54 protein-coding genes (1 of these 54 running past the window's edge) are annotated in these 57,671 nt (G+C 42.9%); 12 read left to right on the top strand and 42 right to left on the bottom strand.

Going from position 1 to position 57,671, the window contains the following annotated elements; all coding sequences use genetic code 11:
* The 8 genes from IGI66_RS00270 to IGI66_RS00235 form a co-directional block, all read right to left on the bottom strand.
* Positions 1-1,271: the 5' portion of a PTS sugar transporter subunit IIA gene (locus tag IGI66_RS00270; protein ID WP_438846955.1), read on the bottom strand. Its footprint begins 820 nt before the window's first position; only the first 1,271 of its 2,091 coding nucleotides appear in the window; its start codon is at positions 1,269-1,271; its stop codon lies off the left edge, out of view.
* Positions 1,272-1,417: 146 nt separating this feature from the next.
* The gene (locus tag IGI66_RS00265; protein ID WP_438846953.1) at positions 1,418-2,476 is read right to left on the bottom strand and encodes a zinc-binding dehydrogenase; all 1,059 of its coding nucleotides are present in this window, start codon (positions 2,474-2,476) and stop codon (positions 1,418-1,420) included.
* Between the two features lie 13 nt (positions 2,477-2,489).
* Positions 2,490-3,758 (bottom strand): PTS galactitol transporter subunit IIC, encoded by a 1,269-nt coding sequence (locus IGI66_RS00260; RefSeq protein WP_010782202.1) that lies wholly within the window; start codon positions 3,756-3,758, stop codon positions 2,490-2,492.
* Positions 3,759-3,944: 186 nt separating this feature from the next.
* Positions 3,945-4,235 (bottom strand): PTS sugar transporter subunit IIB, encoded by a 291-nt coding sequence (locus IGI66_RS00255; RefSeq protein ID WP_086306022.1) that lies wholly within the window; start codon positions 4,233-4,235, stop codon positions 3,945-3,947.
* Positions 4,236-4,344: 109 nt separating this feature from the next.
* Positions 4,345-4,818 (bottom strand): PTS sugar transporter subunit IIA, encoded by a 474-nt coding sequence (locus tag IGI66_RS00250; RefSeq protein ID WP_010782204.1) that lies wholly within the window; start codon positions 4,816-4,818, stop codon positions 4,345-4,347.
* A complete protein-coding gene (locus IGI66_RS00245; RefSeq protein ID WP_086305970.1) occupies positions 4,818-6,893 on the bottom strand; it encodes a BglG family transcription antiterminator in 2,076 nt (691 codons plus the stop codon). The genes IGI66_RS00250 and IGI66_RS00245 overlap by 1 nt, the downstream gene beginning before the upstream one ends.
* Positions 6,894-7,265: 372 nt before the next feature.
* Positions 7,266-8,726 (bottom strand): aldehyde dehydrogenase family protein, encoded by a 1,461-nt coding sequence (locus IGI66_RS00240; RefSeq protein WP_438846949.1) that lies wholly within the window; start codon positions 8,724-8,726, stop codon positions 7,266-7,268.
* Positions 8,727-8,922: 196 nt separating this feature from the next.
* The gene (locus IGI66_RS00235) at positions 8,923-10,887 is read right to left on the bottom strand and encodes a MucBP domain-containing protein (RefSeq protein WP_438846948.1); all 1,965 of its coding nucleotides are present in this window, start codon (positions 10,885-10,887) and stop codon (positions 8,923-8,925) included.
* 394 nt (positions 10,888-11,281) lie between these two features.
* Here IGI66_RS00235 and IGI66_RS00230 point away from each other — a divergent pair, with 394 nt between their 5' ends.
* Both IGI66_RS00230 and IGI66_RS00225 read left to right on the top strand, forming a co-directional pair.
* Complete coding sequence (locus IGI66_RS00230) at positions 11,282-11,635, top strand: helix-turn-helix domain-containing protein (RefSeq protein WP_438849266.1); 354 nt, start codon at positions 11,282-11,284, stop codon at positions 11,633-11,635.
* A 57-nt stretch (positions 11,636-11,692) separates the two neighbouring features.
* Positions 11,693-12,670 carry a hypothetical protein gene (locus IGI66_RS00225; RefSeq protein ID WP_438846946.1) on the top strand — a complete coding sequence of 326 codons (978 nt, stop codon included), beginning with the start codon at positions 11,693-11,695 and terminating at the stop codon, positions 12,668-12,670.
* A gap of 154 nt (positions 12,671-12,824) precedes the next feature.
* On the opposite strand, the gene IGI66_RS00220 is transcribed toward IGI66_RS00225, so the two are convergent.
* Together IGI66_RS00220 and IGI66_RS00215 are read right to left on the bottom strand one after the other, a co-directional pair.
* Complete coding sequence (locus tag IGI66_RS00220) at positions 12,825-13,232, bottom strand: DUF4809 family protein (protein WP_301516906.1); 408 nt, start codon at positions 13,230-13,232, stop codon at positions 12,825-12,827.
* Positions 13,225-13,902 carry an HAD family hydrolase gene (locus tag IGI66_RS00215; protein WP_086305975.1) on the bottom strand — a complete coding sequence of 226 codons (678 nt, stop codon included), beginning with the start codon at positions 13,900-13,902 and terminating at the stop codon, positions 13,225-13,227. The genes IGI66_RS00220 and IGI66_RS00215 overlap by 8 nt, the downstream gene beginning before the upstream one ends.
* 375 nt (positions 13,903-14,277) lie before the next feature.
* Here IGI66_RS00215 and IGI66_RS00210 point away from each other — a divergent pair, with 375 nt between their 5' ends.
* From IGI66_RS00210 to IGI66_RS00190, 5 genes are all read left to right on the top strand, one after another.
* Positions 14,278-14,481 carry a hypothetical protein gene (locus tag IGI66_RS00210; protein ID WP_431378880.1) on the top strand — a complete coding sequence of 68 codons (204 nt, stop codon included), beginning with the start codon at positions 14,278-14,280 and terminating at the stop codon, positions 14,479-14,481.
* A 14-nt stretch (positions 14,482-14,495) separates the two neighbouring features.
* Positions 14,496-14,708, top strand: coding sequence for a DUF2922 family protein (locus IGI66_RS00205; RefSeq protein WP_316408175.1), 213 nt, complete (start codon positions 14,496-14,498; stop codon positions 14,706-14,708).
* 60 nt (positions 14,709-14,768) lie between these two features.
* Positions 14,769-15,185: a hypothetical protein gene (locus IGI66_RS00200; RefSeq protein WP_438846942.1), complete on the top strand. Its 417-nt coding sequence runs from the start codon at positions 14,769-14,771 to the stop codon at positions 15,183-15,185.
* A gap of 53 nt (positions 15,186-15,238) precedes the next feature.
* Entirely contained in the window at positions 15,239-15,826 is a 588-nt protein-coding gene (locus tag IGI66_RS00195; protein ID WP_438846940.1) for a hypothetical protein, read from the top strand.
* Positions 15,827-15,918: 92 nt separating this feature from the next.
* Positions 15,919-16,011, top strand: coding sequence for a type I toxin-antitoxin system Fst family toxin (locus IGI66_RS00190; protein ID WP_114525190.1), 93 nt, complete (start codon positions 15,919-15,921; stop codon positions 16,009-16,011).
* An 89-nt stretch (positions 16,012-16,100) separates the two neighbouring features.
* Here IGI66_RS00190 and IGI66_RS00185 read toward each other — a convergent pair whose 3' ends face one another.
* A complete protein-coding gene (locus IGI66_RS00185; protein ID WP_438846938.1) occupies positions 16,101-16,841 on the bottom strand; it encodes a lysostaphin resistance A-like protein in 741 nt (246 codons plus the stop codon).
* Between the two features lie 100 nt (positions 16,842-16,941).
* Between IGI66_RS00185 and IGI66_RS00180 the strand changes: the two genes are divergently transcribed.
* Positions 16,942-17,826 (top strand): helix-turn-helix domain-containing protein, encoded by an 885-nt coding sequence (locus IGI66_RS00180; protein WP_438846936.1) that lies wholly within the window; start codon positions 16,942-16,944, stop codon positions 17,824-17,826.
* 155 nt (positions 17,827-17,981) lie between these two features.
* On the opposite strand, the gene IGI66_RS00175 is transcribed toward IGI66_RS00180, so the two are convergent.
* Positions 17,982-18,926 (bottom strand): Rpn family recombination-promoting nuclease/putative transposase, encoded by a 945-nt coding sequence (locus IGI66_RS00175; RefSeq protein WP_438846935.1) that lies wholly within the window; start codon positions 18,924-18,926, stop codon positions 17,982-17,984.
* A gap of 190 nt (positions 18,927-19,116) precedes the next feature.
* Positions 19,117-19,689: a TMEM175 family protein gene (locus IGI66_RS00170; protein WP_010782233.1), complete on the bottom strand. Its 573-nt coding sequence runs from the start codon at positions 19,687-19,689 to the stop codon at positions 19,117-19,119.
* 297 nt (positions 19,690-19,986) lie between these two features.
* On the opposite strand from IGI66_RS00170, the gene IGI66_RS00165 reads away from it, so the two are divergent.
* A complete protein-coding gene (locus IGI66_RS00165) occupies positions 19,987-20,184 on the top strand; it encodes a hypothetical protein (RefSeq protein WP_086305984.1) in 198 nt (65 codons plus the stop codon).
* A gap of 53 nt (positions 20,185-20,237) precedes the next feature.
* Here the strand turns inward: IGI66_RS00165 and lpdA are convergent, their stop codons facing one another.
* From lpdA to IGI66_RS00105, 12 genes are all read right to left on the bottom strand, one after another.
* Positions 20,238-21,614, bottom strand: a complete 1,377-nt coding sequence (gene lpdA / locus IGI66_RS00160; protein ID WP_438846932.1) for a dihydrolipoyl dehydrogenase — start codon at positions 21,612-21,614, stop codon at positions 20,238-20,240.
* A gap of 13 nt (positions 21,615-21,627) precedes the next feature.
* Positions 21,628-22,305 carry a 2-oxo acid dehydrogenase subunit E2 gene (locus IGI66_RS00155; RefSeq protein WP_086305986.1) on the bottom strand — a complete coding sequence of 226 codons (678 nt, stop codon included), beginning with the start codon at positions 22,303-22,305 and terminating at the stop codon, positions 21,628-21,630.
* Positions 22,298-22,540: a biotin/lipoyl-containing protein gene (locus IGI66_RS00150; protein WP_288227857.1), complete on the bottom strand. Its 243-nt coding sequence runs from the start codon at positions 22,538-22,540 to the stop codon at positions 22,298-22,300. The genes IGI66_RS00155 and IGI66_RS00150 overlap by 8 nt, the downstream gene beginning before the upstream one ends.
* A complete protein-coding gene (locus IGI66_RS00145) occupies positions 22,537-23,523 on the bottom strand; it encodes an alpha-ketoacid dehydrogenase subunit beta (RefSeq protein WP_010782238.1) in 987 nt (328 codons plus the stop codon). Before IGI66_RS00145 ends, IGI66_RS00150 begins: the two co-directional genes overlap by 4 nt.
* A 12-nt stretch (positions 23,524-23,535) precedes the next feature.
* Positions 23,536-24,537 (bottom strand): thiamine pyrophosphate-dependent dehydrogenase E1 component subunit alpha, encoded by a 1,002-nt coding sequence (locus IGI66_RS00140; protein ID WP_010782239.1) that lies wholly within the window; start codon positions 24,535-24,537, stop codon positions 23,536-23,538.
* A 22-nt stretch (positions 24,538-24,559) separates the two neighbouring features.
* Entirely contained in the window at positions 24,560-25,792 is a 1,233-nt protein-coding gene (locus IGI66_RS00135; RefSeq protein WP_086305988.1) for a RuBisCO large subunit C-terminal-like domain-containing protein, read from the bottom strand.
* A gap of 66 nt (positions 25,793-25,858) precedes the next feature.
* A complete protein-coding gene (locus IGI66_RS00130) occupies positions 25,859-28,747 on the bottom strand; it encodes a sigma 54-interacting transcriptional regulator (RefSeq protein WP_438846928.1) in 2,889 nt (962 codons plus the stop codon).
* 116 nt (positions 28,748-28,863) lie between these two features.
* A complete protein-coding gene (locus IGI66_RS00125; RefSeq protein ID WP_010782242.1) occupies positions 28,864-30,135 on the bottom strand; it encodes a PTS transporter subunit IIC in 1,272 nt (423 codons plus the stop codon).
* Between the two features lie 44 nt (positions 30,136-30,179).
* Positions 30,180-30,476, bottom strand: coding sequence for a PTS sugar transporter subunit IIB (locus tag IGI66_RS00120; protein ID WP_010782243.1), 297 nt, complete (start codon positions 30,474-30,476; stop codon positions 30,180-30,182).
* Positions 30,477-30,497: 21 nt separating this feature from the next.
* Positions 30,498-31,010 carry a PTS sugar transporter subunit IIA gene (locus IGI66_RS00115; RefSeq protein WP_288227284.1) on the bottom strand — a complete coding sequence of 171 codons (513 nt, stop codon included), beginning with the start codon at positions 31,008-31,010 and terminating at the stop codon, positions 30,498-30,500.
* A gap of 30 nt (positions 31,011-31,040) precedes the next feature.
* On the bottom strand, positions 31,041-32,081 hold the full coding sequence (locus tag IGI66_RS00110; protein WP_010782245.1) for a zinc-binding dehydrogenase: 1,041 nt from the start codon (positions 32,079-32,081) through the stop codon (positions 31,041-31,043).
* Between the two features lie 234 nt (positions 32,082-32,315).
* Positions 32,316-33,134 (bottom strand): ZIP family metal transporter, encoded by an 819-nt coding sequence (locus tag IGI66_RS00105; protein ID WP_086305990.1) that lies wholly within the window; start codon positions 33,132-33,134, stop codon positions 32,316-32,318.
* A 225-nt stretch (positions 33,135-33,359) separates the two neighbouring features.
* Between IGI66_RS00105 and spxB the strand changes: the two genes are divergently transcribed.
* The gene (gene spxB / locus IGI66_RS00100; protein WP_438846925.1) at positions 33,360-35,081 is read left to right on the top strand and encodes a pyruvate oxidase; all 1,722 of its coding nucleotides are present in this window, start codon (positions 33,360-33,362) and stop codon (positions 35,079-35,081) included.
* A gap of 39 nt (positions 35,082-35,120) precedes the next feature.
* On the opposite strand, the gene IGI66_RS00095 is transcribed toward spxB, so the two are convergent.
* Positions 35,121-35,498, bottom strand: coding sequence for a PTS sugar transporter subunit IIA (locus tag IGI66_RS00095; protein WP_240318362.1), 378 nt, complete (start codon positions 35,496-35,498; stop codon positions 35,121-35,123).
* A 139-nt stretch (positions 35,499-35,637) separates the two neighbouring features.
* Here IGI66_RS00095 and IGI66_RS00090 point away from each other — a divergent pair, with 139 nt between their 5' ends.
* Positions 35,638-37,257 (top strand): ABC-F family ATP-binding cassette domain-containing protein, encoded by a 1,620-nt coding sequence (locus tag IGI66_RS00090; protein ID WP_086305992.1) that lies wholly within the window; start codon positions 35,638-35,640, stop codon positions 37,255-37,257.
* Between the two features lie 67 nt (positions 37,258-37,324).
* Here the strand turns inward: IGI66_RS00090 and IGI66_RS00085 are convergent, their stop codons facing one another.
* Positions 37,325-38,290 carry an AEC family transporter gene (locus IGI66_RS00085; RefSeq protein WP_010782250.1) on the bottom strand — a complete coding sequence of 322 codons (966 nt, stop codon included), beginning with the start codon at positions 38,288-38,290 and terminating at the stop codon, positions 37,325-37,327.
* Between the two features lie 14 nt (positions 38,291-38,304).
* Positions 38,305-39,945 (bottom strand): malolactic enzyme, encoded by a 1,641-nt coding sequence (locus IGI66_RS00080; protein WP_438846922.1) that lies wholly within the window; start codon positions 39,943-39,945, stop codon positions 38,305-38,307.
* A gap of 122 nt (positions 39,946-40,067) precedes the next feature.
* Here IGI66_RS00080 and IGI66_RS00075 point away from each other — a divergent pair, with 122 nt between their 5' ends.
* Positions 40,068-40,961 (top strand): LysR family transcriptional regulator, encoded by an 894-nt coding sequence (locus IGI66_RS00075; protein ID WP_010782252.1) that lies wholly within the window; start codon positions 40,068-40,070, stop codon positions 40,959-40,961.
* Between the two features lie 84 nt (positions 40,962-41,045).
* Here the strand turns inward: IGI66_RS00075 and IGI66_RS00070 are convergent, their stop codons facing one another.
* The 14 genes from IGI66_RS00070 to dnaA form a co-directional block, all read right to left on the bottom strand.
* Positions 41,046-41,912, bottom strand: coding sequence for a DegV family protein (locus IGI66_RS00070; RefSeq protein WP_438846920.1), 867 nt, complete (start codon positions 41,910-41,912; stop codon positions 41,046-41,048).
* A gap of 74 nt (positions 41,913-41,986) precedes the next feature.
* Positions 41,987-43,279, bottom strand: a complete 1,293-nt coding sequence (locus IGI66_RS00065) for an adenylosuccinate synthase (protein WP_010782254.1) — start codon at positions 43,277-43,279, stop codon at positions 41,987-41,989.
* Between the two features lie 264 nt (positions 43,280-43,543).
* Entirely contained in the window at positions 43,544-44,905 is a 1,362-nt protein-coding gene (gene dnaB / locus IGI66_RS00060; RefSeq protein ID WP_010782255.1) for a replicative DNA helicase, read from the bottom strand.
* A gap of 129 nt (positions 44,906-45,034) precedes the next feature.
* Positions 45,035-45,487 (bottom strand): 50S ribosomal protein L9, encoded by a 453-nt coding sequence (gene rplI / locus IGI66_RS00055; protein WP_010782256.1) that lies wholly within the window; start codon positions 45,485-45,487, stop codon positions 45,035-45,037.
* Positions 45,484-47,448 carry a DHH family phosphoesterase gene (locus IGI66_RS00050; protein WP_438846917.1) on the bottom strand — a complete coding sequence of 655 codons (1,965 nt, stop codon included), beginning with the start codon at positions 47,446-47,448 and terminating at the stop codon, positions 45,484-45,486. The genes rplI and IGI66_RS00050 overlap by 4 nt, the downstream gene beginning before the upstream one ends.
* Positions 47,449-47,630: 182 nt before the next feature.
* Positions 47,631-47,864 carry a 30S ribosomal protein S18 gene (rpsR, locus tag IGI66_RS00045; protein WP_010742563.1) on the bottom strand — a complete coding sequence of 78 codons (234 nt, stop codon included), beginning with the start codon at positions 47,862-47,864 and terminating at the stop codon, positions 47,631-47,633.
* A 23-nt stretch (positions 47,865-47,887) separates the two neighbouring features.
* On the bottom strand, positions 47,888-48,400 hold the full coding sequence (gene ssb / locus IGI66_RS00040) for a single-stranded DNA-binding protein (RefSeq protein WP_010782258.1): 513 nt from the start codon (positions 48,398-48,400) through the stop codon (positions 47,888-47,890).
* Between the two features lie 44 nt (positions 48,401-48,444).
* Positions 48,445-48,747, bottom strand: a complete 303-nt coding sequence (gene rpsF / locus IGI66_RS00035) for a 30S ribosomal protein S6 (protein WP_010742561.1) — start codon at positions 48,745-48,747, stop codon at positions 48,445-48,447.
* Positions 48,748-48,930: 183 nt separating this feature from the next.
* On the bottom strand, positions 48,931-51,435 hold the full coding sequence (gene gyrA / locus IGI66_RS00030; protein WP_010782259.1) for a DNA gyrase subunit A: 2,505 nt from the start codon (positions 51,433-51,435) through the stop codon (positions 48,931-48,933).
* 14 nt (positions 51,436-51,449) lie between these two features.
* Positions 51,450-53,399 carry a DNA topoisomerase (ATP-hydrolyzing) subunit B gene (gyrB, locus tag IGI66_RS00025; protein WP_010782260.1) on the bottom strand — a complete coding sequence of 650 codons (1,950 nt, stop codon included), beginning with the start codon at positions 53,397-53,399 and terminating at the stop codon, positions 51,450-51,452.
* A complete protein-coding gene (gene recF, locus IGI66_RS00020) occupies positions 53,400-54,518 on the bottom strand; it encodes a DNA replication/repair protein RecF (protein WP_314579931.1) in 1,119 nt (372 codons plus the stop codon).
* Positions 54,505-54,747, bottom strand: coding sequence for a S4 domain-containing protein YaaA (yaaA, locus tag IGI66_RS00015; RefSeq protein ID WP_086306025.1), 243 nt, complete (start codon positions 54,745-54,747; stop codon positions 54,505-54,507). Before yaaA ends, recF begins: the two co-directional genes overlap by 14 nt.
* A 235-nt stretch (positions 54,748-54,982) precedes the next feature.
* On the bottom strand, positions 54,983-56,113 hold the full coding sequence (gene dnaN / locus IGI66_RS00010) for a DNA polymerase III subunit beta (protein WP_010782263.1): 1,131 nt from the start codon (positions 56,111-56,113) through the stop codon (positions 54,983-54,985).
* A gap of 232 nt (positions 56,114-56,345) precedes the next feature.
* A partial coding sequence (gene dnaA, locus IGI66_RS00005) for a chromosomal replication initiator protein DnaA (protein WP_436969508.1) occupies positions 56,346-57,671 on the bottom strand: 1,326 nt, incomplete at its 5' end.

Here is a 57,671-nt window from a genome sequence, read left to right as displayed (position 1 = left end):
AATAGCTTTGAGCTGATAATGCCGTTGGGACATACGACCGCGGCTTTGACGATCGTATGCTCTAGGTTGATGGGCTTTTCTTTTTGCATATAAGCACCAATGAACATCGTGATCAGATAGATTTCCTCATTGGGTATCCGCTCTTCAAAAAAATCTTCTAAAGGGGCGATTGAGGACTTTACGATAAAAAATAAAGGGTCCAACTGATTTTTGACAATGTCTGTAAGGGTGTACTCCGACGTGAGCCCGTAGCGAATGCGGTAATATGCCGGTGTCAAATGCAACGCTAGGTTCTCAATCAGTTGCGCCTTGTCATTCAGCTGAATGATCGTATTTTTTTCAAGCCGATCAATGAACTGCTCGATGTGTGTCCGCAAGTCGTCTTTGTTAAGAGAAAAAATACTGCTGAGGTCCGTGATTTTTAAAGAAAGAATATACAAACATAAGTAAAGATGCTCCGTATACGATTTCGGAAGCGAACCTTGTACTGTCAATACCTTGACGATGGCCGCATACTCATTGGTATCCATGATCTCTTTAGCCAACAACCCAAAACGCTGCTCGATAATGTGCTGATTTTCAACGCGCCGTTCTAATAAAACTAAGAAATAAGGCGCTGTTTGGATTCGATTGTCTGTGTATTGAACTTGCAGTTCTTCTTCAACGGAACGCAACATTTTTCTCTTTTCGTTGATCTCCGCTGCTTGGATATGCAAATAGGTATCAAAAATAAGACGGTTGTAGATAGATTCCATCACCTGATCCGTCACAACAAGGATCAGCCCACGGATAGCCTCTTCATCCCCTCGAAAGTAATACCCGCCTTTTCTGGAATAATCAATGGACACATGGTGTCGTTTCAATTGCTTCTTAAGCTTCTTGATATCTGAAACGATCGTGTTTTTACTTACCTCCAGACTTTCTGAGAAGTGATACAAAGAAAGGTAATCGGCAGAAAAAATCAACAATAAAATAACCAACATCCGGTGATGTTCATCCAAGAAGCTGTGTTCATCTGCCTGTAATTGGCTTTCGCTGTTCATAATTCCAGAGAAAGCATCAATCACTTTCGTGTCAATCACAAAACTCCCATTCCGAGAGCGAATGATTTTACGATAGTTATTTTCCTGCAAATAGTCATTTATTTTTTTTAAGGCATAATCTAATTGGTTGCGGGTAAGATCGTATTTCTCCATGATTTCCTTTGAAGAAATGTTCACTCTAGAGGCGACTGATTGCAGAATTTGAACGCTTCGATTATCAAGATCCATCTATTTTCCTCCTCCATCAATGTATCCTCTAGTCTAGCCTGAACAGAAAAAATAGTAAACGGTTTCTTTTTTCTTGGTTTTAAAATAACGATATCCGAAGCAAAAAAAACTGCACCCACTCACGTGGTGCAGCTTGATAATGCGTATTAAAATTCTCCCGGATTGGACTCGATCATTACTTTGATCTCGTTGCCCTCCATGACCTTGTCGAAGGCTTCGCGCCATTCGGTCAGTGGGAATTTCTTCGTGATCATCTCGTCGATGTTGATGGCGCCTTTGGCAAGCAGATGGATTGCGATCGGCCAATCGTACGGATTTTGCGAACGGCTGCCGATGTATTCGATCTCTCGCTGAATGATCGATTCGGTGTCCAGCTCCACCATTTTATTGGCGAACAAGCCCACTTGGATGAATTGTCCTTGTTTGCGAATCAACGGCAAGCTGGCATTGACTGCCGGCACCGCTCCAGAGGCGTCATAAACTTTGTCGACACCATAGCCATTCGTTAGGTCAGTAACAACCTTAGCCAAATCTTCAGTCATCGTATCCACGATCACATCCGCGCCCAATTTTTTCGCCAATTCTAGGCGATGCGCATCTTTGGTGATCCCCGTCATGATGACGAATGCGCCAATTTCTTTGGCGATTTGCAATAGGAACAGGCCGATGGGGCCAGGCCCCATAATAATGATCGTGTCCTTCAATTCTAGCTGGCTCTTTTGGTACATCGCATGTACACAGCACGCCAACGGTTCACTCATCGCTGCACCTTCGTAGCTCAAATGATCCGGTAAAACATGGATGCTTTCTTCCCGAGCCAAAACATAATTCGCCATCGAGCCGTTTTGCTGGGTGCCGATGCCTTTGCGGTGGGGACAAAGATTGTATTGTTTTTCTTTACAGTAGTCGCATTCGTTGCAGACATAAAACGTCGTTTCACTGGTAACACGATCGCCAACATTGATTTTGGTCACCTGCTCGCCGACTGCAACGACCTCTCCAGAAAATTCATGCCCTAATACAACGGGCGTGGTGGGGTTTTTGTATTCCCCTTTAAACGTATGGATATCCGACCCGCAAATTCCTGTGTACGCGACTTTAATGAGTACCTTGTCCTCTGTGGCTTCAGGTACTGGCAAGTCGATAAATGCCATTTGGTCATAACCGGGTGCTTGTTTTGAGACGCCCTTCATCATTTTCGTCATTTCTATCTGCCTCCTACATTACTTGTGCAACAAATTCGGAAAGTTTTAAGAAGATCCATTTCAGGAAGTTCCCACCTGTATCCAAGTTGGTGATTTCTGCCGCGCCTTCTGGGAATTTCACGATCCCTTGAGCCATTTCCGTAATGACTGGGGCAAAGTTTGTCGCCATCAATAACGCTGCGGCCATGACTACCGTCAATGAAATCACAGAGTGTAAAATGTTCCCCTTACGACTTGGAACAACCAGTGCTGCGAAAAATGGGATCGTTGCTAAATCTCCAAATGGCAACACGCGGTTTCCTGGTAAAATAACCGCTAAGAACAAAGTGATCGGTACCATCAAAAGACCGGTCGATAGGGCTGCAGGCGAGCCTGTCGCTAACGCCGCATCCATCCCTAGATAGATCTCGCGATCGCCATAACGGCTTTGCAATAATTTTTGCGCGCCTTCTTGAATCGGGATCAACCCTTCCATCAAGATTTTTACCATCCGCGGCATTAAGAACATCACACCACCCATGTTCATTCCGATTTGCAGAATGCCGATGAAGTCATAGCCCCCTAACAACCCAAGGAACATCCCGATGATGATCCCCATGATCATTGGTTCCCCAAAAATACCAAAACGTTTTTGGATCGTTTCCGGTTTTACATCTAATTTATTGATTCCTGGGATCTTATCCACGAGCCAACCAACTGGCAACGCTAAGATCGCGTACCCTTGAGCGGAACCAGTAGTGATACTGATCCCTTCTAAGCCATAATATTCTTGAACTTTTGGTGCTGTTTTGTCTGCGATGATTTGGATAATAATCGTAAACAAAATCCCACACAGGATGCCAAAGAAAAAACTTTTTGTTACAATATAACCAGTTGCTGCCACAGAACTAACATGCCAGTAGTTCCAGATGTCAATATTCAGTGTCTTGGTCCGATTTAATGCCAGCATAATTAAATTTACGATCAAAATTACTGGAATCATCACAGCCGCGATTGGTTGCGCCCATGTCCCGGCTGAGACTGCTGGCCAGCCTGCGTCGATGATCGTCAAGTTCAAACCGAACCGCTCTACCATCGCTTGTGCTGCTGGACCAACGTTTGTTGTCAATACTGTGATGACCAAGTTGATCCCGATCATCCCGATACCAACTGTAATTCCTGAAATAATTGCTTTCTTCACTGGAACTCTAAAAATAATTCCGACAATGAAAATGATGATAGGGAGCATGACACTCGGGCCAGCACCTAAAATACTCTGTACCACATCCATTAAGCCATCCATTCACTTATTCCTCCTAATTCGTTTTAAATGTATTTAATTTTTTCACCGAAAAAACACGCCTGATCCTCATCACATCTATCATCCCGTTACTTTTTCAATGAAAACTTAAACCTAGGTCGTCGGTCTGTCTCATGTAGGCGAATCCACTAGCGCGACTACCCCTAGTGGAACTCGCCAAGTAGCTGCTTATTGAATATTTTTTGCAGCTTCAATGATTTGATTTTCTACCTTATCTGCTCCGATGCCTGTCAAAAAGGCCATTGCTTTGATCGCTGGAATCTTGTATTCCGTTGGAAGCATCGTCGTTGAGATCAGCATATCCGCTTCGTCCTGTTTTGATGCCGCTTCAGAGATTTTGATTTGCATGATCTCTACAGGCATATTATTTCTAGCGAATAAATCCTCTACTTTTTTCATAACTACCGTTGATGTTGCGATTCCTGCACCGCAAGCGACTAATACGCGAATTTTTTTCATGATTGATTTCTCCTTTTTCATCCTATTGAATTCATTTTTCTTGAGAAAAATGAGTCCTATTTTCAAGCCGTATACCATTTAAAAACTCATTTTCTGTCTGACGACATTCTTATAAATGATTCTTCTTGATTGTTTGGATCAATTCCTCTTCTGAGGTTGCTAACAATAGTTCTGATAAGACGGTTTCGTTTTGTAAGAGTCCCATCAGTGATTGCAGCATTTCCAGCTGTGCATGGGGTTGATTGAGTCCTAGAACAAAGACGACTTGCGCCTTGATCTGAAAGTTGTTGTCCTCCATGCTGTAAAAAACTACGGGGTCTTGCAGCGTGATCACTGCTACGAATTCTTCCAAGACACACTCGGCGTCTGTGTGAGGGATCGCCGCTCCGAAATTCATCAATTGGATACCTGTCGGGAACGTCTCTTCTCTCTTTTTGATTCGCTCTAAGAAGTCCTCCCGTACCCAGCCAAGATCTAACGCTTTTTGCGCCACCTGATCAAATAATTCTGCTTGGGACGAAAAATTTTCTTGTGCGAAAACCAAAGGTTCTTTTACATAGGAACTTAGTGTCGTTTCTGCCATTAATTTGCCCTCCAATACTCATCGTTGAAACGAATCAACGCCTCCCGAATCTCTTCCTTCGTGGTTGCTTTTTCTAACTGTGCTAATTCCTCTGCGCCTGCCAAACTCATCATTTCAAAAATCAAATCCAAATGTTCTTCTTTATCATTGGAACCCAGTAAGATCACTGTATGGATTTTCCGACCATCTTCTGTTAAAACGCCTTTTTTTACTAATCCTAAGCTGATTCCTACACCGATCGCTCCTGCTTCTGTGACCGTATGCGGCAACGCGATCTTATGACGCAGCACCGTATAAGCTGGCAAGATCGGCATTTCTTTTTTCAGCGCCTTGACGTATGCCTTCGTAATGACCTGCTGCTGTTCCAGCGGCCGTGCCAAGGCCTCCAAAACTTCAGACCAGCTAATTGCTTCTTCAAAAATCTGGATCGTTTCTCCCTTTAACAGGTCGATCAGATGCGGTCGTTTCTTTTCTAAAATCTTGGATTCTTTTGGCGCAAACAGACTGAGCAATTCTTCATAAAGGCTCGCTTCGTCTGTCACATTCGCGTGCTTTTTGACGACCGTCAATATTTTTTCTGGTGTGACGATCTCCGTTTGGATGATCGCTGTGGACCGCAAGACCCGCTCTCTTAATTGCCGCTTTTCCTGGTCAGACAAGAAGTTGTTTACGACAAATACTTTCTTTTCTGTCTTTAATGGAACGGCTGAGAAAATGAAATCCACATCATACTCCGTGCGGTAAAATTCCCGCGCCGACATGGATGTGACGAAATCAATTTCTGGCAATAAATTTTTCAACGTGTTCTCTAGCAGCACGGCGATAGAGATGCCATTCGGACAAACGATGATCGCACGCTTTCGATTTTCCGGATGGACGATCTCCGAGCTTTCCACGATGTGACTGCCAATAAATAACGAAATGAAAAACAATTCTGCGTCTGGGACCGATTGTCCAAAGTATGTTTCTAAAGGACCGCTAGCTTCTTTGACTAGATAGAACAGTGAGAAAAGATTGGCGTCCTTGTTTTCCTGATAAAAGCGCGTCTGCAGGTTCAAATGGTACTTGATTCGATAATACGCTGGCCGCATGTGGACGAGGAGTCGTTCCAATAGCTTTTCCTTCTCTTCCAGGCTGACACTGGCGATCCGTTCAAAATTCGCGATGACTTTTTCCAACGCATCCTTCATCTTGTTGATCTCTTTCACCGACAGAATGTCGCCGCGGGAAAGATTCGTGGTCAGCAGCAGCATCGTGACATATACCCGCTCGTTCTCACTTAGACCATCGACATCCCAGATGACCCGGTCAGCAGCTAGATACTCCTTCGTGTCTGCCAGCTCCCGGTAGTTCACCTTGAAGCTGTAGGAAATCAATTTGCCCTTCTGCGCCCGTCGAATCATTAAAATGATCAGCAGCGGCAATGTTTTTAACCGCTCATCTGTAAATTGGACCTCCAGTTCTTCCTCTACCAGTTCTACCCGTTTCCGAAAAATGTCGATTTGCTGCGGGTCGATATTCGCGAACTGGATGATAAAGTTGACACCGTTGTACATCACCGCCAAGTTATTCAACAGGTTTGAAAGGATGTTTCGCTTGTTCCATTCATCGCCTTGGATAAAGTAGCCTTTCTGCCGTGTGTACTTCAGAGCCAATTCATTCTTCTGAAGCTCCTGATCCACTTCCTTCAGATCCCGCAAAACGGTGTTGCGGCTGACCTTCAATTCATCAATAAAATGATTCAGTGATAAGTAATCTTCCTTACTCAATAACATCAATTCAATAATAGATGCTCGTTCTTTGCTGGAAAACACGTAACTCTCTGCGGGTTCTCCCAGCTGCTCATCGCCTCCTTTATAGGTTGAAAGAATATCATTTGTGATCAGAAAGTGACCGTTCTTTGTTCGTTTGATCTCACTCAGCTTTTCATCTACTAAAGAATCATTGATTTTCTTTAACGCGTAATTCAATTGCCCTCGCGTCAAATCAAATTTTTCACATAATGCTTTACTAGTGATCTGCGGGTTGTTGACTAACTCAACAAAAATTTGATTGGTTCGTTCTTCTAAATTCATCGTCATCCCTCTTTACATCTTCAATTTAATTGAAAAACGCTTACATTTCCATCATCTTTGTTCCCAAATAGTTCAGTGTTTTTTATGCAACTTGGTACTTACAAAAACTTTTTTTCACAAAAAAAAATGCACAAAAACCAGAAACTCCGAATTGATAGCTCTAACGAATCGTTGCGTTCCTGTTTTTTGCTGCATATTATGCAACTTGGTGCTCTTGTTCTTTCCCTATTTTAGCAAGAGTCTCATTATTTGTCTGTTCTTTATGTAAGTTAGACTTGGCGGTTTTTTCTGCTTTCTCCCTTAAATACAAAAAACTAGCAGTGATCTGCGCGCAAAGCGCACGTCTCACTGCTAGTTTTTGACGTTCCTTTTTTAGAATGGGTACTGTCCTTTTCCTGATTTGGTCGTTACCCATTGTGTCCGAGTAAATTCTTCTAGCACCCACTCGCCGTTAAAGCGGCCGATCCCAGAATTCTTCTCGCCGCCAAACGGTGCGTTCGGCTGATCATCCACGGTCAGGCCATTGATATGGCACATGCCAGATTCGATCTCGTTCGCCAACGCACGTCCTTTGTCCAGGTCCTTCGTAAACAGCGCACTCGACAGCCCGTATTCAGTATCATTGGCTGCCTGGATCGCAGCTTCCGTATCCTTCACCTTTAAGATCGGAAGAACCGGGCCAAAAATCTCTTCATGGAAAATGTCTAATGATGGATCATCTGAGACCAATACCACTGGGTCCACCACTTGACCATGGACTGCTCCTTCTACTAAGAACGTCGCGTCTGCGTCTTTTGCTCGTTGAATGATTTCTTGGATCTGATCTGTCTGCTTTTGATTGATGATCGGACCAATGACCGTTCCCTCTTTCGCAGGATCACCTACAGCCAATCCCTTCACGCGTTCGACGACCTTAGCAACAAATTCATCAAAGACAGATTCAACAACAATGGCACGATTAGCAGCCATACAGATCTGTCCTGAGTGCATAAATTTGCTGACGACAAGTGCTTGTGCCGCTTCTTCGATGTCCGCGTCCTCTAAGACGATAAACGGGGAATTTCCGCCAAGTTCTAAAGCAACTTGCTTGATCTTCTCCCCACTCATCGCATGACTGGCAATGTTTTTTCCGACAGCCGTAGAGCCTGTAAAGGAAATGAAGCTTGGGATCGGGTGTCCGACAAAGTAATCGCCGATCTCGCTGCCGCTTCCGACAGTCACATTGACTAAGCCTTCAGGAACACCGGCCGCTTCAAAGATGGCCGCTGGCAAAAGTCCGCCGGTCACTGGACTATCGCTCGCGGGTTTGATCACGACGCCATTTCCCGCTGCAAGCGCCGGCGCCAAGGAACGCATCGTCAAATGGAACGGAAAATTCCATGGGCTGATGATCCCGATCACCCCAATTGGGCGATGGGTCACGAAGCTTTCTTCCCCGGGGGTATTCGTAGGCAAAAGCTTGCCCTCTAGACGCATCGGAAAACTGGCCGCTTCTTCTGTGATCCCTTTTGCGAGACTGGCTTCCAGACCGGCTTTGATTTGTGTCGCACCGCCTTCTTTGATCAGCCACTCGACGATCTCCGCCTGCTTTTTTTCCATTAATGTGGCTGCCTTTTCGATGACCGCACTGCGTTCCTGCGGTGTTTGCTTCATCCATTCCTTCTGTGCCTGTTGAGCGGCTTGATAGGCCTCATCGACATCCTCTGTATTCGCACCTTGGATCTTCAGGATCGTTTCTTGCGTATAAGGATTCTTATCCTCATTGACATGCGTTGAATCTTTACCTTGTTTCCATTTTCCGCCAATAAATTGTTTGTCGAACTGTTTTTCCATAGTCTCCACCTCTCCTATTATCCTTCCATCATAGAATACGGTTTCATTAAAAAGCAAAAATCCGGCTCAAAAAAAGTATGCAGCTAAAAAATATGCTGCATACTTCTTTTACGTCTATTTTCCAACAAAATCGTTGCGAGAAGCTGCTCGAGATTTTCTAAAAAATCCAGAGACTAGCCTCTTGCCAATACGTTCTTTAATTTACGCGCTTTTTTCTCAAGTAGCCATATATACACACAGAGACGGTCATCACTGCCCCAATCAGTACATAGCTTACATTCGCTTGATTACCCGTTTTTGGGTACGACTTTCCCGTGTAGGTCTCTCCGCCTCTAGACACCCCTGTATAAAAGGTTGTCGTCTTTTGCTGACTGTTTCCATGGTTATTCGTTGGTGCTGCAGAATTCTTTTTGTACACATAAGTGACGGTTTGTTCTTTATCCGTGAAGAACCCTTTTTCATTTTCAGGTGTTTTTAACAACGTATACCCCTCAATTTTTTTAGCTTCTGACGTGTAGGCCTCATTGATTTTTCCTGACAATAGAATGGCGTCAGCCACTGCTTTTCCAGAGTCATCCACGTAGTTCACAGTGACCTTCTGAGCTTGATCCGGTTTTACAGGTGTCGGTGTATTTTTCGTATAAATGTACGTGACTGTTTGCGGTTCTGACGTGAAAGAACCCTTTGCATTCCCTTGAATTTCTTTGAATGTGTACCCGTCGATCGCTTGTTGTTCCGTCGTATACGTTTCTCCGACATTCCCAGACTTCGTTGCGTCGGGTGCAAGCTTAGTTCCCTCTTTATCTTGATACTTCACCGTGACGTCACCCCCGGCCACCGGGATGACTGGATTTTTCGTATAGATATATGTCACTGTTTGCGGTTCTGACGTGAAGACACCCTTTGCATTTCCTTGAACCTCTTTAAACGTGTACCCTTCGATCGCCTTTTGTTCCGTCGTATATGTTTCCCCGATATTCCCAGATAATGTTTCATTCGAAACACCCGCAATTTGAGTCCCCGCCGTATCGACATAGTTTACTTTCACATCGGCACCCTTCACGGGGTTCTTAGAATAAACATAGGTGACTGTTTGCGGCTGGTCGCTGAATACGCCATTCGGACTTCCTTGAACTTCTTTGAATGTGTACCCTTCGATCACTTTTTGTTCCGTTGTGTATGCTTCTCCGATGTCCCCAGACTTCGTTTCATCGGGTACAATCTGATTTCCTTCTGTATCCTGATACTTTACAGTAACGTCCCCGCCGGCAACACCATAAGGTTTGAAATTGACTGTCAGTATGTGATTAATGATTCCTGAAACAGAACCGCTGGATAAATTTGTTTGAATGTATGGTCCATCTGGAAAATGTGTAGCTTCACTTGTGTTCTCGAAATGCTGTCCTGCCAAGTTGTCGTAATCAACATTGGTATTCGTCAGAGTAAAAGTTATTCCGTCCATCGCAGGAATCCCTGTATAGCTCAACGTGTCTGTCGGCATACTAATATATAAGTTGCTGTAATCGATCCCAGATCTAAAATCCGTCAATCCTAAGTCTTCATAGCTGATAAAAAAATTCTTATAATTAGTTTCATTCAAATTAATTGTAAGGTTCCGATTGTATACATTATGTGGATCGATTGAAATACTTTTGAATTGTGAGGTGAATGCCGCATCTAATCCATTAGGAAAAAGGGTTGTAAGATCACCATCTACTACGAGTGAGGTCTTACTTACCAACGCAGAATTCGATAGATAGTTGTTATCGGCAAATAAAAGCGACGTGTAGCCACTTATTTGAACATCAGAAGAATATTGCAGGCCTTCAAAATTTCTTATCGAGTAATACGGATTTGCGGTGGAACTGGCTTCGAAATCAATTTCTGAGGAAGCAAGAAGGTCTTTGGTTATCTGATTCGGATCACTTAAATTCAATGCTTGAGCAATGTAATTTTGGAGATTTTTATCCGGCATCCAAGAATCTATAGGTTCCGCTCTGTTACTCGGTGCATCCCTCTCTGATAAAGAAGGATCACTTTCAACAGAGGCTCCGACCGTCGGAGTCGTTGATTCATCTGTTGCAGCTCCCCATACAGTTTGTATCGGATACACACCTTGTAAAAGCAGTACGATTATAATTAGTTTGACACTCTTCTTCATGTTTATCCCTCTTTCCATCTTTTCCCCTTTAACGCTCCCCATCAGAAACAGTGATTCGGTGAAATATTTTCTTAATTATACAGTGAGAACCGCTTCCCGTTACGCCAAAAAAAAGGCGAAAAAATGAAAAAAATGTCATAGTTCACGTCACTCACTCTAAACTCGCCTAAAAACCAAGCGAAAAATACCCCATTGATTCCCGCTAGCAGGGCGCCAAAAGTAAGCAATTTAATTGTGACATAATGATCTACTATGTTATATTTGTTAAAATTTTATTAGAGTGATGGAGAAATCAATGGATGACTACTTTTTAAATCGTGAGTAAAAAGCCACGTTAAACCTATTGAATTATGTTCTGTCTAGTCAAAAACAGGCTCATTCGAATAAAGAAATCATGGACCACTTGCATCTATCCGGGACTTATTTAAACAAATTGTATGAATCTTTGCACGCGCTAAGCCAAATATATCCAGAGTTCGAGTTTCAGGCCTCTTCTAAAGGATGCCTTGTCCACTTTCACGAGGAGTTTTCTCTAAGCAAGATACACAACTCATTTTTAAAATCCAGTATTGAATACAAACTGTTAGAAGAATTATTTTATGATCGCTTCGATAATCTTACCGCTTTTTCACATAGAGTGAATTTTAGTGTCCGAACGGTTCAACGTGCCATTGAAAAATTAAAAAAGCTATTGTCCCATTACAATCTATCCTTGAATTTTTTCAAACAAAGGCCTTTGGAAGGATAGGAATTTATCCTCCGATTCTTTTTCGAACGGTTGCAATGGGAGCTGTTCGATGAGACTTTGTTCATTCAATCTATGACCCGCAGTTCTGTAAATACTCGCTTATTTGACCGATTGAAGCAGCATCTTTCTTGGCTAAACGAGATTGATTACTTACATGTAATAAACATTATTGAGATTTCTACCTTGAGGATTCGCAAAGGGCATTTCATTCAGGATCTGCCGCCATCTATCTATGAAATTTCGAATCCGCAGATAACTTTTGATACCTTTAAAAAAACCATAATCCGGCCACATTTCATACAATTTCAACAAACAACAGTTGATTTTGAAAAGGAAGCTGTTTACTTATATAGCCTTCTTTCGTTGGCCGTCGATACGACTGGCAATACGGACGAGCCTTCAGTGATCACTAGCAATAAACAGTACATAGAAATATCCGATTTTTTCTTGCACCTTGTTCAAAAGTCCCTTTCTAAACAAGTAAGCCGAACAGATAGAAACGACATTCAGCATCATTTTTTGTCTCTGTTCATTCGATTTACTCTTTTTAGGACCAATACGACGATCAGTCCTGCTCTTTTGGAGAAACAAGACCCTAACAATGAGTCCATTCATACGCTTTTATCTTGGGTCTTAGATAGATGTGCGGTCAATTATTCAAAATATAGAACTATTTTTTTAGACCCCTTGTTCACTTATAGAGTGCTGTCCTTTTTTAAATGCATCATAAAAAAATACTTGCCTACAATTAAGATCTTGCTTCTGTCAAAAAATGGTCCTATCGAAGTTCTTAATTGGAAAGAAGAGCTGAAGCAGCTCAATGGAGGAAAGATCGAATATAAAACTCAAAACCGTGACATTGACCTGATACTCTCAGATTTTCCGATCGACAAGCTGACCCATAGAAAAAACTCGCCGGTAGCCAAATTTTTAATATGGGACCCCGCTTTACAGGAAAAGAACGTAAACAATGTGGACCGATTAATCCAAAAAATCCAAAAGGAAAAATTAGAAGAACTGTTTCAAAGCATCTGATTGCTTTGAAACAGTTCTCTTTTAGCGGCAATAGCCACTCATTATCCATATTCCTTGTATCTAACAGCCGGGTTTGGCATCAATGAAGAAAGATGCACCCTTACCTCTTTTCAACGAACCACATCCTGCCTGTTTTAAAAATACACGTAGCGAACTAGTCGACCGCTAGTCTAATCTCATAAGGTTCGATTCCAAAAAGCTGTGTCAAAATCTGATTGACCTGCTCAAATAAAGCTTCCGTCTGGTCAAAGCGCTGCTTGGTTTGGAGGCGCTGACCCTGCGCCTGATAAAGGATCTGATCCCCAAGGATTTTAGGCTTTATCACCTGCGCACCCTTTTTCAAAACGACCTCTTCTTCACTGATCCCTACAGGAATGATCGACTCGCGCCAGCCATTTTTTAGCGCGATCGCTTGGACTAACGAGGGAACATCTAACTGGTCCACTATTGCGGAGCGCTGGTCTTCAAAATGGATCGTGAAGGTCTCCGTGTTTTGCAGCCCGCAGGCATTGCAGCCGCCCTCTATTAAAAAAGCTTTGCTGGAGATCGCTGCTCTAGGCATCCTGTGCCCTCACTTCTTCGTAGATTTTCGCCAATGACGCGGCATCTTCGGTCTCAAATGAAGAGACAACGACATCCGCATGAGCCAAATCCTGCTTTGGAAACGCTGGATTCGCGAATCCCACACAGACCATCCCTGCATTGCGAACTGCGCCCGTTCCATTCTTTGTGTCTTCGATCCCTAAACAATGTTCAGGGCGAATCCCGATACGTTCCGCTGCTGCTAAATACACATCGGGTGCCGGCTTCGAATGGGTAACTTCCTCTGTGCTGACGACCTCTGAAAAATACTCCGACAAGCCGATCTCCACTAAGTTCTTTTTGATTTCCGCCAATGAAGAAGACGACGCCACCGCCAATTTCAAGCCGCCCTCATACAAACGCTTCACGAACGCTTGAGCATGAGGAATCACCTGTACGCCATCTCGCTGGATCATCTCTTGACGCAGCGCGGTCATCTGTTCCACATATTCCGGTACCGACAACGGCAATGAAAATTCTTGTTTCATTTGCTCCCACATATAGTCGCTCGTCGTTCCCATGAACTGAAAATGGTAACTCTCCTCCACCTCATGGCCCGCTTCTTTTAAAATCTGTGATTTACTTTGGAAATACGTATATTCAGAATCAACCAATACACCATCCATATCGAAAATAATCGCTTCTAACATTGATACCCTCCTTGAACCTCTTGTATAAGATACATTCTTGGAATAGTTTACCATAGGAAACGCTTTAATGAAGAATTTGTTTGGAGGATTGACAGGTTAGATCGAAGCCCCCACAGATGAATCTGCCAATTTGGTTTAGACGAGCACGCCTTGTCTTACTTTTTTACAAGGGAAAATCCTCTATTTTCGCAACGTTTGCTTCACCTTGTCAACTGGCAAATTTACCAGTTAAAACGCTGGAACCCGCATTGGACCGTTTCAAACCTGCAAATTTGGGGGGTAAACGGCAAATTTGCCGTTTGCCTTATTTTTTTGAATCCGCTATCTTTTAGTCACCGGCCGGAACCAAAAAAAAAAGAAAACGGAGGAACCACCATGATTCAACATTTAGGAAAAAAAGTACAAGTACAGATCGACCAAGGATTAGAAAAGATGAAACGAGTAAACTTTCAAAATGTGATCGACGACCCAACCGAAGAAGCCATCCTGGAATTAGGCGAGATCATGACCGCCTTTGCCCCAGAGAACAGTGAATTTGACTGCGTGATCTTGACTAGTCAAAGTCGGTATGTGAAATAGGAGGAGGAGAAAGAATGACCAAATTAGTCGCGATTTTTAAAACCAGCGAAGGCAAGAACCATTCGTGGAGCTACGCCAATCCCGATACGACGAAGCAGCCCAGTGAAGTCAAAGGACTATTGGAACGCTTCGCCGGATTGAAGCTATTTAAGAAGGACAACGTCGTTTTATTCGACACGGTGGAAAGTGCCGAGTACGTCGAAACCATCGAAACACCAATTTTTTAACCCGTAGCCATTGAGGAGGGGCGCAAGCCCTCCTCTTAACAATAAAGGAGGACGAGATCCATGAGAGAACAGAAAATCACTTTGAATCAGAGCCAATTGTTTCATTTACAGGCACCGACGTTAGAAACCCGCATCACCCGTTTTTATCAACTGACGCAAAACAGCAGTACCGCGATCCAATACATTTTAGCCGCAAAGGTCCGCCAACAATTAGGCGCACAGGAATTCAAAGGGTTCCTCAAGGATCTCGTTCGTCATTTGTTTTTACACACGAAAGCCACTCGCACCATGAAGCGTTTCTTCCATTACTTTGCGGATTACTTCATGGCACCTGAATTTCGAGCGCTGCGATTGAAACTATTTCCCGTCCGCAACTTTATGGAAAAAGCCTCGTCACTTGTCCGTTCCCTTTTATCCCCTGTCCGTCTCGATGAAGAAACAGAAGCATCCGGAAAAATAGAAACCACCGAAACGTGAAACTAACCATTAACCTACCTACGCAAAACTAGAAAAGAAAGGACAAACCACCCATGACCAACGAACGAACAGACTTAGTCACGACCTTTGCCGACGGCAACGGCAAGCCCTTCAACTGGCGCTATACAGATGTGGATAAAAATTTATCCCCGCAAGAAATGAAAGCCGCCTGCGAACTATTAACATCATTAGATATTTTTGAAATCGACGGTGTGAAGCAATTCGATACCGTCATCACAGGCAAACTTGTCACGAAAAAACGTTTAAAGATCTTCGAAGGTGAGAACCTAAACGAAGACCTCAACAAAAAACCAACACTGGAGGAAAAAACAGGCTGCTTCTCCTTGCCTCTTGTGGAGCGCGCCATTGAAACGGCCTTAGTCCCGATAAAGATGACCACCAACGATTTCCCGAAGGTCTCGTTGGCAGCCGCTACAGCCGTCGACCAACCGTCATTAATAAAAAAACCAGCACCAACCGAAACCCAAAGCACAAGCTCTAGTGAAGAACCTGTCAGCCTTCATTCCGAATCCGCTCCCTCGTCCAACCAAGCGCAGGAGCTGAGGAGGAAGCCGCGGGAAAACCTATGGAAACGTCTAATCCATCGGAAACAAGAAAACGTGCCGGATCAAGGTCAGTGATCCCTCGTTCGTTCTTTGAAAACCGAATAATTTGCGTAGGAAAACAACCAACTGTCGTCACCCCTTCTCACTAGCGGAAGGAGGTGAGGCCTTTGAAGGAGCTGATCCGCTACATCTTAGCACCGCTCTTCGTGGGATTGGTCATTGCCCTTGTCAACCACTGGTTGCAAGAGCACGATCCGTGACGACTGGACTCACCGCGAGCTGCTTCTATTTACATCTTGCTAAATGAAGCCTAGCAGAAAAAATCTGCTAGGCTTCTCAATAGTATTGTTTAATGGCTACTTTTTAAGTTCGCTATTGGTGCAATCCCTCTGCTGAAATAGAGTAAAAATACGCCATAACAAAGGCTCAAAAGTAGTACGGCAGTGATATTTTTCCCGATCGATCCTGCGTTAGAAAGCGTCGCTAACACGTTGAAAGAACCGTGAAAAAGAATCACTGTGTAGATTGAGCGCTGCGTATAGTAGATTAGAGAAAAGACAAGGCCCAACAGCAGAGCATTGATGATTTGTAACCCGACTAAGATGCCCGCAGTTTCAGGATTCAAACTACTTGCCATGTGCAGCACTCCGAAAACGAGACTAGAAAAAAGAAGAAAAACTTTTGGCGATTGGTTTCTTAAGACATATAGAAAGATTCCGCGAAAGACTGTTTCTTCAACAAATCCAACCAGCAGCATCTGCACCATGATCAAAGCCATCGTTGACAGCGGCAATTGATGATTCACGCCGAAGAGGCCCGGTTGGACCAACACGATCACTGTCATAAAAAGAAGCATTCTTTTGTTTAGCGGCGGTTTTTGAAACCCAAAGGCGCGCAAGGTTGGCTCTTTTTTCTTCATATAAAGGACACTTGCGACTCCGCAGATCGAAAAGGCCATTATCTGGTAGACAATGTTACCGTTATCGTTCAAGTTGAACACGATCCCTACGGCCGAAAATAGGCTGATGACCCCAGTCAGTGCCACGGCTGCACCGATTAATTTAAGGTATTTTTTGTATGATTTATTCATTTGAATTGCCTCCTGTTTACTTTTTTTATACTATAGCATGCAAAAAAAGACGAAAAACCAGTATAATTCCTGTATACAGGAATCGGCGAAGGGAGACAGTATGAGGGAAGAAATCATTAAAGACATTCGGAAACAAAAAGGCCTTACTCAAAAGGAAGTCTATACCGGCATTGCTTCTAAAACCTTTTACAGTGATTTTGAGGCTGGGAAACATTCTGTGGAAGTCTCGAAATTTCAAGGCTTTTTGAATAATCTTGGAATCAGTCAAACTGAATTTGATTATTTTAGAGACAGCCGTGAGAAAAATGAAGAGAAGCTTTTAGACCTTGAGATTGACCGTTTGTATAAACACGGGGAATTCGAAGCCCTTTATGACCTCTTCGAAGACTATAAGCAACATCCCCATACAGAAATGCGGTATTTGGCGCTCAAGGCTTACTTGCTAGTACTGATCACGAACACAAATTTTTATAAGTTTTCGCGAGCACCGTTTTCGGAGATTCGTGTATATCTAGACAACACGAAGATGTGGACGTTAAAAGAGATTAAATTAGGGAAGTTGATTCTTCTTTCGTTTTCTGAGAAGGAGAAGGCGGAGGAGGCACAGTTTTATAACCGGCTGCTTGATGAATTAGCTAAATACGAAGCATTCGATTCTAACGTCTATTATAAAGAAATCGGCGATCTCTATTTTAACCGGATTCAATGGCTATTAATGATCCATGACATTTCTGAGGCCGTAGCTGCGTTGCTGCTGTATGGCGATGCCATCACCAAGGCAGACGACTTATACTTGTCTTTACAATTTCGTTTTATCACCTGTCTGGTGAATACCTATTTGGATTACCCCACCTATTCACGCGAGTTGAATAGTCTAATGGAACAATTAGATCCGATCCCCACCTCTGAAACCCATTTTTACAAAATAATTTCTCAGCTGCATCTGGAAAAAGCAAAAAATTATTATCAACGGTATCAAGAATAATCTTTAAAAAAAGAACGATACTTGGAAGGAATAGAATCCAACCGAACCAAACAACGATTCCCCTATCGATTGGAAGCGGAAAATCCCCCGACATCTAAAAATGCCGGGGGACACGATTCTCGTCTGCTATTCATTTATCACAATTGGGCATATCGTTATGTTTTTTCTGACTTTAACTGCTGTAGGATTTCTACTTCTAACCCTGTCGCTTCTGAGATTTTTTCTATCGGAAGCCCCATCTCCAGTAAATTCAAAGCAATCTTACACTCTCCTTCAGCCTTACCTTCTTTATGTCCTTCTCTATGTCCTTCAGCTTGGCCCTCTTTTCTACCCTTTCTAAGACCTTCTTCATGTCCGTAGGCAAAACCTTCTACTTTTGCAGATGAGATCACGGCGTCATTGATGTCTTTTGCTTTATTGATCCTTGTAATCATCGTTTTCTCCTCCTCGTTTAATTTGAAGTAATTGATTTTTTTCTGGGCTTCTTTGATATAGGCAGGTGCTTCTTGCAATGCCTCCCCGGTTTTTAAAAAGTATTGCCAGTGGTACGCTTTACTATCCTTTTCTATATTCTTGTTTTTGAGGCTTAAAAAGCAGAGTGTCAGCAGTTCTTTGCCTTTGCCTCCAACAAAAGGGCGCTGTGTCGTCTTGTTGAGTAGGCGGTATGTTTGCAGGGCGTCTTGATCCTTATCAAACAAGTGGAAATCAATAATGTTGATGCCATAGGCGGGACGTAAGGCAGAAAAATTATTTTTCACGACAAAATCCTCCGACTCCCTGTTTCCAAAGGGGGCACGAAAGGCTTCCGTCAGGTAGAACACGGTCCGCTCTTGGAAGAACTGATGAGGCTGTATCTGACACTCGATCGTCGCCTGGCTGCCATCCTCGGCAACGGCTAATATATCCACTTCTGTCAGCCCAATTTCTAAGTGCTCATATGATTTTTTGTAACTATCGATATGGTATGTTTCTTTTGGCGTGAGGGTCTTGAATTCAATGTCCAACAGGTCTTTGACAAAATTTCGAAGGATGTTCGCGGAATCTTCGGAGGTCAGCATTTTCTTAAAGATCAAATCGTTTGTGGGTAGGTACTCTAGCATATCATCACGGCCTTTCAGAATAGTAGTCTCGCGGCTATCATGAAAAGCGTTTTCTCGCCCTCATTATAGCACGCTCAAATAAATAACATCTATCCTAAAATACGCCAAAAGAAAGAAATTTTTTTCGGTTTCTATTCCCTTTTGAATACAAAAAAACAGCAACCTTGAAAAGCGGCTGCTGTCATCTCTTTTATAACGTCTCTTCGATCGATTTTTCTGGAATAAACCACATTAATAAAATCAGCACATTGACGATCAGCACAGCGATCGGTGCAATCAATTTTCCTAAGACCAAGGCGACGATCGCTAATGTGATGGAGAGATACAATTTCGGGTAATGCTTGAACAATTTTCCGATTTTAGACTCTTTCCCATTCACCCGCACAAGCGCTCGGACCAATAAATAATAAGCAAAATCTGTCCCTAAAGTGACCAAGCCATACAATGCCTGCGGCGCCCATTCAAAGGGGTAGTCCCCGACCCACGCGGTGACATACGGGAACAAGGTCATCATCAAAATCAAAAAGTTGTTGGCCCACAGAACCCATCCGTCTACTTTTCGAACCAATTGAAAGAGGTGGTGGTGGTTGTTCCAATAGATCGCCAGGCTGATAAAGCTGATCAGATAGATGATAAATTTATGCTCCATATGTAAAAATGCAGACCAATCTGATCCATTCGGCTCATGCAATTCTAAAACCAACAACGTCATAATGATCGCGATGACCGCATCCGTAAAAGCTTCAATTCGTGACTTCGGCATATCCTTCTACTCCTAACCAATTAATTACTAATAAAAAATAAGTTCATTTTCCTGTGTTCATTAAACAAAAGAATCTCTAGAATATCAAGGAATCCGTCACTCTCTATCATAATCCTCAAATCTCATTAGATTCTTTTCATGAAATGCCTTCTTTTCTATAGATTCTTACATTGTTGCCTACAAGGTAGCATATCCGCCGAAAGATTCCGATAAATACGTCTTAAGTTGGACGAAACAGGAAAAAAATTTTGCTAAACTATGGTTAAGATATAAACAAATGGAAAGAAGGAATGAAAAATGATGAAAGATTATCCTATGGTTGTACGAATTTTAGCTGTTGTCGGCTTTTTCCTAGTTGCTAGTTTGGTTTTAAGTATTGTTGGTCCAATTCTTTCTGGCCTATTGCACCTCTTCTTTAAGATTGGTATTCCGCTAGCGATTGCCTACTTCCTAGTTACTTGGTTAACCAAACGTCGTGGCCGTCGAACCTATTAAACACTAAAAATGCCAAAAACGTCGAAAGCAGTGCTTTCGACGTTTTTATTTGTCTAATTCGGTATATGGATTGCTCGTTTATCAGCCGCGAGTACAGCTTCGCGAAAAATTTCACTAACTGTTGGGTGCGGATGGATTGTTTCGATCACATCTTCTGCCGTCGCTTTTCTCTGAAGCAATGCCGTCGCTTCCGCGATCATATCCGTTGCTCGATCGCAGAGCAGATGGACACCAAGTAGTGCTTGCGTCTCTGCATGGATCACTACTTTAGCAACACCATACATTTGCCCCATCACCAATGCTTTTCCACTGGCTTTTACTGGGAATTTTCCAACCACGTACGGGATCTTTTTTTCTCTCGCTTGTTCTTCTGTCATCCCTACTCCCGCAAACTCTGGATCGGAATACACACAGCCAGGAACGTCTTTCCCCTCAAATACGTTGTCCGCACCTAGCGCATTTTCCACCGCGACTTCTCCTTGCGCTGAGGCATAGTGAGCCAATAATACTTCACCGACGCAATCACCGATCGCGTACACATTTGCCTGCGTTGTTTGCAGGTTAGCATCGATCACGATGCTTCCTCGCTGAGTCGCAATCTTTGTATGCTCTAACCCAAGCCCATCCACGTAACTGCAACGGCCAACTGCGACTAGGAGTTTTTCTCCCGTTAGCGTTTCTTCGCCTAAAGAAACAGTCACCCGCTGCTCTTTCTGACAAACAGCCTCTACTCGCTTACCCAATAGGAAACGTACCCCTTCTTTAGTTAGCTTTCTCCGCAGCAGCGCCGCCAATTCCTGATCCATCGCCGGTAGAATCTCCGGCTGTTCCTCCACGATCGTGACTTGACTGCCGAAGCGTTGATAGATCGAAGCAAATTCGATCCCGATCACACCACCGCCAATAATGATCAACTCTGCGGGAAGCTGTTCCAACTGTAACGCAGCGCTGGAATCGAGCCAAGAAATGTCATCCAGCCCTTTGATTGGCGGAAGGACGGGTGTTGACCCTGTCGCCAGAATGATCTTATTCGGTTTCAATCGTATATCTCCTGTCGGCGTCGTAACACCCAACGTCTCCTCATCCAGAAAACGCGCTGTTCCTTTGATCACTTCGATTTGATTGCTTTTCATCAGCCCTTCAACGCCTTTGACTAATTGCTTCACGACCTGTTCTTTCCGTCTTAAAACCGCAGTCCAATCGACGGATTCTACGGCGCATTCAATTCCAAATTTTTTGCTGTTTTTAACTTGCACTAACATATCTGCAGAATGCAATAACGACTTCGTTGGAATACATCCTACATTGAGGCAAGTTCCGCCAATTTGATCTTTTTCTATGAGTGTAACGGCTGCTCCGAGCTGTGCTGCGCGGATGGCTGCGACATATCCTCCTGGTCCACCACCAACAATGACGATCTCCTTTTTCACGTCCAGCCCTCCTCTATTCCTTTGGTATTTTTTCCATTGGATGCTCCAATAGGTCGCATAGATACGTTAAAAAACGCGCACCAAGAGCCCCATCGGCTACTCGGTGATCCAACGTTACTACCGGATGCATCACGGAGGCCGCAACGACTTGACCCTCCTCGTTGATCACGGCAGCTTTGGTGATCTTCCCGACAGCTAAAATACCAATCTGTGGTGCATTTACGATAGAGGAAAACTGCTCGACGTTAAACATGCCTAGATTACTGATCGTAAAAGTTCCGCCAGTCAGTTCTTCCACAGCAAATTTTCCAACGTTGCTTTGTTCTTTGATCGTTTCCAGATTCGCTTGGATCATCGCCAAGGATTTATTCGGAACATCGGATATTACAGGCACCAGCAGCCCGCGCTTTGTATCACTGGCGATGCCAATGGCTACCTCGTCTGCTTTTGTGACACACTCCCCATCAAAATGCTGATTGATTTCGGGGTATTCTTGAAGCGCTTTTGCGACTGCCTTTGCAATGATGGCTGTATAGGAAACCTTTGTCGGCAGTTCTTTCCGATAACGTATCAATTCGTCGCAGCGAATCGTCGTACTTAATTGAAACTGAGGAACGTCGGTCCAGCTTCGGATCATTTGTTTCGCCATTGCTTTTTTGATCCCGCTGAGTTTTTTCCCTTCGCTACTCATCCACTTCGACCCAAGCAATCACTTCACCGATATCTACTGTGGCATCCTCTTTCTCCACGATCTCTGTCAACGTACCATCCAGTGCTGATTCTACGTCGGTCGTCGCTTTGTCTGTTTCGATCTCTACTAAAACGTCACCCTTTTTGACAGGATCACCTACTTTTTTATACCAAGTAAGGATCGTCCCTTCGTCCATATCCAATCCGATTTTTGGCATGATCACTTCTTTTTTCATTCGCCTTCTCCTCCTTTTAACGTTACTTTTACTGCTTCGATCACCTGTGTCTCATCTGGGACATAGGCCATCTCGAGATTTCTGGCAAAAGGTACGGGAACATCAGGAGCCGTCACTCGTAAAATAGGCTTTTTCAAGCTTTCAAATGCGAACTCCTGGATCTGCGCCACGATTTCTCCTCCGAAGCCTGATTTTTTGACCGCTTCATGAACGATCACCGCGTGACCAGTCTTCTTGATCGACTGTAAGATCGGCGCCATATCTAAAGGCTCGATACTCTTAACATCGATGACTTCCGCACGAATCCCTTCTTCTTGAAGCTTCTTCGCGGCTTTTAATGCGACATTGACCATCGCAGAATAGGAAATGATCGTGATATCTTCCCCCGCTTGCTTCACTTCACTCTCATACCCTACTTCATAGGCTTCTTCTGGAACCTCCGTCTTTAATTTATACAACGCTTTATGCTCCACGAAAACGACAGGATTATTGTCTCGGATTGCACGTAATAACAATCCTTTTGCATCATAGGCATTTGACGGCATGACGACTCGGATACCTGGAACGTGCGCCAAAATGTTTTCCAGGGATTGAGAATGCTGCGCCCCATTTCCTAAGCCTGCACCGCATTGGGTCCGAATCACTAGTGGAATACTGACACCGCCGCCATACATATAGCGCATCTTCGCGGCCTGATTTAATAGCTGATCAAAACAGACGCCGATAAAATCCATATAAGACAGCTCTACTACCGGTCTCCTGCCGATCATCGCCGCACCGATCCCAGCGCCCACAATGGCTACTTCAGATATTGGGGTATCTCTGACACGCTCCGGTCCAAAATTATCTAACAAATCATAACTGCAGCGTAGTTGTCCGCCATAAACGGCAATGTCCTCACCGATCGTAAAAATATTCTCATCACTATTAAAGGCAATGTGCAACGCTTCGTTTACTGCTTGCCGCATGGAAAGTTTTCGCATGGTTCTCCTCCTTTACGCTTTGGAAAATAGTGTCCAGTCAATCGTTTCAAAGGTGGGATCATAAAGATCGTCCAACATCTCCTCGATCAACGGCTCTGGGTCTTGCTTCGCCTGTTCAGAGGCTGCCAATACACGCTGCGTTTCTTCTTTTTTGATGGCAGCCAATACGTCTTGATCGACCCCATACTCTTCCTTCAAAAGCTTTTCGCAATGCAGGATTGGATCTTTTGCTTTCCACTTTTCGACCTCTTCCCGTGTACGGTAATTTTCATTATCGCCAAAATAATGCCCCGCCATACGGAAGGTATCCATTTCCAGCAAAACAGGCCCATTCCCTGCTAAAGCATATTCTTTTGCTTCCGCAAAGAGATGATACACTTCTACGATATCGTTTCCGTTGACGGTCATGCCCTTCATGCCGTAGCCAATCGCACGGTCCGCGATATGCTCGACGTTCATCGACTTCTCCGTCGAGGTCGAGATGCCATATTTGTTATTCTCACAAATAAAAATAACCGGCAGATTCCAAATCGACGCCATATTCAGTGCTTCATGAAAGGAGCCTTCATTCGATGCCCCATCACCAAAAAACGAAACGGCTACGTGCGGCTCCTTTGCTACTTGCAGGCCTAACCCCGCACCCATCGCCATCGGAATGCCGCCTCCGACGATCCCGTTTGCGCCAAGGTTCCCTGTCGTCAGATCCGCGATATGCATCGATCCGCCTTTTCCTTTACAATAGCCCGTCTCACGTCCCATCAATTCAGCGAACATTCGACGTAGATCTGCCCCCTTTGCGATACAGTGCCCATGTCCTCGATGGGTAGAGGTGATGTAATCGTCGTTGCTCAAATGAACGCAGACTCCTGTGGCGATCGCCTCTTCGCCATTATACGTATGGACAGCTGCTCGGGTGATATTGGCTTTGGCTAATTCGATGGCTTCGGCCTCAAACTCACGAATGCGTACCATCGTCCGGTACATCTCTATCATTGTTTCTTTAGAAATAGTCATTTTCAAACGAGTCCCCCTTATTTTAAGACCAGAAAGCCAGCGCCTGCTGCAATTCTTCATACGTCTGCGCCGCTTCTGTGACTGGCACTTCTTGCATCACTGCTTCTATTGCTTGAAGCAATGCTTTTGCGCCTGAAACCGCCCCTGCCGGATGTCCATAAATACCGCCTCCAGCCATTAAGATCGTTTCATTGCCTAACAACCCCATCAAATACTCGATCGTCCCAGGATGAACACCTCCAGCGACTGTTGTAAAGGCAGATTCGATCCCTTGCATCGGTGTCGACAACGCACTGTGTGTCTCGACCAGCTCATCTGTCGTCGTGCCAAAACGCCCGCTATCTGGATAAACCAGCGGCATGTCCATTCCGATCAGCCGGGGCAATTTTCCGCAGCTCAACGCTGCCGATAGGCCATTATTTTCTGCTTTATAATAAGCGCCTGCGCCGGCACAGTGACCAAAGATGGGAATCTCCACGTTTTGATCTTTTAAGAAACGAACTAAGTCTTCGGTAGCGCCCCAACCTAATGCGTTGTAGTTGACCATTAACGCATTCGCACCTGCTTCGATGGCTAACTGCGCCCGCTCGATGATATTTCGTCCGGTAATATTAACGGCGTACAAGGTGGATTGCTCTTTTCCTACCTCTTTTAAATAGCTCATGACCGTTTTTACCCGATCAACCATCGGTGAATAAGCTGGATCACTCAACAGCTCATCGTCCTTGATCACGTCTGCGCCACCCAAAGCCGCGTTTGCTGCACCTTGTGCACTCGCTTCTGGGGGAACCCCGATACATGGTTTCAAGATCGCACCTACTAATGGACGATCCATCACGCCTAATTTTTTCCGAATGCCGCTGACACCCAGTAACGGTCCGGTAAATTCCTTCAATAAAGACTCGGGAAATTCCACATCGACCAATCGAATGCCTGATTGTCCTAAGACATTGCCGGCAACAGTACTGATGACCATCGCCATATAAGGCTGAAAATTCGTGATCGGGAAAGCGACCCGCGCCACACATGAAATGCCATCGGACATCGGATAAATTCCTAAGACCTTTGCGCCGTAACGCTCAATGACTTCTGGCGTCTCGCCCTCTACGTGCGTCCACGTGCCTGCGCTTTGATCTCCAGCTACTAATTTTACCCAGTCATAAAGATCTGGTTCCTTTTCTGAACGCATGTAATAGGTCGCAATCAAAAAATCCTGCCCTAACCCTTCCGCCATCTTCAACGTTTCAAATTTCATTCTTCTCCTCATCTCTTTTCAAAAATTTATAGATCAAAGACGGCTCCGAAACGAAACCGTCTTCTACTAACTGTTCAAGTATTCTATGACTTGGTCTCTTTCGTTACTTGCTGCAATTTGATCAACGAGTTGGTGATTGGCAATGATATTGTAAATGTTGCCGAATAGATGACTTGTTGCTTCCGTAAAAGCCAGCATCAAGACAACTTTTGCCTCACGTCCATTGCCCCAAGGAATCGGCTGCTTAGGAATCAAAACAGCGATTTTTGCGTATTTTACCTCTGAGAAGTACCCATGAGGAATAGCTGCTCCCGTTTCTAAAACAGTCGGGACCATCGCTTCTCGGTCCATAACGGTCTGAAGAAAATGACCTTCAACAGCTCCTGATGCCTGTAGTTTTTGACATAAAAAGGCAATTGCTTCTTCTTTCGTCGCTACCTCTTCTTGCAAAAAAACCAACTCCGGCTGGAATAATTGCGGAGATGCCACATTCAACTGGTGTTGACGTTCCTTTACCTGTGCTAAAAATTGGCGGACGGCTGCTTTCTTCTGGATATCATTCATCATTATGAGAGGGATATCCGCTGTCGAGACATTGAAGGCGCCCGCAATGCCGATAATGTTGTATTGTTGTGCCGTTTCTTTGATTTGTTCTTCCATCGTCTGTTCGCTCAACAAGCTTAAAAAAACAAACTTCACTTTCGGCGATAGCTCCAACACATCGTTTTCCAAGTGTTCAAAAAGATATCGGGCACAACCTCGTCCGGTTAAGCAAAAGCAGATAAATGCCTCTGCTTTAAGCGTGTTGTTTCTTTTTCCCAAGACAACACTCTTCTTCTGTTCAACCAGCGAATCGGCCACTTCATCCAAGTTCATCTCGATCAACTGTGTTTTGCGAATGGCATCTAATACCATCAACGTATCGACGCGTGTCACTGTTCGAACATTGATCCCTAATTCCTCTGCGATCTGATCCCCAAAAGTCTCCGGGGAACCCATATCAACGAGAATCAACACACCTCGTCCTTGATTGTTTTGCTTCACCATCTCTAACAAACGGCTATAAATAAATCGAGGACTCTCATCTAAGCTGATACACAATGCGGCTAAGTGTGAGCTTCCCATCAGTTCATTGGCGACAGCGACCATTTCAGCGGCAACTTTTCCATGAGTGACAACGATCGTGCCAATATTTTTCCCAACGTTGACTTTTGCATCCGTCGTCGCGGACAAATACATTGCAATAAATCCAATTTCTTCATCCGGCAGCGGGATTCCGATATATTTAGGGGCAAGCTCAGCCATTTGATTGGCCACTCTAAATTGCTTTGGGTAATGCTTTTTGACATTCGCCAAATTCGGATTCAAGATACCTTCCCCACTGCGTATCCGTTTGATCGATGCATTAAAATGCGTCGCTAAACAAAAGAGCAGCGTCTGATCCAATTCACCTAATTCTTTTTTCGCAATCGTTAACATCTCTTCCGCCATTTGTACCAGATCTTGTTCGACGATCGTCTGAATATTGTCTTTTAACTGCTGCACTTGCTTCCCATTCTGAATCGTCGTGATGTAGCGGGATATTTTCTTTTCGATCAACTTCCAAATAGTTGAATCGATCTCTTTTTCCGTCAAATAATTGCCTTGCAGTTTCACATATTCCGTATCAATGATTCGATACAAGCCTTCGGAAAACTCGTATGGATCATTGATTGGCTGTGTTGGTACAGAGACCCTATCTGTTGGATAAACAATCAAATCGTTTGCCGAGAAATGTTTCAGCTCCGGCGACAATTCCTGATTTTCTGGCAAAGTATGGAGCACCAACGTCTCATTATCGATCAAAATCTGCGAACCGCTGTCGGATTGGTGCATACAAGCGAGATATCCTTTTGCACACGCTACTTGGATCTTGCTCCGAAGTTCACCGATATTTCCTGGGTACTGCAAAAGCAGCAAACTTCTGACGGCCTCTGCTTTAATGAGGATCTCCCGTTTCACCCGAATGGACTCTTGGCGGAAGAAGGTCGTAATGATGTCGTATTTTTCATCTACTCCTCGAGACGACAAAGGGGGTACCGTGATCACCATAGGAATACGGCGCCGGAAGGTATCTAATAGACTCGTCTCTACATCCTCCGTCGTTGCTGCGATGATCATGACCTGTGCTTTTCTCAAATCACGATCTCCCAGACGACGATAGACCCCTTTATCGATTAATTGGAACAACATCTCTTGCCCATCTGGCGGCATCCGATGAACTTCATCAAGGAATAGAATGCCTTGATTGGCCTGATCGATCAGTCCTTCTCGATTGGATTCTGCACCTGTAAAAGCGCCCTTTTTGTAACCAAATAACTGTGCTGTCAGTAATTGTGGATTTTCTGCGTAATCTGCACAGTTCAACTCCACAAAAGGAATCGTTTCGTCTCTTTTGTTATTCACCATAAACTTGTACATGGCTTCTGCTAAGATGCTTTTTCCTACCCCTGTTTCACCCACGATCAAGGTATGTAATCCGATTGGCGGATACATCGCTGCTGCTTTTGATTGCTCTACCTGCATGCTCAAACTCCGCTGCGAACCGATGATCCCAGAGAAAGCATCCTTTTTCACTTCTTGAACAGCAGGCTTTTTCGTAGCTGCGCTCAAGCCTTTTTGATCCATAAAATGGATCGTACTGTTCAACGTGATGCGATACCCCTTTTGAGTCAACTCTTTCGTCAGCTGCGTCATGCTGATTTTAGAATCCGCTTTCAAAATTAACTGGATATCTTTTAATAAAACCGCTTCACGGCGTTCTCTGGAATTATCTATCCCCGCACTTTTCCGCATGGATGTTACTTTGCTTCGAGAAGTTCTCAATAATTCAGCAAGTTCTTGATCTGTCAATGGATTTTTAGGGTCTTCTGCCTCTACCAAACGAAGCAGATGTGTCCATCCCGATGATTTCATCTTTTCTCCTCCTTAAACAGATTTCAACAACGATAAAATAAGCGTCGTGATTTATTTCATCGTACTATGAAGTACCCTGCTGAATAAAGTTCTATTTGCATACAAACCTTACAAATTTAGAACTTCACGAAGCCTAAGAGGTCTAGGATCTTATACATTATGAAGGTGATTGGGTTCCCTCCCTCAGATAAACTACTGATTAACGACGTGCCCTCTGGAAGCTCAGAACCAACGATCTTCGCAATCTCTGTATGTGCACCTGCCATTGCTGTCGCACACCAAAAGTAAATCGCGAAAACCACCATTGCTGCTAAACAAATGTGTAAAATATTTTCCTTCGCATAAGCAGTTATCCCGATAATGAACCACGGAACCGCCACTAATGAAGCTGTCGCAAGCATTCGGTTGCCTGGAATAATCGACATGAATGTCACAACGGGTGTCATGATCAAAATAGAAGACATCGTTGCGGGATTCCCCATGATCGTAGAAGCATCGATTCCGATCCATACCTCGCGGCCCTTCATGTATTTCCCAGTAAAGATTTTTGCCTGATCAGAAATGGATATCAAGCCTTCCATCATGATCTGGATCATTCGAGGCAAAAGAATCATCACAGCAGCCATATTAAAACCAAGCAGCATAATTTTTCGTACATCATATCCTGCGACAATACCGATCAGCATCCCCAAAACTGCCCCGATCACGATGGGTTCGCCAAATATTCCCATTCGACGTTCCATTGTTTCCGGATCCGCTTTGATATCTTTGATCACCGGAATTTTTTGAAGCAGCTTCACGACTGGAATACCAATCATTGCAGGAGCAATGATCGCACCCGTCGGCCAGGAACAGCCTGGGATTCCATAAAACTCTTGGTATTTAGGTGCTACGATATCTGCCCATTTCAAGGATACGGCCATATAGATACACGCAGCTGCAACGGCGAATACCGCATTTTGAGTTGCTCCATAAATAAGTGCAGCACTGGCGGCAAATGACCAATAATTCCAAAAATCCACATCCAACGTCTTCGTAAAATTCAAGAAAATTAAAGCAATATTCGTGGCAATCAAAGCAATGATCACCATTCCAGACGCTGGTTGTCCCCAAGCCATTCCCATCAAGCCCCAACCAATGTCTACTACGTCAAGATTCCAATGCATCCGCTCAACCATCGCCATTGTTGCAGGCGACATCTGTGCGATCAACATATCTACAATTAAATTTAGACCAATAAAACCAACTGTCGCTGTTAATGCCGAACGAATTGCGTCACCAACTTTTAGCCCTAAAACAAGACCGATGATTAAAAGTGCCACACAAAGAATCCCGTTACTACCAAGCCCTGTAAACCATTGAAATCCCTGATTGATTACATCAAACATCAAGTTCCCTCCATTCTAACGATTCTTTTTCATTTTCCACCCATTTACTCAGCTTTAAGAATTTGACGCATTTCTTCTAACGCTTCTTCTTTTCCAATTCCTGAAATAAAAGGAACGCCATTGACTTTAGGTGCATTCAACTCCGTGGATACCGGTGTCATCAATAGATACATATCTGGTTTCATCGTACTTAACACAGTTTTTAATTCTGTCGCCCGCCGTTTGTTTAATTTAACTTTGATGCCTAATTCCTTTGCCAATTTTTTTACTTCATTTTCTCCTGCCGTCGATGTCGCAAACCCTGCCCCGCACACCACTACTACGATTTTTTCTTCAGCCATTTTTAAAACCCCTTTCTTTGATTACCAGCCTCTTTTTTGTTCACGTTTTGCAAATTCTTGGTGCATGATCGCTTCAATTTCTTTTGTTGTTTCCGCAGCCAATAATGCATTGACCACCTCTGAATCTTGAATGATCTCCATCACATCTTTGATCATATGCAAATGTTCATCATTCAGACTAGCCGCCAGCATAAAGACGACTCGGACATCTAATAAACACGTTGGATCTTCCATACTTGAGAACTTCACACTGTTTCGCAGAACGGCCACACCAATACCTGGTTTATATACCTGTGAACGTTCACTGTGGGGAATAGCAATCGGTACGGGCATCGTCGGAACACCTGTCGGAAACTCTTTTTCCCTTTCCAGTACAGAAGCTCCATAACAAGGCTCGACCATCCCATATTTAGCCATCTCAGCAGCCAGCAAATGAATCAATTGATCCCGATCTGTTTCCTCAGAAATCAATGCGTGAATGTCATTTTTACTAAAGATCTGATTTTCAGTAGTTGTTTTATCCAAACCGTACACCTCCTTTTTTACCTGAAAAACAGCTTTTGACTATGGAATGATGACTCCTTTGATCATTTTTCCAGCACGCATGTCCGCAAATCCTTGGGCCAAGTCTTTCAATTCATAGTTGTGCGTAATAAATTTTTTGGAATCCAATTGCTTGTTCAATACTAGATTAAGCGCCTTCCGATTGATCTCCGGCGAATAAGCAGAGGCTCCATATACCATGATCTCCTTGTAATGAATCGCATTTGTATCTAACAGCTTTGCACTAGATGGATGAATCCCGCCAAACAATATGACTTTCCCCCGTTTGCGTGCCAGATCCACCGCATCTGCTTGTGCTTGCCCTGCTGGACAGGCACTGATAACAACGTCCGCTCCCTTTCCATCTGTTTTTTCTAAAACAAGTTCTTTTAATTTAGGATCTGAACTGCTCATGTTGAGAACATTATCAAATCCTTGACTCCTAGCAAGCTCCGCCTTGTCACTATTCATTTCTACAATCACGACCTCTTTGACGCCGCGTATCTTCGCGATTTCACTGTGTAAACAACCGATTGTTCCAGCGCCAATGACCACAACCAAATCATCCATCACGATGTTTGTGTTGATCTGCGCGCATAAAACCGACGAGGCCGTCTCAGCAATTACCGTATCAATAGGATCGATATCTTTAGGAATAGCATTAAAACAGCCATGATCAATAATTTCTTTTGGAAATGCGATGTATTCTGCAAAACCGCCGGCGATCCCTTCTGCTGTTCCGATCATTCGAATGTTGTCGCATAAATTTTGAATGCCATTTTTACAATACCAACACTCTCCGCAGACAATTACAGGCGCAATAGAAAGCCTGGTCCCTTCCGGAAAGCGATCATACTGGCTTTCAATAACCTCCGCTACAATCTCATGCCCCGAGATCGCAGGTAAAATCGAATTTTTGGACCCTCCACCGTATGTCCGTAAATCAGAACCGCAAATTCCACAACCGATCACTTTCACTTTGATGCCATCGGACGGACACGAAGGTTCTTCGACATCCTCATATCGAACGTCATCCGGTCCGTATAACACTTCTGCTTTCATTTGATCACTCCTTTTTATTCTTCACTTTATTACCTAGCAAGAACTATGCCAAAAGTATGCAATAAAGCGTTTGTCCGCAACGAAGAAAGCGTTACCAATGATTTTTAGTAATTTTTTGCTTTCTATCTTGGCAAGAATGAACAAACAAAAGACTTCATTTTTGTTTGTTCATTCTTGCGACGCAAAAAAAGCCACAGAGAAAATTCTCCATGACTTTAAGAAACTATTGGTTAATCAGCCTAGCGCTACATCTAAAATCATCATGATTATGAACCCTGACATTGCACCGAATACACCATAATGATGTTTACTATCCGTCGTTGCCTGTGCTTCAGGAATCAGCTCCTCTACGACAACATAGATCATCGCCCCCGCCGCAAAGGATAACGCATAAGGTAATAACGGCTCGACACTTGTTACTAAAAGCGCCCCGATCACCGCCGCGATCGGCTCTACAAGACCGGATGCTTGCCCATAAAGGAAAGACCGTGTGCGGCTCAAGCCTTCCTGCCTCAAAGGAATAGATACGGCCGCGCCTTCTGGAAAGTTTTGAATCCCGATCCCTAATGAGACGGAGATCGCTGCTAGAACAGCGGCTGTTGGATTAGCTGCCTCGCTTGCGGCTCCGAAAGCAACCCCCACAGCTAAACCTTCTGGAATATTGTGCAGAGTGATGGAAAACACGAGCAAGATCGTCCGTTTTAAATGACTCGGCAACCCTTCTTTTTCTTTGTTTGGCCCAAAATGCATATGGGGAATCGTTTTATCCGCGAGATATAAGAACAAACCGCCCAAGCCAAACCCTAGACTAACGACTAACCAGGGGATCGATCCATTCTCTTCTGCGGCCACGATAGCCGGATCTAGCAGCGACCAGAAACTCGCTGCGATCATCACGCCAGAAGCAAAGCCCAGCATCAAATTTAATACATTCCGATTAATATTTTTAAAGAAGAACACCAGCGCTGCTCCCAATGCGGTCATTCCCCACGTGAACAATGTCCCTACTAATGCCTGTTGCCAAGCATCTAAGCTTAATAGCCACTCAATCATAACGGCCTCCTCATTTGATTCCTCGTTGTTGCCTGATCTCACATTCCTACAGCAAGCAGAAACATCTATTTACTGCCTCGCCATGAAAACGTTTATTCCCATTAACCATATCATGTTTTAGGCAACCCTGTAAACGTCTTTCGGAGACACATTCTTTGCCGGTTTTTTCAAGACGCGTTATACTTTCCGGGTAGGAAACTTACGAAAAGAAAGCGAGTGAATAAAATGTCAAAAATCAACGCAGGCGTTGCTATGGTCAATGTTTTAGAAGCTTGGGAAATTGATCATATTTATGGAATTCCCGGTGGATCATTCAACTCAACAATGGACGCTCTTTATCACGAACGCGAAACGGTTAAGTATATCCAAGTACGTCATGAAGAAGCGGGTGCTCTTGCCGCAGCAGCAGATGCTAAGTTAACAGGGAAAGTCGGTGCCGTCTTCGGTTCTGCGGGACCAGGTGCTAGTCACTTGATCAATGGCTTGTATGACGCGCAAATGGATCATGTCCCAGTTTTGGCTCTGTTAGGACAGGTTGCCTCTACTTCTATGAACTATGATGCTTTCCAAGAATTAAATGAAAACCCCATGTTCGCCGATGTCAGTGTCTATAACCGGACCGTTATGACGCCGGAAAGCTTGCCTCATGTCATTGATGAAGCAATCAAAGCCGCTTACAAAAATAAAGGTGTGGCTGTTGTCACGATTCCTGTAGACTACGGGTTTGAAGACATCGAAGACACAAAAGTTGCCACTGCGAAAAATCATAAAACAGGTGTCATCCTTCCTGATGAGGAAGACTTGAAGGCCGCATTGCCAGTGATCGAAGCAGCAAAACAGCCTGTTCTTTACATCGGACAAGGCGTGCGCGGCGGCTTTGATTCCATCAAAGCCTTCTCTGAACATTTTTCAATGCCGGTCGCAGCGGCTGTTTTAGCAAAAGGGATCGTCCCAGATTTATATGAAAACTTTTTAGGTTTTGCGGCACGTGTGGCAACCAAACCGGCCAATGAAGCGTTGGCGGATGCCGATTTGATCGTCTTTGTCGGCAGTGATTTCCCATTTGGCCGCTACTTCTTCAACCCAGAAGCGAAGTTTATCCAAGTCGACATCGATGCTTCTAAGTTCGGTCGTCGCCACAATGTGGATTATTCTGTTTTAGGTGACGGTGCGACGGCCCTTCGCCGCTGGGTAGAACTTGGCGAAGCACGTCCAGCAGATGACTGGTTCAAAGCAAATCAAGAAAATATCCGCAACTGGCACGCTTGGCGCAAGAGCTTCTATGATGACGACTCTACCCCATTACGCGCAGAGCCTGTTTTTAAAGAAATCAATCGCATCGCCGAAGAGGATGCGGTCTTCGTTAGTGATGTGGGGAATGTCACGGTGAATACGATCCGTCACTTGGAAATGAACGGCGAACAACAATACACGACCTCTGGCTGGTTTGCTACAATGGGAAATGGGGTTCCAGGAGGAATCGCCGCTCAATTGACCTATCCAGACAAACAAGTCTTTACCTTCAGCGGTGACGGCGGATTTGCGATGCAAATGCAAGACATCATCACTCAAGTAAAATATGAGCTGCCGATCATCAACGTAGTCTTTTCAAACAATGCCTTTGGCTTCATTGAAGCCGAGCAAGAAGATACAGAGCAGCAAAAATTTGGTGTCTTCCTAGAAGGTGCTGATTTCGGGAAAGTCGGTGAAGCAATGGGCGCAGATGGCTTTACGATCACTGAGTACAGCCAACTAGAGCCTGCATTCACAGCGGCCAAAGCAAGCAAGCGTCCCGTCGTGATCGATATCAAGATCAAAGACGAACGTCCATTGCCAGTCGAAGCTCTAGAATTAGAACCCGAAAAATTCTCCCCAGAGCAAATCACGGCTTTCAAAGAAAAATATCACGTTCACGACATGCCAACCTTGCGTGAACTCTTGAAATAAAGCAAAAAGGATGTGCCAAAAATTTTGGCACATCCTTTTTTACATTCTACGAATCGTTTGTTTTGCTTCTATTTCCAATTGCTTCGTCAATTCATCTGCCGGTAACTCTTGATTCACCAACGCCTGCAAGACCATCGGCAAGTTGACTCCTGTCACCAAATACTGCCGCGAATCATTGATCACACAATAGCTGGCGTAACGAAATGGCGTGCCGCCGAACATATCTACAAGCCAAACGAGCTCATCCACTTCATCCAAGAACGTTTTGGCAAACGCCTCGATCTTCTCTTGCAGACCAGTGGCGCCCGGTTCTATATTCATCGTCTTCACACCCTGTTGTTCGCCCAAAATAGATTCAGCCGTTTTTAACAGGCTGTCCGCTAAATGGTCGTGGGTCGCGATAATTATCCCGATCATACTGACACATCCCTTCATTGCCAAGTCTATCCTATTTTAAATCCCAAGTAAATTCTTAACGGTTGACTTGAAACTTCAGATGTTCCCCGATATAATGCAAAGAGGCCTTGCGCCAATACTGATAAAGCGAGGAAAATCATTGATTACAGTAAATGACGTTAGTTTACAGTTTCCTGACCGTAAATTATTTGACGACGTAAATATTAAATTCACTCCCGGCAATTGCTACGGGTTGATCGGAGCCAATGGTGCCGGCAAATCAACCTTTCTTAAGATTTTAGCAGGCGATATCCAGCCTTCTACCGGCTCTATTACTTTAGGACCCAATGAACGAATGGCTGTGTTAAAGCAAAATCATTTTGACTTTGAAGAGTACACGGTTCTTGAAACAGTCATCATGGGCCACGAACGCTTATACCAAGTCATGCAGGAAAAAGACGCCGTTTATATGAAGGAAGATTTTTCTGATGAAGACGGTATTCGTGCAGCAGAACTGGAAGGGGAATTCGCTGAACTGGACGGCTGGGAAGCAGAGCCAGAAGCAGCTGTCCTACTGCAAGGATTGAACATCCCTGAAGACTTGCATCAATTAAAAATGAGCGAATTAACGGCTGGCCAAAAAGTAAAAGTCTTGCTAGCACAATCACTTTTCGGCAAACCAGATGTTCTATTACTAGATGAACCGACGAATGGGCTGGATATCCAATCCATCAACTGGTTGGAAGAATTCCTGATCAACTTTGATAATACCGTGATCGTTGTCTCCCATGACCGTCACTTCTTGAACAAAGTATGTACACACATGGCGGACCTAGATTTCGGCAAGATCAAATTATATGTCGGAAACTACGACTTTTGGTTGGAATCAAGCCAATTAGCAACAAAATTACAGTCGCAGCAAAATGCGAAAAAAGAAGAACAAATCAAGGAATTGCAAGACTTTATCGCACGATTCAGTGCCAATGCATCCAAGTCTAAGCAAGCGACTTCACGGAAGAAAATGTTGGACAAGATCACATTAGACGACATTCAGCCTTCGTCACGTCGTTACCCATTCGTACAATTCAAACCTGAACGAGAAATCGGGAATGACTTATTGCAAGTCGATAATGTCAGTGTAACGATCGATGGCAAAAAAATTCTAGACAACATCTCTTTCACGTTGAATCGTGACGATAAAGTGGCCTTTGTCGCTGAGAATGACTTAATAACTACTACGCTATTTAAAGTCATCATGGGGGATCTTACACCCGACACAGGGTCTGTGCGCTGGGGTGTAACGACCAGCCAAGCCTACTTGCCGAAAGACACGACAAAAGAATTTGACAGTGCGATGCCGATTCTTGATTGGTTGCGTCAATATGCCAGCAAAGAAGAAGACGACAACACCTTCCTGCGCAGCTTCTTAGGTCGGATGCTGTTTTCTGGAGATGAAGTGATGAAGCCCGTGAATGTTTTATCCGGGGGCGAAAAAGTTCGCTGCATGCTTTCAAAACTGATGCTCTCTAAATCAAACGTCTTAGTCTTAGATGATCCAACCAATCACTTAGATTTGGAATCTATCTCTGCATTGAATGATGGGTTGATTGCGTATAAAGGCTCGCTTTTATTCGCCTCTCATGACCATCAATTCATTCAAACGATCGCCAATCGTATCATTGCGATTTCTGAAAACGGGGTCGTTGACCGTGCAGAAACGACGTACGATGAATTCTTAGAAAATCCAGAAGTCCAAAAACAATTGAGCCAATTGTACTAAGAAAAATCCAGACACCAAAAAAGCATCCGCGAAACTTTCGCGGATGCTTTTTGCTTCTTCTGACAGCTTAGATAAATTGAACTAATTCCATCAAGATCGGCACAACGACTACGAATAAGATCGTACTTGTTGTAACTAAGTTGGTGGCATATTTAACGTCGCCGTGAGCTTCATTTGCTAAGATCGGCAATACTGCCAGCATTGGAGTCGCAGATTGTACGACCAATGTTTGTTTCAATAATGGCGCTAAGTTTGCACCGAAGAAATTTGAGCCGATCGCAATCAAGGCAATCAACACAGCCGGTGCTAAAACGAACCGTCCTAATAGAGCAACAACCGTATCCCGGTCGAATCGAATACTCTTCAATCCCGCATCATACAAAACGATACCAATATAAAGCAGGGACAGCGGGGTTACGATGCTTCCGACATACCCAAGGGTGGCATTGATGAATCCTGGCACAGGGATGCCAATTAATAAGAAGACGATCGCTACAATAAATCCTAGTAAAGGTGGCGGCAATAATTTCTTCCAGTTTAATTTGGCTTTGTTTTCGCCCTTGACCTTCGTTGGGTCATCGTTTGAAATCAAGAATACTCCAAATGCCCAAGTGGAGACGGTGTTCGTCACGTAATATACCAAGAAGTAAGGCAACGCTTTTTCACCGAACAAAGCAATGTTCAATGGCAAGCCGATGAAGATCGTGTTTGCGTTGACGACCGCATTCATAAATATCCCGCGACGCCCTGGACGGATCTTCAATATTTTGACCAAAGCATAGGCCAAAATATAAGAAATAATCACTGCTCCAACCGGATAGATCAAACTACCCGATAATTGGAACAAGCTTTCTTTCGTTAAGTTCTTTAACACAGATACAAAGATCGAAGCTGGCAACGCCACGCGTGTGATCAAAGATGAAATACTTTTACCAAAGCTTTCATCAAACCAGCCTTGCCTTTTTAATATATAGCCTAAAGCAATCATAAGAATGATGCTTAATACACTTTGAATCGATTGAAAGAAAATCATCTTTTTTCCTCCTCTTAATCAACATCAAGCGGTTGGTATTCTGGATACCATTTCATATCTTCTACGGCTTGTTTGATGTCTTTGATTTCTTCTTTATTCAATTTTTGATCAACGACGCTTTTCACTACGACTTCAGCGATCGTTTGAGAAAATTCAGTTAATTTAGACACAGGCGGCAATACGGCTGCACCTGGTTTGCTCGTATCAACGATCCCGCCTAATGCGTGGCTGGCTTGTGAGAGCATCTCACCATTTACGCGTGTCGCAGTAGAAGCAATGATCCCAAGTCCTAAGCCTGGATACATCAGCGCATTATTTGCTTGACCGATTTGGTACGTCACACCATTGTATTTCACATCATCAGCCGGAATCCCAGTTCCGATCAAGGCTTTTCCATCGGTCCATTTTATCAAGTCTTCCGCAGTTGCTTCTGCTAATTTCGTCGGGTTAGACAATGGGAAAATAATAGGACGATCGGTATTCGCCGCGATTTCTCGTACAATTTCTTCTGTAAAGGCACCTGGTTGAGTAGATGTCCCAATGATAATTGTTGGGTGGATCGCTTTGACCGCCGCTGTAAGATTGGTTAATTCCTCCGCGTTTGAAAATTCACTGCGTTGACGAACAAATGCTTTTTGTCCTTCTGTCAGCTCTTCCGTATCTTCAAAAAGCACCCCTTGTTTATCTACCATATAGAAGTGTTTCCGTGCTTCTTCTTCTGATAACCCTTGACGTTTCATTTCATCCATCAATTGGTTCGCGATTCCAACGCCTGCAGTACCCGCACCAAAAGTCATCACCGTTTGTTTGGTCAACTCTTCTTGAGAAATGTTTAAAGCACCTAAGACACCTGCTAGAACAACGATCCCGGTTCCTTGAATATCGTCATTGAACGTAGTGATTTTGTCTTGATATTTCTCTAAAATCGTGGCTGCATTGGAACGACCAAAGTCTTCCCAGTGCAACAAGACTTCTGGAAACAGTTCTTCGACGGCTGCTACGAATTGATCGATCACTTCGTAGTACGTGTCACCATACACACGTTCATGTTTATTTCCTAAATATAATGGATCATTCAATAATTCTTGATTGTTCGTACCGGCATCGATCGAGACAGGTAATACTTGCGAAGGATTGATGCCCGCAGCTGCGGTGTACACCATCAGCTTACCAATGGCGATATCGACACCATTCACGCCCCAGTCGCCGATTCCTAAAATTCCTTCTGCGTCAGTGACAACGATCAAACGAATGTCACGTCCAGCAGCAGCATTCTTCAAGCTCTCTTTGATGCTTTCTGGGTCATCAATGGAGATAAATGCGGCATTTTGCGGTTCAACGAACAACTCATTGTACTGTTCGATCGAATCCGCTACCGTTGGGTCATAAACGATCGGCATGAATTCAACGACGTGCTGCCCCATCAACTTATAAAACAGCGTCCGGTTCGTGTTGAAGATTTCCATTAAGAATAGGCGCTTTTCCAAGTTCGTTGTTTTGCTTTGGTATTGACCATAGGTTTGTTCTGCCTGTTCGTCTAATGTCTGAACCTTTGATGGCAGCATCCCAGTCAACCCGTATTGCTTCCGTTCTTCTTTGGTAAATGCGGTTCCTTTATTTAAAAATGGATTGTTTAAAATTTCAATGCCTGTCATGGTGTACTCCTCCTTATTGATTACAGTTAGGACGATACACGCTTTTACAGTCTATAGTCAAAACAAAAGCTTGGGATAAATTTTATTTATATGATACGCTGTTTTCACAAAAGGAGATTGTTATGAACTTTAAAGACCTAGAATATTTTCAACGCTTAGTCCGTGAAAAGAACTTTACAAAAGTGGCGAATGCCTTTCACGTTAGTCAACCTACCATCACCTATGCGGTAAAACGATTAGAAGAAGAGCTGGGCACAGAATTGGTTTATCGGGATCAATCCCACAAACAATTGATCATTACGCAGTCCGGGCTCATTCTTTCTCGCCATATCTCAAACATTTTAAAAGAAGTCACGATCGCAGTTACTGAAATCGATCGCTTAAAAGAAGAAACTTTGGATTTTGGCCTACCGCCGATCATCGGAAACTTCTACTTTCCAAAGCTGTCTTCTTACCTGTTTAAAAATAACCTGATGAGTCATATTCATCTGGTGGACGGCGGCTCTCGAGACCTGTATGGTCTTTTACGTCGGGGAAAAATCGATCTCGCTTTACTTGGCTCCACCCAACCGATTCGTGACGATGATTTGACTAGTGAGATTTTGATCGAAAAGAAATTTATGATCGTCGTTAGTCCAAATCACCCTTTGGCACAACGCAAAGAAGTCGCCTTTTCAGAACTAAAGGATGAACCCTTTGTTCTCCTGAATGAACATTATGTCCACCCGACTGCCTTCAAAAAAATGGCGCAACAGGCGCATTTTGATCCTCAAATCATTTATCAAAATAGTAATTTGAACATTTTAAAAGGAATGATCCGTGAACAGATCGGCATTGGTTTCTTAGCAGAATTAGCTATTTCACCCGACGATCATTTAGTCATGATCCCTATCACCGATCAGCCGCAGCCGTCATTTATCATCTCGCTTGTCCAACGAGAGCAAGTGTTGAATTCAACACTACGGGGACAATTAATTGACTTGATCCGCGACTTCAGCCATCAAAATAGCGAATAAAAAGACGTCCCAAACTCAATTTGCGAGTTTGGGACGTCCTTTTATCTACAATCTGAGAAAATCCAATAGCTTTCCTCTTGTTTATTACTTTCGTTTTTCACCTCGTGTAAAAACAGCAATGCATCCTAGACCTGTATGACTAGCGATTGTCGTTCCTAGAGGAAAAATCTGCACTTCTTTTGGTTGGATACGTTCTTCCAAATGACGCTTCACTTCCTCAGCACCTTCTTGATCCCCACTAGTCGTAATGAAAATCGTTTGATTTGCTGGATCAGCTGTCGCTTCGCCGATTTTGTCAGCCACTAGCTGCAAGGCTTTTTTACGGCCTCGTACCTTTTCAACATTTTGCAATTTGCCCGCAACATCCACGGTAATGATCGGCTTGATATTCATCAATCCTCCGATCGCAGCACTTGTCTTAGAGATACGCCCACCCCGTTGCAAATGATGCAAATCATCGACCGTTACCCAGTGATGATACGTTAATTTATTCTCTTCTAACCACTGATGCAGTTCGGTTAAAGGCATTCCTGCCTGCTGTTTTTTTGCTGCTTCATAGACCATTAGTCCTTCACCGCCGCTAGCAGCAAGGGAATCTACGACATACACTTCAGCCGCTGGCAACTCCTCTTTTAAAAGTGCAACGGCTTGCATCGCGCTTTGATAGGACCCGCTCATACCTGAAGAGAAACAAATATACAAAATTGGGATATTTTTTTCTGCATAGCTGCGGAAAAACTCTACATAACGTCCAACATTTACTTGTGATGTTGTTGGCATCGCGCCATCTTTGATTTGTTGATAAAAATCATCGATTTTAAAACTGCGACCCAAGTCATCAGCGAATTCCTTGCCCTCTATTGAAACATACATCGAAATAAAATCAACATTGTTCTCATCCAGTATTTCATAAGGCACATCGCAACATGAATCTGTCAGAATCTGATACATTTTAAAATCCTCCAAACACCCACTTAGTAGTAAATCTATTTTACTCGATAATTGGTTGCTTGTCTCACAATATGTTAGATTTGTGCCCAGACACTTTCCAGAATGTTTGTTTGTGTCCGATCGGGACCTACAGAGAAGGTAGAGATGCGAACACCGACAAGTTCAGAGATACGGCGAACGTAATTCCGCGCATTTTCTGGTAAGTCTGCTAAATCACGACAACCAGTGATATCTTCACTCCAGCCAGGCAATTCTTCATAGACAGGTTTGCAGCGATTTAATTCTTTTAAGCTTGCTGGGTAATGATAGATCAATTCGCCATCTAACTCATATGCCGTACAAATTTTAACCGTTTCTAAACCGCTCAATACATCGATAGAGTTCAAAGATAGATTCGTGATCCCTGAAACGCGTTTTGAATGACGCATCACTACAGAATCAAACCAGCCAACACGACGCGGACGCCCTGTTGTTGTTCCGTATTCACGACCGACTTCTCGAATTTGATCGCCCACTTCATCAGAAAGTTCGGTTGGGAAAGGACCGTCACCCACACGAGACGTATAGGCTTTGCAGACACCTACAACTTTATCAATCTTCGCAGGTCCCACACCGCTGCCGATCGTTACGCCGCCAGCAACTGGGTTAGATGAGGTCACGAATGGGTACGTCCCTTGATCAATATCCAGCATCACACCTTGGGCACCTTCAAACAATACACGTTTTCCTTGATCCAAAGCATCGTTTAGAATAACGGAAGTATCTGTCACATATTGTTTGATTTGTTGTCCGTACTCGTAATATTCTTCAAAAATATCATCAAAACTCATCGCTTCATCGTCAAACATTTTAACGAACTGGCGATTCTTTTCTTCTAAATTGATTTTCAAACGTTCTTCGAAAATTTCTTTATCCAATAAATCAGCCACACGAATACCTACACGCGCTGCTTTATCCATATACGCGGGTCCGATCCCTTTGATCGTCGTACCGATTTTATTTTCACCTTTTGCGTCTTCTTGCAATTGATCCAATTTGATATGGTACGGCAAAATCACATGCGCACGATCCGAAATACGCAGATTATCCGTCGTGATCCCACGTTCGTGTAAATAAGCCAATTCTGTTACTAATGATTTCGGATTAACGACTACGCCATTTCCGATGACACTTGTTTTTTCTTTATAGAAAATCCCAGAAGGAATCAAGTGCAATTTATATGTTTCATTGTCAAATTTGATTGTATGACCGGCATTGTCCCCACCTTGGTAACGAGCAATGACCTCTGCATTCTCACTTAAAAAATCCGTGATCTTTCCTTTACCTTCATCGCCCCACTGCGTCCCTACAACTACTACAGATGACATCTGAACACCTCATTTAATTTTATTTAATCCTGAATCATTGTATCAAGAATACGCCTATACTTCAATGAAAATTCGAATATTAGAATATAAAGATTATAAAAACAGGCGAAATCACGAACATTATTTTCCAATATTCGTAAAAATGATTTAAATTTCGGATATCCCTTCTTTTACCGCCTGCTTCGAGTTAGGCGCAGACGGGATCACGCTTTCGGTTTGGACTGCGAAATTTCCAACAAAAAAAGCGCAAGATTTAAACTTGCGCTAAAAATCTTCTCTAGGCGATAAGGAAGAGAATTTATTGTATTGCTTGATAAAGAGCAGCTCAACAGTCCCTCGAGCCCCGCTCCGATTCTTTTCAATGATTACTTCGATCACATTTCGATTTGCTGCAGATTCTTCGTCTTCCTCGCCTTCACGATCATAATAGTCATCACGATACAAGAAAGCCACGATATCCGCATCCTGCTCGATAGATCCTGATTCACGGATGTCACTCAATACCGGACGCTTATCCTGACGCTGTTCAACACCACGAGAAAGCTGAGACAAGGCAATAATCGGTACTTTCAGCTCTTTTGCCAGCTTCTTCAACTGACGTGAGATCTCGGATACTTCTTGTTGTCGATTTTCACGCCCTGTTCCTTCGATCAATTGTAGGTAGTCGATCAATATCAAGCCAAGGTTTCCTTTTTCTTTGGCTAACTTGTGACACTTCGCTCGAATCTCAGAAACTTTGATTCCGGGAGTATCATCAATAAAGATATTGGCGCGAGATAGACTCCCCATTGCAACGATCAAGTTTTGCCATTCTTCTTCTGATAATTGTCCTGTTCGCAGATGACTCGCTTCAATAGACCCTTCCGCACACAACATCCGATTGACAAGTGACTCTGCACCCATTTCCAAACTAAATATCGCAACTGCTTTATCTGTCTTCGTGCCTACATTTTGGGCAATATTCAGAGCAAAGGCTGTTTTACCAACCGCCGGACGCGCTGCTAAGATGATTAATTCCTCCGACTGTAATCCAGCAGTCATTTTATCTAACGCAGCATAGCCTGTCGGCAGGCCGGTAATTTCTTCATCGTTTCTTGCTAATTGGTCAATATTTTCAATCGCGGTATTCAACACCTCACTGATGGTCAAAAAACCGCTCTTATTGCGTCGCTCTGATACTTCCATGATATTCCGTTCGGCAGCATCTAAAATCGTTTGTACGTCGTCTCCTTGCTCGAAACCCTCGGTCACGATATTCGTAGCCGTTTGAATCAAATTCCGCAAGAGAGATTTCTCTTCTACGATCTTCGCATAATAGCCTACATTGGCTGCCGTTGGAACGCTTAAAGCCAATTCAGATAAGTAACTTAAACCACCCGCATCTTCCAGCTGATTTTGTTGTTCTAGTAATTCTTTCACCGTTACTACATCGATCGCTTCGTTGCGGTCGTTTAGTTGAATCATTGCACGGAAAATCAATTGATGACCGCGACGGTAAAAGTCTTCTGGAACTATGTACTCCATAGCCGTAATCAACGCATCTGTCTCCAAAAAAATAGAGCCCAGCGTCGCTTGTTCGGCTTCAATACTTTGTGGCGGCACACGATCTTGTAACATTTCGCTCATGTTTGTTTACGCTCCTCTTCGTCCATCTATTTTACAAAATCTATCCACTAAATACAACAAAGAGTATAAGGAATTCTCTTACTTTCAAGAATCCTCATACTCCTCTTGTCATTATTCTTTTCGAATGATTTATTCTTCTACCACATGGACTTTAATTATTCCTTCTACTTCTGTGTGTAGTTTGACAGGAACGTTCGTATAGCCTAGTGTACGGATTGGATTTTCTAGCTCAATTTTGCGCTTATCAATTTTCAGATCATACTGTTTCTTTAAGCCTTCCGCAATTTGCTTCGAAGGAATCGAACCAAACAATCGTCCATCTTCGCCGCCCTTGGCTTTGATTTCGACAACCGTCTCTTCCTTTGCTAAAAAGTCCGCCAATTCTTTTGCTTCTGCTAATACCTCTGCAGCTTTTTTATCTTGCGCTTTCTTTTGTCCGCTTAGTTCTGAGATACTACTTTTAGTAGCCTCTTTCGCTAGATGATTTTTTAGTAAATAATTTTGTGCGTATCCTGTTGGGACTTCCTTAACGTCACCTTTTTTTCCTTTACCTTTAACATCTTGTAAAAAAATTACTTTCATTCTTCTGTCCCCTCCGTTAACTGTTTATTGATTGCTTCGAGCAATTGTTCTTTTGCTTCAGCAATACTGCTATCCTTCAATTGAGTAGCGGCATTTGTAAAATGGCCGCCACCATCCAATGCTTCCATCACAATCTGGACATTAATCGTCCCAGAGCTGCGTGCACTGATCGCGATTACCCCATCTGTACGTTTGATAATGACAAAGGCTGCATTGATATCCACCATCGACAATAATGTATCCGCAGTCTTGGCGGCTGTTACGCTATCGTACTCTTGGGTATCTGTCCCTGTAGCAACTACGATGTCATCCCTAACATAGTCACTCTCACCTACCAGCTTACTGATTTCCAGGTAAGACTGAATATCTGTACTCAATAAATATTGTACTAAAGAAGCATCCGCTCCACAAGTCTTTAAATAACTAGCGACATCGAATGTTCGAGCCGTAGTCCGTACTGCAAAATTTTTCGTATCAACTGTAATTCCAGCAAGCAGCAAAGTAGCTGTCATCTTGCTCATTCTTTGTCGTTCATTGCTTTCAAATTGAATCAACTCTGTTACCAGTTCTGAAGCGGAGGATGCAGAAGATTCAATATAAGTTAATAATGATTTCTCAGGAAATTCTTCTCCCCTTCGATGATGATCAATAATAACAATATTTTCAAACTGCTCATATAATTCCTGGTCAATGGATAACGAAGGTCGATGATAGTCTACCATCACTAACAGGTCGCCTGGCTTCCGCTGCTTCTTAGCCATTTCTGGTGAAATCAACAAATCTTCTAAATCCCCGTTTTGATGAATCTCTTCCAAACAGCGTTCTACATCAGGAATCGTCTCTTCTTCGTTGATTACAATTTGAACGTTCTTATCATGGTATCGGGCTAAACAGGCAACACCAAACGCCGAACCAATGGCATCCATATCGGGAAAACGATGTCCCATAACGAAAACATTGCCCGTTTGATTGAACACATTCTTCAATGCCGTTGACATGGCACGAGAACGTACCCTTGTTCTTTTCGCCGCACTCGCTGAATTTCCGCCATAGAAGACAGGTTTATTTCCCTCACCAGCATTTTTAACAACCACCTGATCCCCGCCTCGCACTAGGGCAATATCCAGATTGTTTTGCGCTTCATCGCCAATGACCTCTAGAGACTCCGTTCCATAACTGATTCCCATACTAACAGTAATCAGCATCTCTTGCTTCTCTGCTGAAACACGAATATGCTCTAACAAATTGAAATTATTCTCAATCATCTTTTCCAGATCATCGTACCTAGCGAAAAGAAAGAAACGCTCCGCATTCACACGCTTATAGAAAATCTGATAGGAATCCATCCAGTCAGAAATAATTGTTGTAATAAAGGAATTCAAATTTGAAATCTCCTTATCATCTCGACGATCTATCACATCATCATAATTATCGACAGAAAGAATCCCCACAACTGCTTGTTGTTGCTTTTCTTTATTCTCTAATGCGTATTCCTTCGTTATATCAATCAAATAAACGACACGCTTCTCATGATTCAAATCAAAATGATAGAGGATATCACCTATTTTGTAGATACTTTTTCCCTTTTCAGCTCGTTGCAGCAGCTCATTGACCATGTCCTGCTGATCCTCTTTTGTCAGATCTTGCACACTTTTTGTTATCGCTGGGTTTGTCCAAATAAACGTATTATTTTCATCCCAGGTAATGATCCCTACTGGCATATCCTCGGACACATAGTCCAACGCTTCTTGGGCACGATGAGAGGCATATTGAATTTTTTGCTGATTGCTGATTTCAATACGATTTCTCAAAAAGACCGTATAAATCCATAGCAAAAGGTCAATTAATATAACAATCCCTGCTGTCAAAATAGTAAATGGCAACAAAAAGATCGCTGCTAATTGAATCAATAATAAACAGAGGAAGAAAAAAGACCATTTTATTTGAGGTTTATTTTTCATTTATACCCTCCTATTTTAATCAAGCTTGTTTAACTACTAACAAGCATATTTCAAGTAAAACAAGTTAATTGTCCAACAGTGTAATTCTATCACAATCTCCTCTAGCAAGCGACTTTCTTGAATGTTTCACGTGAAACAAAAAAAAGAGACTTCAAAAATGAAGTCTCTTTTAAAATTACATTTTATTCTTCAGAAACGAATGCTAATAAGCCCATAATACGAGCGCGTTTGATAGCGATCGTTAATTTACGTTGGTTTTTAGCACTTGTTCCAGTTACACGACGAGGTAAAATTTTACCACGTTCGCTAATGAAACGTTTTAGTAATTCAATATCTTTATAATCGATGTACTCGATATGATTTGCAGCAATATAGTCTACTTTACGACGTTTGCGACCTCTTCTTTGTTGTGCCATTCCGTTTCCCTCCTATTCAATTGTTAGAATGGTAAATCATCATCTGAAATGTCGATTGAGGACCCACTGAATGGATCTGAATCTCGATCGAAGTCAGGCATAGTGTTCTTAGCTGACTGAGAGGATTGATCATAGTTGTTGTTGTTAAAATTATTTGACCCGCCTTGGAAATTGTCATTAGAATTGCTTGGATTCTGTTGACGTTGTTCACTCGCATTGCGAGATTCCAATAATTGGAAGTTTTCAGCAACAACCTCAGTCACATAGACACGTTGTCCTTGCTGATTTTCATAATTTCTTGTTTGGATGCGTCCCGTAACCCCTAAAAGAGTTCCTTTACGCGCGTAATTAGCTAAAGTTTCAGCAGATTTCCGCCAGATCACACAATTGATAAAGTCCGCTTCGCGATTCCCGCTTTGATTCGTAAAATTACGATTCACCGCTAAGGTAAACGTTGCAACTCCAGTACCATTTGCTGTATAGCGTAAATCAGGATCCTTTGTTAAACGACCAACTAATACAACATTATTAATCAAAGTAAAGCCAGCTCCCTTCTCGTCAATTGTTTCACGTGAAACAATTATTCTTCAATCTTAACGATCATGTGACGAATAATATCGTCATTGATTTTTGCAAGACGATCGAATTCGTTAACTGCACTAGCTGTTGTTGGTGCAGTTGCATTGACGATATGGTAGATACCTTCACGGAATCCGTTCATTTCGTATGCGAAACGGCGTTTTTCCCAATCTTTTGAATCGATAATTTCTGCACCATTATCTTTCAAGATTGTATCGAAACGTTCTACTAAAGCAGTTTTTGCTTCTTCATCAATGTTCGGACGAATGATGTATGTGATTTCATACTTCGTATTTTGACTCATTGATTTTCACCTCCCTATGGACTATAAGGCTCTTAAATTTTTAAGAGCAAGGAGAGCGATCTAAATTTTATCTAGACTACTCACAAATAATCATTATACATAATCGTCCTACAAAAATCAATTGTTTATTTACTTTAAGTTACGAAAAAAGACTGGGATTGCTCCCAGCCTTTAAAACTTTTTTTATTCTTCAGCATCTTTTGTTGATTCATCCGAAGTTTCAACCGTTTCATTTGTTTCGGTCTCTTCAAGTTCTTCATCTTCTTTATCAACGATTGCCATGGTCACGACTTTCGTATTTTCTTCCATCTTCATCAATCGAACGCCTAAAGTAGCGCGACCTGTTTGCGAAACACCCCCGACATTGAAGCGAATAATGACACCTTTGTCAGTAATCAATAAGATGTCTTCATCACCATTCACAACAGTCAATCCGGCAAGTGGACCGTTTTTATCTTTGACATTCGCAGTCTTGATACCTTTACCACCACGGCCTTTAATTGGGTATTCTGAAGCTTTGGTTCGTTTACCATAACCTTTTTCAGTAAGAACTAAGACCTCTTGATCCTCTTTCAATACTGCTGAACCAATCACATAATCTTCATCACGTAAGCGAATTCCGCGGACACCGCTAGCGGTTCTTCCCATATCACGAACGGCTTTTTCTTTAAACGTTACAGAATAGCCATCATGCGTCCCGATGATGATTGTTTCATCACCTTCCGTAGACATTACATTGACCAGCTCATCGCCTTCACGTAAGCCAATTGCGATCAATCCATTGGCACGAATATTTGAGAAGGCTGTTACAGTTGTTCGCTTGACAGTTCCTTTTCTCGTTACGAAGAATAGGAAATGGCCGTCTTCTGCTTGCCCATTAACCGAGATCACTGCTTGAATCGTTTCACTTGAATCGATCCCTAATAAATTGATAATAGGAATTCCCTTGGCCGTGCGTCCGTATTCAGGAACTTCATACCCTTTTGCCCGATAGACACGACCACTGTTTGTAAAGAACAGCAACGTATCGTGCGTGGAGCAGGAAATCAATGTCTTCACAAAGTCATCATTATGGATCCCCATTCCTTGAACGCCGCGTCCACCGCGGCGTTGTGCTCGGAATTCCGTTGATGCGACCCGTTTGATATAGCCGTTGTTCGTCAAAGTAATGACAACATCTTCTTCTTCAATCAAGTCTTCGTCTTCAAGGCTCAAGACCTCGCCCACTAGCAGCTCTGTTCGACGAGCATCGCCATATTTTCCAGCAATCTCTGCTAATTCCGTACGGATGATTTCTTCCACACGCTCAGGACGCGCTAGAATGTCTTCTAAGTCACTGATCGTCTTCAACAGCTCTTGGTACTCATTTTCTATTTTCTCGCGTTCTAAGCCCGTTAAACGGCGTAAACGCATATCTAAAATTGCTTGCGCTTGACGATCAGATAATTCAAAGCGCTCAATCAACGTGGCTTTTGCGATATCATCCGAAGCGGAGTTGCGAATCGTAGCAATGATCTCATCGATATGATCCAATGCGATACGCAGACCTTCTAAGATATGTGCCCGTGCTTCGGCTTTTTTCTTATCAAAGATCGTCCGGCGAGTAATCACATTTTTTTGATGCTCGATATAGTTTTCTAGAATTTGTTTCAAGTTTAATATTTTTGGTACGCCTTTTTCGATTGCTAGCATATTAAAGCTAAACGACGTTTGCAGAGAAGTCATCTTATATAAGTTATTCAAAATGACTGAGGCACTAACGTCGCGGCGAACCTCGATAACAATACGCATACCTTCGCGAGAAGATTCGTCCCGAAGATCAGTGATTCCTTCGATTCGTTTATCCCGGTGTAATTCAGAAATACGTTCAATAAGTTTCGCTTTGTTGACCATATAAGGCAATTCGGTAACCAGGATTCGTTCTTTCCCGTTCTTTTGTTCTTCAATCTCAATTTTTGCTCGTACGGTAATTGAACCCTTCCCTGTTTCATACGCTCGACGAATACCGGATTTCCCCATGACTAACCCGCCAGTTGGGAAGTCTGGTCCTGGAATGCAGTCCATTAATTCTTGCGTTGTTGCCTCAGGATTTTCCATCAATAGTTCGATTCCAGCTGTAACCTCTCTCAAGTTGTGAGGCGGAATATTCGTCGCCATACCGACGGCGATCCCAGTTGCCCCGTTGACCAGTAGATTAGGGAATCTTGCTGGTAACACCACAGGTTCCTGCTCACTGTCATCATAGTTTCCTTGAAAATCAACAGTATCTTTGTTGATATCCCGCAACATTTCCATTGCGATCTTACTTAAACGCGCTTCGGTATAACGCATCGCCGCAGCACCATCACCATCAACAGAACCAAAGTTTCCGTGACCATCTACTAACATATTGCGATAGCTGAAGGACTGAGCCATCCGAACCATCGATTCATAAATGGCACTGTCTCCGTGAGGATGGTATTTCCCCATGACATCCCCAACGATACGGGCTGATTTTTTGTGAGGCTTGTCTGGTGTCACTCCTAGTTCATTCATTCCGTATAAAATCCGACGATGAACGGGTTTTAAGCCATCCCGAACATCTGGTAAAGCACGTGCTACAATAACGCTCATCGCGTAATCAATGAAGGAGTCTTTCATTTCACTGGTTAGATTGACGGCTTGTATATTCTCTCTTCGATCTTCCAAATCGATCCTCCTCACTAAATATCCAGGTTCTTAACGTAGTGCGCATTTTCTTCAATAAACGCACGGCGCGGCTCTACTCGATCGCCCATCAGCATTTCAAAGACTTGATCGGCTTCGATCGCGTCATCAACACTTACCTGCAGCATCAAGCGATTATCTGGATCCATTGTTGTTTCCCATAATTGATGGTCATCCATTTCTCCTAACCCTTTGTAACGCTGAACATTGGGTTTCGGTGTTGCTGGCAGTTCAGACATTTTTTGTGACAATTCTTCTTCTGCATTTTTACTTGGTTGGATATAAGTAATATTCTTTCCTTGTTTAATCCCGTACAACGGTGGTTGCGCGATATAAACATACCCTGCCTCCACGATTGGGCGCATGTAGCGGTAGAATAACGTCAACAGCAACGTCCGAATATGAGCCCCATCGACATCGGCATCTGTCATGATAACCAATTTATGGTAACGTGCTTTCGATACATCAAAGTCTGCTCCAAAACCAGTTCCCATTGCTGTAAACAATGATCGAATTTCTTCGTTGGCCAAAATTTTGTCCATGGAAGCTTTCTCGACATTCAAGATCTTCCCACGAATCGGTAAGATTGCTTGAAATTCTCGATTCCGACCTTGTTTCGCTGAACCACCAGCGGAATCTCCTTCGACGATGAACAATTCACATTTCTTCGGATCGTTACTTGAACAATCGGCCAATTTACCTGGCAAGTTGCTGATTTCTAACGCACCTTTACGACGTGTCACTTCACGAGCGCGTTTTGCTGCCAAACGTGCCTTAGCAGCAAGGATTCCTTTTTCAACGATTCGACGGCCAACAGAAGGATTTTCCATCAAAAATTTCAAAAAGTTCTCAGAGAATAAACGATCTGTAACCGTACGAACTTCAGAATTCCCAAGTTTTGTTTTTGTTTGTCCTTCGAACTGTGGTTCCGGATGCTTAATCGAAATAACCGCTGTTAATCCTTCTCGTACATCTTCACCAGAAAGATTTTCATCATTGTCTTTCATGATTTTCTGCTTGCGTGCGTAATCATTGATTACACGCGTCAACGCTGTTTTAAACCCAAATTCATGCGTTCCGCCTTCATACGTATGAATATTATTAGCAAAACTCAAGATATTGGTATGGTACCCATCTGTATACTGCATGGCTACTTCAACCGTGATATCTTGTTGCTCCCCTTCAACATACACAGGCTCCTCAAAAATGACTGCCTTACTATGGTTCAAATGTTCAACGTAACTTTTGATCCCGCCTTCGTAATGGTACTCACGCAAAACCGGTTTTTCTTCACGTTTATCTTCTATCGAGATCTTCAATCCTCGATTTAAGAAAGCCAATTCTCGAACCCGAGTAGCTAATTTATCAAAGTTAAAGACTGTTGATTCTGTAAAAATCTCAGTATCCGGCATAAAATGAACCGTTGTTCCATGCTTCTCTGTTTCACCGATCACTTTTAAGTCATCTACAACAGCACCGCGACGATATTCTTGGAAATAAATTTTTCCATTTTTAAAGACGCGTACATCCAAGGACGAAGACAACGCATTTACGACTGAAGCCCCCACACCGTGAAGCCCTCCAGACACTTTGTATCCGCCGCCGCCGAATTTCCCACCGGCGTGCAAGATTGTATAGACGGTCTCCAAGGCAGGACGACCTGTTTTTGCTTGGATATCGACGGGGATTCCCCGGCCATCATCGCTGACGGTGATACTATTGTCTTCTTCGATCACTACATGAATGTGAGACGCAAATCCCGCTAGAGCTTCGTCAATGGAGTTATCCACGATTTCCCAAACAAGGTGGTGCAACCCTTCTGTACTGGTTGAACCAATATACATCCCAGGACGTTTTCGAACTGCTTCTAACCCTTCTAGTACCTGTATCTGACTAGCATCGTACTCTTGGGCACGTTCTAATAAACTCTTTTCCTCTTCTGTCATCTATGTCTCTTTCCTTTCTATCTGCCCTTGATGGACATAAAAAATATCCGGATGGACCGTCATTTTCCCTTTCACATGATTCAATGTTGTTGTTGTTAAAAATGTTTGGACCTTGTTTTCGATCGTCTCCAATAAATGGATTTGACGACTATCATCAAGTTCACTCATGACATCATCTAAAAGTAAAATCGGATATTCACCTGTTTCTTCTTTCATCAAATCAATTTCTGCTAATTTGACACTTAGCGCAGTCGTCCTTTGTTGACCTTGTGAGCCATAGGTTTGGACGTTCTTTTGATTAACTTTAAAGATTAAATCATCTCGATGAGGACCTAAAAATGTATTTCCTTTGAAAATTTCCCGCTTGCGGTTTTTCTGTAATTCTCTTAGAAAAACTGTACGGATTTCTTCAACACTTTCATTTTCAAGCGGAAGACTCGCCTCATATTCGATTGCTAATGCTTCTTTTTGGTTCGTGATCTTCCCATGCAAGTCATTAGACCAACGTTCTAGCTTTTTAACAAACTTCAAACGATTGGCTAAAACTTTACTGCCAAAATCTACCAATTGCTCTGTTAAAATATCAAGATATATCTCATCCGTCTGCTTTTTCTCAGATAATTGTTTTAGATAAAGATTTCGCTGCTTTAACGTCTGTTGGTATTGAGCCAAATCATAAAGATAGACTGGATTGATTTGGCCTAACTCCATATCAATAAAACGTCGTCTGGTCTGCGGACTTCCTTTTACTAAAGACAGATCCTCAGGTGCAAACAAGATAACATTCAACTGGCCAATATAGCTGCTCAGCTTCTTTTGTTCAATATGATTAACTTTGGATTTGCGCCCTTTTTTAGTCAACAGCAATTCCAATTCCAGCTCGCTTGTCCCACGTTCTATACGCCCTTTAATTTGAGCGAAATCATCCGTCCAGCCGATCAATTCTTGCTCACTGCTCGTACGATGACTACGGGTCAATGCTAAAACGTAAATACTTTCCAAAAGATTGGTTTTTCCCTGAGCGTTTTCTCCTAAAAAAACATTTAATCGGTTAGGAAATTTCAAGACCAGCTCTTGATAATTACGATAGTTTTTCAACTCTAGCTTATTCAGCTGCATCGTGTTCTTCCTTATTTTTGACCATAAAAAAAGTTCCTACCTCAGGAATCTCAATCATCATTCCAGGATAGAGCTTTCGGCCGCGGCGATTTTCTAACTCGCCATCTACAAATACTGTTTCTTCTGCTAGAAACCACTTGGCTTGTCCACCGCTAGAGATTACATTGATCTCTTTCAATAACTGACCAAGCGTCATGAACTCTGTTTCTAAAAAAATTTTTTGTTTCACATTCATCCCTCATTTTCATGCTAGAAACACCTCTTTATTATACCCTTTTTTAAGAGATAAAACAAATTAACTCGTTGTATTTTTCGATTTAAGAAGTTCTAAGCCGTTTTTATTAATTCACTCAAAAAAAAGTAAAAGGCCTTAAAATCGATTTTAAGACCTTTTACTGGAATTGCGTATTTTACAAAATATTTTCATATTTTTCAAAAAATTTGTGAAACTCACTAGATTTCCTTTAATTTGTGCGCACTGGAGTAATTAATTGAATAAAGGATACGTCCCCTTCACTTGGTTCAAGAGTAAATGGACGGATTGCTGAAATAAATTGGATCTTGATACTCATATCCCCAAAAGCACGAAGAGCATCTTTCATATAGTCAGGGTTAAAAGAAATTTCTAACGGGTCTCCACTCACTTTTTCGTAAACCAATTCTTCTTCAACTTTACCAATTTCTGGCGAGTTTCCGTAAAGAATGACTGAGTTATCGGCAATTGCTAAGCGAACGATATTGTTGCGTCCTTCATGAGAAAGCAACGATGCCCGTTCGATTGCAGCTAAAAATGTTGGAACAGAGAACGTGATTTCCGTATTAAAGCTTGTGGGAATCAAACGATTGGTATCCGGATAATTTCCTTCAAGCAAGCGAGAGTAAAAATACATCGTAGGTGTTTTAAATAGGACTTGGTTTTCCATGATGCTGATTTCGACTTCTGCTTCTTCATCAGATAGTGAACGAGAGAGTTCCACTAAGCTTTTCCCAGGAATAACAATATCAAAATCTTTATTGGCATTTTCTATAGGAACAATTCGTTGACTTAATCTATGGGAATCCGTCGCTACAGCTAACAATTGTTCGTTAGACATTGTGAAATGAACCCCTGTTAAAATTGGACGACTTTCGTGTTGAGAAACAGAGAAAACTGTTTCTCCGATTAATTTTGTCAACATGTGGACAGGCAATTTCAATTGATTTTGCTCTTCTACTACTGGCAAATGTGGATAATTATCTGCATCTAAACCATTGACTGTAAAGTGAGCCGCACCAGATGAAATCAATACTTGATAATTTTCTTGTACTTCTAGAGTAAACGTTGTTTCTGGCAAACGTCGGATGATTTCGCTAAAGAATCGCGCTTGTAATACAATCGTCCCCGGTTCAGAAATCTGTAATTCTGCTTTTTCATCATCCGCAGCTAGAAAGGTTTCTATGGAAATATCTGCATTACTACCTGTTAAGTTCAGTCCTTCGTTATTTAGTTCAATTTTCACTCCCGTTAAGATTGGGATTGTTGTTTTAGTAGAAATAGCTCGTTGCACTGTTTGTAATTCTTGAATAAAGCGAGCACGGTTAATCGTAAATTTCATAATGAAACTCCTTTTTAAATTATTTATTTATTTTTAGTGAAGCCGTACGTACGTAAAAGGATACTGTGTGATCACAGGCCTTTTCTTTTTATTTATTTAAGTAAATTAAATAATAAAAGTAGTAGGTCCTGTTAATCTTGTGGAAAAATCAGGTTAAAGATTGCTGCATCAAGTTTTCCACTTGTGGACAACTTGTGGATAAACAAACTCTTTTTTTATTATTTTCCACAAGCTAACCAAGAAGCAAATTTTTGATTTCAGCGATTTCTTGTTGAATCGTGCGATCATTTTTCACCAATTGGCTAATTTTTTCATGGGCATGGATAACGGTTGTGTGATCTTTGCCTCCAAATTCAGCCCCGATTTTTGGTAGTGAACTTTCGGTCATTTCGCGAGCTAGATACATAGCAATTTGTCGCGGAACAACAATTGCTTTCACTCGTTTTTTCCCTTTTAAGTCCTTTACTTGAATATGATAAAATTTTGCCACCTCTTCTTGGATTTTACTGATGGAAAGCTGTGCATTGCTTGTTCCTTTTAGACTTTTTAACGCGTCGGCAGCGATGCTAGTTGTAATATCTGCACTGTTCATTGTGGCAAAAGCCTGCACACGGACCAAGGCCCCTTCTAGCTCACGAATGTTTGAATCAATTTGTCCAGCGATATAGCTCAAGGTATCATCAGGAATTTCAAGATTCTCAGCTTGGGCTTTTTTACGCAAGATAGCCGTCCGTGTTTCTAGATCTGGTGGCGTGATATCTACGGATAGGCCCCATGCAAAGCGTGAAACCAAGCGTTCTTGGAGTTTCGGTATTTCATTTGGTAAACGGTCGCTAGTCAGTACAATTTGTTTATTGTCATTATATAAGTTCTCAAATGTATGGAAGAATTCTTCTTGTGTCGCTTCTTTATCTGCGAAAAATTGAATATCATCAACTAATAATAAGTCGACTTTGCGATACTCTTGACGAAATTCTTCTGAAGTCTTGTTTTTGATCGAGTTGATAAAGTCATTTGCAAACGTTTCACTAGAAACATATTTAACTTTTGCATGAGGATTAATGGCTAACATTTGATGACCGATCGCGTGCATCAAATGTGTTTTCCCTAAACCGACACCACCATAGAAGAAGAGCGGATTATAAATTGATCCAGGTTCTTCTGCAACAACTAACGCAGCAGCGTGTGCCATTTGATTTCCTTTTCCGATTACGAAGGTATCGAATGTGTATTTCGGATTAAGCATAGCTCGCTTTGTAGTATCTACTTTGGGAGCTTCCTCTTTTTCGACAATGCTAATCGGTGGAGCTTCATCAGGTGTTACAAAGAGAGGCATAATTTCATCTCCTGTTACTTTGAACCCGATTTCGACGATTTTTGCTGCTAAATGCTTTTCCCAATAGCGCTTATGCAAATCGCTTGTGACTTCGATCGTTAATTGATTATTTGTTAAAGCTAACGGTTTAGCTGTACCAACCCAAGCGTCATAACTGGCAGGATTAAGGTCATTTTTATAACTGTCCTTCAATTCCTGCCAGAAATTATCCAATGAGGTCAA

Source organism: Enterococcus sp. AZ048, assembly GCF_051715125.1.
Classification (GTDB): Bacteria; Bacillota; Bacilli; order Lactobacillales; family Enterococcaceae; genus Enterococcus_A; species Enterococcus_A gilvus.
The sequence above is the reverse complement of the archived record's forward strand: the minus strand, read 5'-3'. Positions and strand labels throughout refer to the sequence as shown.

Bases quoted from the DNA above. Each gene is read 5' to 3' on its own strand.
- IGI66_RS00265 (WP_438846953.1), bottom strand. From the start codon at position 2,476: ATGACGAAAATGATGAAGGGCGTCTCAAAACAAGCACCCGGTTATGAC.
- IGI66_RS00260 (WP_010782202.1), bottom strand. From the start codon at position 3,758: ATGGATGGCTTAATGGATGTGGTACAGAGTATTTTAGGTGCTGGCCCG.
- IGI66_RS00255 (WP_086306022.1), bottom strand. From the start codon at position 4,235: ATGAAAAAAATTCGCGTATTAGTCGCTTGCGGTGCAGGAATCGCAACA.
- IGI66_RS00250 (WP_010782204.1), bottom strand. From the start codon at position 4,818: ATGGCAGAAACGACACTAAGTTCCTATGTAAAAGAACCTTTGGTTTTC.
- IGI66_RS00245 (WP_086305970.1), bottom strand. From the start codon at position 6,893: ATGAATTTAGAAGAACGAACCAATCAAATTTTTGTTGAGTTAGTCAAC.
- IGI66_RS00240 (WP_438846949.1), bottom strand. From the start codon at position 8,726: ATGGAAAAACAGTTCGACAAACAATTTATTGGCGGAAAATGGAAACAA.
- IGI66_RS00235 (WP_438846948.1), bottom strand. From the start codon at position 10,887: ATGAAGAAGAGTGTCAAACTAATTATAATCGTACTGCTTTTACAAGGT.
- IGI66_RS00230 (WP_438849266.1), top strand. From the start codon at position 11,282: ATGGACCACTTGCATCTATCCGGGACTTATTTAAACAAATTGTATGAA.
- IGI66_RS00220 (WP_301516906.1), bottom strand. From the start codon at position 13,232: ATGCCTAGAGCAGCGATCTCCAGCAAAGCTTTTTTAATAGAGGGCGGC.
- IGI66_RS00215 (WP_086305975.1), bottom strand. From the start codon at position 13,902: ATGTTAGAAGCGATTATTTTCGATATGGATGGTGTATTGGTTGATTCT.
- IGI66_RS00210 (WP_431378880.1), top strand. From the start codon at position 14,278: ATGATTCAACATTTAGGAAAAAAAGTACAAGTACAGATCGACCAAGGA.
- IGI66_RS00205 (WP_316408175.1), top strand. From the start codon at position 14,496: ATGACCAAATTAGTCGCGATTTTTAAAACCAGCGAAGGCAAGAACCAT.
- IGI66_RS00200 (WP_438846942.1), top strand. From the start codon at position 14,769: ATGAGAGAACAGAAAATCACTTTGAATCAGAGCCAATTGTTTCATTTA.
- IGI66_RS00195 (WP_438846940.1), top strand. From the start codon at position 15,239: ATGACCAACGAACGAACAGACTTAGTCACGACCTTTGCCGACGGCAAC.
- IGI66_RS00185 (WP_438846938.1), bottom strand. From the start codon at position 16,841: ATGAATAAATCATACAAAAAATACCTTAAATTAATCGGTGCAGCCGTG.
- IGI66_RS00180 (WP_438846936.1), top strand. From the start codon at position 16,942: ATGAGGGAAGAAATCATTAAAGACATTCGGAAACAAAAAGGCCTTACT.
- IGI66_RS00175 (WP_438846935.1), bottom strand. From the start codon at position 18,926: ATGCTAGAGTACCTACCCACAAACGATTTGATCTTTAAGAAAATGCTG.
- IGI66_RS00170 (WP_010782233.1), bottom strand. From the start codon at position 19,689: ATGCCGAAGTCACGAATTGAAGCTTTTACGGATGCGGTCATCGCGATC.
- IGI66_RS00165 (WP_086305984.1), top strand. From the start codon at position 19,987: ATGATGAAAGATTATCCTATGGTTGTACGAATTTTAGCTGTTGTCGGC.
- IGI66_RS00155 (WP_086305986.1), bottom strand. From the start codon at position 22,305: ATGAGTAGCGAAGGGAAAAAACTCAGCGGGATCAAAAAAGCAATGGCG.
- IGI66_RS00150 (WP_288227857.1), bottom strand. From the start codon at position 22,540: ATGAAAAAAGAAGTGATCATGCCAAAAATCGGATTGGATATGGACGAA.
- IGI66_RS00145 (WP_010782238.1), bottom strand. From the start codon at position 23,523: ATGCGAAAACTTTCCATGCGGCAAGCAGTAAACGAAGCGTTGCACATT.
- IGI66_RS00140 (WP_010782239.1), bottom strand. From the start codon at position 24,537: ATGACTATTTCTAAAGAAACAATGATAGAGATGTACCGGACGATGGTA.
- IGI66_RS00135 (WP_086305988.1), bottom strand. From the start codon at position 25,792: ATGAAATTTGAAACGTTGAAGATGGCGGAAGGGTTAGGGCAGGATTTT.
- IGI66_RS00130 (WP_438846928.1), bottom strand. From the start codon at position 28,747: ATGAAATCATCGGGATGGACACATCTGCTTCGTTTGGTAGAGGCAGAA.
- IGI66_RS00125 (WP_010782242.1), bottom strand. From the start codon at position 30,135: ATGTTTGATGTAATCAATCAGGGATTTCAATGGTTTACAGGGCTTGGT.
- IGI66_RS00120 (WP_010782243.1), bottom strand. From the start codon at position 30,476: ATGGCTGAAGAAAAAATCGTAGTAGTGGTGTGCGGGGCAGGGTTTGCG.
- IGI66_RS00110 (WP_010782245.1), bottom strand. From the start codon at position 32,081: ATGAAAGCAGAAGTGTTATACGGACCGGATGACGTTCGATATGAGGAT.
- IGI66_RS00105 (WP_086305990.1), bottom strand. From the start codon at position 33,134: ATGATTGAGTGGCTATTAAGCTTAGATGCTTGGCAACAGGCATTAGTA.
- spxB (WP_438846925.1), top strand. From the start codon at position 33,360: ATGTCAAAAATCAACGCAGGCGTTGCTATGGTCAATGTTTTAGAAGCT.
- IGI66_RS00095 (WP_240318362.1), bottom strand. From the start codon at position 35,498: ATGATCGGGATAATTATCGCGACCCACGACCATTTAGCGGACAGCCTG.
- IGI66_RS00085 (WP_010782250.1), bottom strand. From the start codon at position 38,290: ATGATTTTCTTTCAATCGATTCAAAGTGTATTAAGCATCATTCTTATG.
- IGI66_RS00080 (WP_438846922.1), bottom strand. From the start codon at position 39,945: ATGACAGGCATTGAAATTTTAAACAATCCATTTTTAAATAAAGGAACC.
- IGI66_RS00075 (WP_010782252.1), top strand. From the start codon at position 40,068: ATGAACTTTAAAGACCTAGAATATTTTCAACGCTTAGTCCGTGAAAAG.
- IGI66_RS00070 (WP_438846920.1), bottom strand. From the start codon at position 41,912: ATGTATCAGATTCTGACAGATTCATGTTGCGATGTGCCTTATGAAATA.
- IGI66_RS00065 (WP_010782254.1), bottom strand. From the start codon at position 43,279: ATGTCATCTGTAGTAGTTGTAGGGACGCAGTGGGGCGATGAAGGTAAA.
- dnaB (WP_010782255.1), bottom strand. From the start codon at position 44,905: ATGAGCGAAATGTTACAAGATCGTGTGCCGCCACAAAGTATTGAAGCC.
- rplI (WP_010782256.1), bottom strand. From the start codon at position 45,487: ATGAAAGTAATTTTTTTACAAGATGTTAAAGGTAAAGGAAAAAAAGGT.
- IGI66_RS00050 (WP_438846917.1), bottom strand. From the start codon at position 47,448: ATGAAAAATAAACCTCAAATAAAATGGTCTTTTTTCTTCCTCTGTTTA.
- rpsR (WP_010742563.1), bottom strand. From the start codon at position 47,864: ATGGCACAACAAAGAAGAGGTCGCAAACGTCGTAAAGTAGACTATATT.
- rpsF (WP_010742561.1), bottom strand. From the start codon at position 48,747: ATGAGTCAAAATACGAAGTATGAAATCACATACATCATTCGTCCGAAC.
- gyrB (WP_010782260.1), bottom strand. From the start codon at position 53,399: ATGACAGAAGAGGAAAAGAGTTTATTAGAACGTGCCCAAGAGTACGAT.
- recF (WP_314579931.1), bottom strand. From the start codon at position 54,518: ATGCAGCTGAATAAGCTAGAGTTGAAAAACTATCGTAATTATCAAGAG.
- dnaN (WP_010782263.1), bottom strand. From the start codon at position 56,113: ATGAAATTTACGATTAACCGTGCTCGCTTTATTCAAGAATTACAAACA.